This is a genomic window from Roseovarius sp. BRH_c41, from assembly GCF_000961715.1.
GTDB lineage: Bacteria > Pseudomonadota > Alphaproteobacteria > Rhodobacterales > Rhodobacteraceae > Roseovarius.
Genome location: NZ_LADY01000050.1, coordinates 55948 through 112442 on the forward strand (window position 1 = coordinate 55948; position 56495 = coordinate 112442).

The following is a 56495-nucleotide window of genomic DNA, read 5'->3' on the forward strand; positions in this document are numbered from 1 at the left end:
GCATCGGCGACCGCTTGCGCTGCGGGAAACAAGGCCAGCGTGACTGCAAGGGCGGGAGCCAGTCGTTTCATGGATTAAAGCCTTTCGGTTGTTGTTTGCACAAATTCGCTGGTGAGCCTCTCGGCCAGTAGCGAGCGTGCCTCAGCCAATCGCTCAAGTGCAGCCGTGTCATCCGCATCCCGCTCGGCCGCCTCTGCCAGTCTGTCGTCTGAGAGAGGATCGGTCGGGCGACCATCGACTAGAACCTCATAATGGAGATTTGGGCCGGTCGCGGTGCCGGTCGCACCGACGCGACCGATCATGTCTCCGGCCAAAACGCGCTGCCCTTGTTCGAGTGTGTCCGGCACCTCGCTGAGATGTGCGTATCGTGTCAGGGTGTCGGATCCATGCGCTATCTCCACCACCCGGCCATATCCACCACGACGTCCGATGAAGCTCACGCGTCCGGGTGCTGTCGCTTTCACCGGCGTACCGCGGGCCGCAGCAAAGTCGACCCCGGTGTGCATGCGCACATTCCCATAGACCGGGTGTGTGCGACGGCCAAAGACGGAACTCAGCCGCGCTCCTTCCACCGGTTGGGCAAAAACACGCAGGACCTCTCCATCGACATAGATCGTTGCTTCACCGCTGCCGTCATCCGGCCAGACGATCTCGTAGACCGTTTCACCAAGGTCCAGTGTGGCAAAGGCAAGTTCGGGCTGACCGATCCTCTCGTTTCCGTCGCGGGCTTCGCGCCAAAGAATACGCATCGTCTCGCCACCGGAAAGTTCGCGTCGAAAATCTACTGTGCCGCCCAGCATCTGCGCCATGTCGACCGCAAAACGAGCAGGGATGCCTGCTTTGTCCAACGCCGCGAAGACAGAGCTTTCGATCACTGCCTCGCCCGCGAACGTCACCATTTCAGGGTCTGGCTCCAACACGCGTGTGACAAGTTCTTGACCAAAGACCGTTTCGATCCGCACCCCATCGTCAACTGCCAGTTCCACGCGGCTCGGATTTCCGTCCACCTTTGAGATCACAGTGATCTCATGGCCCGGGCGCAATCGGCGCAGGTCATATTCTGCACCAAGCGCGAGCGCGATTTCGGCACGCGCAGGCGCAGCGATACCCGCGTTCGCCAGGACCGCATCCAGCGTCTCGCCCGACGCGATCTCACGCGACCAAGTGATCAAAGGCGGTTCAATCTCGGGCAAGGCGGTTTCTGCGAAGACAGATTGCAAGAGCGGCAGAGGTCGCATTGGGCTAGCATTGTCGGCGTGAAATGCAGCGGGCGGTGTCACATCGTAGTCGGCGATCTGAGGCATCGAGAGCGGATCGGGAGTCCAGAGGGTCGCTTCAGCAATCGCAGGAGGCACTGGCTCTTTAGAAAGAACGCCAGAAATGGCGATGGCGGTCAGCGAAAAAGCGCCTGCGACCACAGCGCTCGCCAAAACAATTCTAATCTTCATGTTGCCCCCTCTACGTCTTCTGTCAGTGCACGCCGGATCTTCGGCACTGCGAATTCTCTTGGCTCGTGATAGTCAATCATGGTGACGAGTTCACCCTTGGCATCGAACAGGAATACGCTTGCCGTATGGTTCATTGTATAGTCGCCGCCTTCGGTCGGGACGCGCTCATACGAGGCACGAAATCCTTCTGCAGCGCGGGCAACCTGGTTTGCCGGCCCAGTCCAGCCGCGAATAGCCGGATGAAAATAGCCGACATATTCGGCCATGGCCTCGACCGTGTCCCGCTCCGGATCGACTGTGATGAAGACCACGTTCATCCGCGCGGCGTCGTCCCCGAGATCTTCAAGCCAACCTGAGATATCCGATAACGTCGTGGGGCAGACATCCGGGCAGTAGGTGAACCCGAAAAACACCATGGTCGGGCGTCCGATCAGGGTTTCCGGGCCCACTTCATTGCCTTCGTGATCGGTCAGTCGGAAATCCATCGCCGACAGGGGGAGAGGCCTTTGGCCGGCCGGTTTTGGTGCACCGGGACCATCCACCCGCCACCAACCGACGCCGAGCATCAGAGCGACAGCGCCTACACCGGCTGCACCGTATTGGACCACATGTCGACGCTGCATCAGCTCTCCGGCCCGCGCGCGGCGATCCCCAGAATTGGGACCTCAACAGTCACTTCACCACCGTCCGAGAACGTCAGTGTCAGTGGGAAGGTCTCGCCTTCGATCATCGGGTTTTGCAGCTTCATGAGCATGGCGTGCAGCCCTCCCGGTTCCAATGCTACGCTTTGGCCCGGTTCAATCGTGATTTCGTCAGCAGGCGCCATAGAACTGACGCCGTCGGCGTTGGTTTTCGTCTCATGGATCTGGGGCATCACGGCCAGTGGTGTTGTAAGCCCGGTCAGCGTGACCGTGTCTTCACCGGTGTTGCGCACAGTCATATAGGCCGCACCAGGGCGGTTGACCCCGATTGAAGCACGGGACCACGCGTTTTCGACGACCACATCCTCCGAACCGGCAAATGCCGGAGTCGACATGCCCGAGAGCAGTAAGACAAGGGTCAAACCGTTGATGTAAGATAGTTTTGTCATGAAGAATTCTCCTGTATCTGGCCGAGCATCAACTTTGGCTGGCCGCAACTTCCGCCGCCACCAGTCGCCGCAGTTCTGCCTCACCAAACGGGTCCAATGGCTTGGCGTTGACGAAGAACGTGGGCGTTTGTCGAACGCCAACCGCTTCGACATCAGCGCGGTCCTGATTGAGCACGGCCACGACACCGGGGGCCAGCATCTGTGTCCGAGCAGCTTCGACATCCAGACCACCGCTTGCGGCAATCTCAAGGATCAAACCCGGTGCCGGAGTGCCATGGGACGCCCATCGCGGCTGCTCGCGCAGGACCGCTTCCAGCACGGGTTCGAACACATGCTGCATCCGCGCAGCTTCGAGAACACGGATCGCTTCCACCGAAGCGTCCCCGTGAAAGGCAGTGTATCGAATGACGACACGGACCGCATCACCGTGCTCAGTCATGATATCCTTGACCACGGGATAGAAGGCGCGGCAGGCCTCGCAAGCTGGATCGAAAAACTCGACAATCGTGACAGGTGCCGTTTCGGGGCCGAGGATCGGGGAATAGGGCCGGATCAGCACATCGTTCACTTCAGGCGCGACAGGGACTGCCTCTGCAATGGGTTGGGGGCGGGTGGCATACCAGGCCGCGCCGCCAAAACCTGCGGCACCAACAGCCAGAACGGATAGAACGAGACCGCGTCGATTCATGTTTGTTTTTCCTTCAGTGAAATGGCCGACAGCACCCCGATCATCGTGAAGGCGACAAGCGCCATCAGCGGAATCGGAATGCCGAAGACCACCTGGTTGTCGTCGGTACAAGAGGGGCCGGTCGCCTTGCAGGGCTGGATCGCCTCGGGGATCAGCCCGACATAGAGGCCGATGTGATACAACGCCACCGCCGCCCCCCCAAGCGCCAGCGCAACGCCATAGCGCCCCACGCGAGGATCTTGCCACCACAGCCCGAGCCCAAGAACGACAGCCAGGGGGAACATGAAGGCGCGCTGGAACCAGCAAAGGACGCAAGGCGTTTGACCAAGAACCTCGCCAATAAAGAGCACGGCAAGCGATGAGATAAGCGCAATGATCCAAGCAAGAACAAGGGCCGTTTCTCCGGAAAGTCGGGTCATGGCGATCAGATCCTCTCTCTCAGATCCGCAAGGATCTCTTCGGCGGGTGTGCCGTAGGGCCAGGAATCGGCGAAGCCCGCCTGCGGATCAAAAAGGAACAGGTGCGATGTGTGCCCCATTGTATAGCCATCCGGCGCGCTGGCCTCTTCGATCCGTTCGAAGTAGATCGGAAAGGTTTCAGCGGTCTCAGCGATCTGATCGGATGTTCCGGTCAGACCGATGATGCCTGCATCAAAGCGCGGCACAAAGTCGGCAAGAGCCATTGGCGTATCGCGTTCGGGATCAATCGAGATGAAGATCGGCTGCACTTTTGCGGCATCCTCGCCAAGTCCATCCATGACCGCCGCCACCTCTGCAAGCGTCGTCGGGCAGACATCTGGGCAATTGGCGAACCCGAAGAACACAAGCATCCAGCGACCCGCAAAGTCCTCTTCGGTGCGGATCATGCCCATATGGTCCGTCAGTTCGAACTGCGCAAGGAAAGGTGGTTCGGTCTCGGCTTGGGAAATATCGGCGCGGTAGTCCGCCCACAGTAACAGCCAGATGAAAACGAGCGCCGCGACGCCCGCCAATACCCATAGCACTTTTTGAAGACCTGAAAGCTTCACGCCGCTCCGCCCGAATTTGATTCTATATTTTAAGCGCGTTTACACCCTCTAGCTACTGTAGGTTCAAGCGTGATTCTTGCCCTGCGGCAGCACGTCACGCACCTGTGAAGCTAATGCTCTCTATTCAGCGCTTCAAAACCTGCCGTCACTCAATGTTTCGCTGCTTCGTCTGACCCTGCAGGTGGCCATCAAGGGAAGGCAACGGCAATTTCCGCTAAATCCGACGCCTGCGGAAACCGGGCCTGCAGATACAAAGCTGCTACGCAGATGCACTGCAAGCATGGGTCATTTTTTAAGGTATCAGTCTAAAATAACGCTTGAACCTACAGCGACTACAGGAACTACAAAGGACGCGAATCAATTGTCGGATCCTGCTCACGGCATGCACGCGCAAAGAACTTCATCCCATTCGGTTTTCCGCCCAACCCCAACTCGGTTGCGATTCACAGAAGCGAACACAGGCGGAAAGTGGAGAATGTCGCGATATGATCTCACTAGAATGGACGATGAACATGCTGAACTATCCCGATGCGGAAACCTTGTCCGGCTCGGATGCAGAAGCGCTACTCAGGAGGACGCAAAATGACACCTGAGATCGGACAATTCGCCCTTACCCTCGCGCTTGCCGTCGCGATTGTTCAAAGCATCTTGCCAATTGTCGGAGCAAGCACGGGACGCGTGCTTTGGATGGAAAGTGCAAAGACAACAGCGGTGCTTCAGGTGACGTTAGTTGCAATTGCGTTTGGCGCGCTCATGCGCTCCTTTGTTGTCAGTGATTTCACGGTTCGAAACGTGGTTGAAAATTCCCACTCTCTGAAGCCGATGATCTTCAAGGTTGCCGGCACTTGGGGCAGCCACGAAGGGTCTCTAGTTCTCTGGACCTTTATTCTCGTACTTTTCGGGGCTGGGGTCGCGCTGCTGGGCAGAAACATTCCGGTTGGTCTCAAAGCGCGAACTCTATCCGTTCAAGCCTGGATCAGCGTCGGTTTCCTGAGCTTCATGCTCTTTACATCCAATCCGTTCGAGCGGGTGTTTCCGCCGCCTCTGGATGGCACAGACCTTAATCCTCTGCTGCAGGACATCGGGTTGGCGATGCATCCCCCGCTCTTGTATTTTGGGTATGTCGGCTTCTCGATCGTCTTCTCCTTCGCGGTCGCGGCTCTGATAGAGGGTCGGGTGGATCCCGCATGGGCGCGTTGGGTGCGGCCTTGGACTCTGACGGCCTGGATCAGCCTCACTGCGGGGATCGCACTCGGCTCTTGGTGGGCCTATTACGAACTTGGCTGGGGCGGCTGGTGGTTTTGGGACCCGGTGGAAAACGCATCCTTCATGCCATGGCTGCTGGGTACGGCACTCCTGCACTCCGCTATCGTCACGGAAAAGCGGGACACGTTCAAAAGCTGGACCATTCTTTTGGCCATCCTGACCTTTTCACTGTCACTTCTGGGGACATTTATCGTCCGATCCGGCATTTTGACATCCGTTCACGCGTTCGCGGTCGACCCGGCGCGCGGCGTGTACATTCTCGGCCTTCTTGGCGTAACCATTGTCGGCTCACTGACACTTTACGCATGGCGCGCGCCTCAGCTTGGATCGGGTGGCGTATTTCGGCCGATTAGCCGCGAGGCGGGGCTTTTGCTCAACAACCTTCTGCTCGCGACCGCAACGGCGACCGTCCTTTTTGGAACACTCTATCCGTTGTTTGTGGAAGCGGTGACTGATGAAAAGATCTCTGTAGGACCACCGTATTTCAACGCGACGTTTATCCCTTTCATGCTGCCGCTAGTCATCATCATGGGAATTGGCCCATTCCTGTCTTGGAAACGGGCCGATCTTCCCGGTATCTGGCAGCGGCTGCGTTTGGTTTTTGGTATCGCGATTGGTGTTGCGGGGATCGTTTGGTACCTTCAGACAGACGGGCCCCTGCTTGCAGTGGTCTCAATAGGGATTGCAGCCTGGGTTTTTGTTGCAACGTTGCGCGAATGGGCGTTGCGCATCAAGCTCTTTGATTTACCCCTTTCACAGTCGCTGCGTCGCGCGCGGAACTTGCCGCGCGCTGCGCACGGTATGACGCTCGCGCATCTTGGCGTTGCAATGCTTGTGCTTGGGTTTGTAGGTTCCACAGCCTGGAAGGAAGAACGTGTTCTTTTCGCAGAACCGGGGACGACCGTGGAAATCGCCGGTTTTGAGGTAATATTCGACGGTGTCGAACGGTTGCGTGGTCCAAACTACATCGCACAACAAGGCCAGCTTCGCGTCTTGAAAGATGGACAGGAGATTACGCTTCTTCGTCCAGAGCGCAGAAACTATCCAGTTGCGGGGACGTCCACAACCGAATCTGCAATCCGATCAACGCTCAGAGGTGATCTCTACGTCACCATCAGTGAGCCTGCGACCGAAAAGGCGTCGGGCCAGTGGAATTTGCGCATTCTCTACGAACCACTGGTTAATTGGATATGGATCGGAGCGACGATGCTGGTGCTTGGCGGGTCCCTTTCGCTATCGGACCGCAGATTGCGGGTGGGTGCGCCGTCGCCAAAAAGCCGGTCGTCAGCGCTTCAACCGGCGGAATGATATGATGAAGAAAATCCTTCTCGCGATGCCAGCGCTGGTCGCAGTGGTCTTGGGTGGATTTTTGTTCTGGGGGCTCAACCCAGACCGAGATCCTAACGCAATTCCTTCCGCTTTGGTCTCCGAACCAGTTCCGGATTTTGAGCTTCCACCGGTAGAGAGCACGCAGACCCCCGGACTGTCGGCCGCAGCCCTTCGTAGCATTGGCGAGCCGGTTTTGGTCAATGTATTCGCTTCATGGTGCGTGCCCTGTCGTGCTGAGCATGCGGTGCTAACCAGGCTTGTTGAACAGGACGGTGTTCGGCTGATGGGGATTAACTACATGGACAAACCAGCAGATGCCGCAAACTGGCTGGAGGAGCTTGGCAACCCCTATGAGAGGATCGGATCAGACAGCGAGGGCCGGGTCGGTATCGAATGGGGTATTTCGGGGGTGCCTGAGACGTTTGTGATCGATGCGAACGGTATCGTAGTCTATCGCTACGTTGGTCCCATTGTGACGCCAGAGGCACAGGATGAAATTCGTGCTGCGTTGGCCGCAGCAGGTGGTCAATCATGAAGAGTTGGCTCTATTCACTGGTGCTGATGCTTGCCGCAACAACCGCGGCATGGGCTGTGGAGCCAGATGAGTTGCTGGATGATCCGGTGCTTGAGTCGCGCGCCCGGGAGCTCTCAAAGCAGCTACGCTGCGTTGTCTGCCAGAATCAGGATATCGATAGCTCAAATGCGGGTGTTGCCCGAACGATGCGCACCTTGCTGCGCGAACGTCTGATTGCAGGTGAAACAAATGACGAGATCATTGCGTTTTTCGTAGATCGATATGGTGACTTCGTCCTGTTCAGGCCGCGACTGAAACCCGCCACGTATCTGTTGTGGTTCGGACCAGCGGTTCTTTTTGCCGTTGGGATTGGCGTTGTCTTTGTCACAATCAGGTGCCGAAGCAGGGCCGTTCTTGATGGCACTGCTGATCCACTGAGCCCCGATGAAGAGCGTGAGTTCGAAGCCATTTTTCATGAAAATGAAGGACGGAGAGACCCATGATTTGGTTGGTGTTAGGCGCGATGGCATCCATCACTGTCCTTCTGTTCTTGTCCGGTCTCTATCGAACGGGTGAAGTCCTGAACAGAAAGGATGGAGCGTTGGTTATCCTCAAGGATCAGCTTTCCGAAATTGATACTGATCAAGAGCGGAATCTGATATCCGTTACCGAGGCCGACGCGGCCAGGGTTGAAATCAAACGCCGCATTCTGGCTGCCGGTCGGCTTGCGACACGTGAATCGTCGCGCGCAAGTGGGCGAAGCACCATCTTCGCGTCCGCCATTGCCACGCCATTGGTAGCCTTCGCTCTGTATTCTCAAATCGGCTCGCCACAGATCGAAAGCCAGCCTCTGGCGTCTCGCGCATCTGAAACCCAGGAAGCCGCAAACCTCTCAGAGTTGACCCAGAGACTAAAAACCCGGCTTGAAGCAGACGAGTCTGGTGGACCAAGTGATGGTTGGGTTCTGCTCGGTCAGACCTATATGCGTATGGCTCGTTACGATGATGCCGCCGATGCATTCGAACGCGTCACTGTCCGCGACAATGCAGATATCTCAACCCTATTGCTATATGCCGAGGCCTTGATCGCAGCCGAGAACGGGATCGTGACGCCGCAAGCGGAAAGCGTGATCGAACGCGCATCGGAGATGGACCCCGATGATCCAGGCCCAATTTTCTATAGAGCCCGGATCCTCGAACAGGACGGGGTTCCAGATGAAGCGAGGACGCTTTTGATCGAGCGCCTCAAGAGAGCGGATCGCGCCTATCCGTGGATGGAACTTTTCCTGTCTGTCGCCAACCGATTGGGGGAACAGGTTGGAGAGAGCCCTGTCACCCTAGCTGATTTCTTTCCGGACTCTCGGGACGCGCGTAGCCCCGGTGCGGCCGATATCGAGGCCGCTCAGGACATGTCGGTCGAGGAACGCAGCGCTTTCGTCCGCTCCATGGTTGACCGCTTGGCGGCGCGATTGTTGGATGACCAAGACAATCTTGAAGGATGGCTTCGGCTTGCGGAGGCGTACAGTGTATTGGGTGACTTTGATGCTGCCCAGAACGCCGCCGACAATGCGCGCACCTTGGCCGAAAGCCTTCCGGAAACCGACCCTATGCGTGCCGCCGCCACGGCCCGATTGGATCGGATCAACAAATAAATTGGGGCCGCGTGGTCTCAGATACATAACAGCTTTCCTTTCACCTGAAACTAAACCACTGTAGGTTCTGCCTCCCTTGAGCAATGCAACGGCACTATGTCATCGTTTTCGGACAGCGCTGAGATTGGCAGCCGACAGTGCTTCGAGAACGGCATCCGCAGATAGTAGTTCAGATAAAATGATACCTTCAGGAGCATCTGGACCGTAGACGATGTTGAGCGGAATTGCGTATCTGCCGTGCGCCTCGAGATAGGATTGGATTTTCGCGTCCGGTCGCGTCCAATCCGCGCGCATCGCAATCACGCCTTCCTCGCCAAGTGCTCCCAAAACTGGTTCACGATCCAGGACCAGGGTTTTGTTTGCTTTACAAGTGATGCACCAATCCGCAGTAACGTCCACGAAGACAGTTTTGCCCTGCGACACTTCACGCGCGATCCGGGACCGGTCGAACTCGACCCAGTAAGAAGTGATCGAGGCTGTTACATCATCGGAGCTTTTTGGCAGCAGTGCAGGGGCCGCCAACGTCATGCCCAAAACCGCAGTCATTCCCCACAGCAAACCGTTACGAGGCTGAACCTGATAGGCTCTCGCCGCCAGTACGATGAGCCCAAGACCCAGCAGCACCAGGCCTGTGAGAGTTGGCGACGTCACACCAATCAAGACCCAGCATAGCCATGCAACGGTTCCGGCAAGCAGCAATCCGAGAACGATCTTCACGCTTATCATCCAGGGTCCCGGTTTGGGCAGTCGAGACAGGAAACCAGGCCAAGCGGCAACCAGAATATATGGCAGTGCAAGCCCAATCCCCATCGCTGTGAAAACCGCAAGTATATCGCCTGTCGTGCCAGAAAGGGCGAAGGCAATGGCTGTCCCCAGCAACGGGGCTGAACAAGGCGTTGCAAGTATCGCAGCCAGAGCGCCGGTGGAGAAGTCTTCGGCATACCCCCGCCCAAAGCGGCCAGATAGCCTAACCATCCAGCTGCTGGGCAAAGAAATTTCAAAAACTCCAAACAAATTTGCCGCAAAGAGTCCGACAACGAGAATGAGTGCAATTAGGAAATATGCATTCTGAAACTGCACACCCCATCCAACGGCATATCCGAGCGTCTGCAGCGCTATGACCGCCAAGGCCAGCACCCACATAAAAGCAACAGTTCCCACAGCCGTAGCGAGAAATCCCGCGCGCAATTGTGAAAGGGAGCGATTCTTCATTCGGAGCGCCGACCCGAACTTAATCGATAGAACTGGCAAGACGCATGGCATTGCGTTCAGTATCAACCCTCCCAGGAAGGACAGCAAGAGAATCGGGAAAAACTGACCCCTATCTTGGCTGGTCTCGGATGCGTAAGGTGGCGCAGGTACAACGTCGGTAGTGTTCACATCATCGAATGTAACCGCGACACCCTCGTCTACGACCGTAATTCGAAGGGAGGTTTGTTCCTCGCTTAACGCGAGAATCGGGATACTTGCCCAGAGACCGGTGCGATCACTTGTAAGGCGGATGTCGGGTGCGCCGAATGCAGAGCCTGCACCAAACTCTGGAAAAAGATCGGGATTGTTCCAGCCAGAAGGCCGCGTCATTTGAACAACCAATGCCTGATCCTGCTTCAGCGATGCGCCCGAGACCGCTATTGCACTTTCTGGCCCTGCAACAGGTACGCGAGCGGCCCATGTCGCGATATCGGTCGCGGCTTTCGCATCGACGCCCGTTCCCAATGGCACAGGGAGTGTCAATTCAAACCTTTCCGGAATGCACACATTGGAGCAGATCAGCAGATCGACGAGTCCCTTCAGCTCGGCCGCTCTATCAGAGTTCGCAAGCCGCAACTGCAATGGAAATATTACTTGTTTGGCATAGCCGAAATTTTCAATTCCGAAGGCGCGGAAACGCGTGGGTGCGGGCCAAAGCATGTCGACGGATTCAAGGTTTGTGGACCCCTCCCAATCGATCTCTGGCGGCAGGCCAACCTCGCCTGGCGACCGCCAGTACGCTTTCCATCCTTCCTCCAGTTCAATCTTCAAACCCGCCGAAAGGAACTGCGATCCTGGGGCGATTCCTGCTTCCGCGACGATCAAACGTGCCGTCAGAACTTCGGAACGATACGCATTGGATTCCAAGGCGCGAACAGGGCTTGCCACAAAAACAAGAAAGAGTGCGAGACTGATAAGCAATCCCTGATACCCTGCCAAGGTTGTACGCATATTCTGACCTCTTTTTCTTCGCGCTCAGTCTCGGGAAGTTACAGCAACGTGCTAGTCCCGAACGCCTTTGTGACGGCGTCGACCCCTCAAACAGTGGGCAGAGCCAAGACTCCGACCAACTAGGCGACAGCGATGCTCGTCTGGGCTTCCTACAAAACAGTCGTTTTTCCGCGTCGAACGCAAGCTGGACCCGCTCTCCATGGTGTCGCGCTCTCAGGCTAGCGCCGTTTCAAGGTTAGTCCTTTTTTGTCTGTTCACGATACTTACGATAGTGCGCCCGTCGAGACCCGATGCTGGGCGACAAAATAGTCGCACCACAACAACGACCAGATGAAAACGAGCGCCGCCACACCCGCCAAAACCCGTAGTACTTTCTGAAGACCTGATAGCCGCACGCCGCTCCGCCCGAATTTGATTCTATATTTTAGGCGCGTTTACACCCTCTAGCTACTGTAGGTTCAAGACCTATTCTGGATGAAAGAGCGATGTTCACTGACCTGTGAGATGCCGAGCGGAACTTGTGCAAAAAAACGCTTAAAGCTACACGGGCTGTAGATAGTTTGGAGAGGTGATATGCTCACAATCGGCACTTTGGCAAAAAGGACCGGGACGAAGGTGCAGACGATCCGCTATTACGAGCAGATCGGACTCCTGCCCGAGCCCGGGCGATCGGCTGGCGGTCAGCGGCGCTATGGAGATAGTGAGCTTGACCGCTTGTCTTTCGTCCGGCATGCGCGGCAACTCGGGTTCTCGCTGGACGCAATCCGTGAGCTTCTTGATCTGAGCGATCATCCAGACAAGTCGTGCGCGGAGGCCGATGCCATCGCTCGCCGACAACTCAAGCAGGTTGAGCAACGTATGGCCCGACTTGAAGCCCTTCGGACAGAATTGCAGAGGATGGTGCACGAATGCAGCGGCGGGCACACGGCCGATTGCCGTGTGCTGGAGGTGTTGCGCGACCATTCCGAGTGCCTGACGGACCACGACGAGATCGGCGCCTGAGATGACCGCAGTGCTCGTCTATCCGCTCGCGGCCTTGGCTGAGATCGCCGGATGCTTTGCCATCTGGGCATGGTGGCGTCTTGGCGCGTCCCCACTTTGGCTTGTCCCCGGTGTGGCGGCGCTGGTGGCGTTCGGCTGGCTTCTGGCTCAGGTCGACACTGTGGCTGCGGGACGCGCCTTTGCCGCCTATGGTGGGATCTATATTGCCGCGTCCATTCTCTGGATGTGGCTCGCCGAAGGGCACCGGCCGGACAGGTGGGATCTGCTCGGCACCACTGTATGCTTGTTGGGTGCTGCCATCATCCTCGCGGCACCCCGCGGAGCGTAATAAAACGGCATTGCTCCTACAGTAGCTTTAGCTTTTACAACGGTGCGCGTTTCACAGGCTAAAGCAAGGCAGGAATTGAATGTTCGAAATTTCAGGTGTTGGAATCGTCGCGGCTTTTCTGGGTGGCACCATATCCTTTCTGTCGCCTTGTGTCCTGCCTCTTGCTCCTGGCTACGTGTCTTACATCGCGGGACAGCCCGCCGTGAAATCCGGGGCGGCGCGTAGCATTGCCGAACGGGTGCGCAGCGTTGTCCTGAGTTTGTGGTTCGTGCTCGGGTTTTCGACAGTCTTCGTGGCGCTTGGGGCCGGGGCAAGTCTTTTGGGCGGGATGCTCTTGCGCTGGAAATACGAACTCGGGCTTGCGGGTGGCTTTTTGATCGTCTTGTTTGGACTTGTCATGATGGGCGCGATCAAGATCCCCGCCATGATGCGTGACACGAGGCCCGACGTGAAAGTTGACGGCGGCAGCGCCGTTGGAGCCTACCTTTTGGGTCTTGCCTTTGCCTTTGGCTGGACGCCCTGCATAGGCCCTGTGCTTGGGTCGATCCTGGCGGTGAGCGCGACATCTGGAGCGGACGGGATGGCCTTGCTGGCAATCTACTCCGCAGGACTTGGAATGCCGTTTCTGATCATCGCGCTCTTCACCAACGAGATTGCAGGCAGGCTAAAGCGGATCGGTCCGGCTGGTCGATGGCTCTATCGTATATCGGGCGGTCTGATGGTGCTGATGGGTATCGGCGTGATGACAGGTCAAATCAGCCGCCTTGCCTTCTGGCTGCTCGAAACCTTCCCTGCCCTTGGCACTATCGGATAGAGCTATGATCGGAAGTGACATTTGAGAAAAGGCTTGTCTCTCTAGTCACTGTAGAGATTAAGACTCCTCGTGAATGATTCGAGGAGAGACCCTGTGGCACCCACCGATTCCTATTTAACCGCGACAAGACTGCTGGATTTTGACTCGCCCTCAATCTCGAACCTGATACGAGATCGTGGCTGGCATGACCTTGCCCGTGTCGACCGGATTGGCGCGGTTTATGACTTTGTGCGAAACGAGATTGCGTTCGGCTACAACCGCGTCGACGACATTCCCGCCTCTGCGGTGCTGACCGACGGCTACGGGCAGTGCAACACGAAAGGGACGCTTCTCATGGCACTGCTGCGCAGCGTAGGCATCCGCTGCCGACTGCACGGCTTCACCATCCACAAGGCCCTGCAGCGTGGCGTTGTGCCCGAATTGGTCTACCCCCTCGCACCGTCCGAAATTCTGCACTCGTGGGTCGAAGTCGAAACAGAAGAGGGCTGGATCAATCTCGAAGGCTTCATTCTGGACGCCCCCTTCCTGCAGTCGCTTCAGAAGGAATTCAGCGAAACAGAAAGCCTTTGCGGCTACGGGGCCGGAACGGATTGCCTGAGTGCGCCACCAGTCAGTTGGAGCGGCGGCAGCACTTATATTCAGAAAACCGGTATCGTTCGTGATTTTGGAACCTTTGATACGCCCGACGACTTTTACGTGAAATATAGTCAGAACTTCGGATTTGCGCGTGATTTTCTCTATCGCCACGTCATCCGTCACTGGATGAATGCCCGGGTTGGCCGCATCCGTCGTGGAATGTTGCCAAAGGTCCCTGGTCTCAGTCGACCGAACCACAGCCATGAGGAGAACAACCGTGCCGCATGATCATGGCCATACCCACATTGATCCTGAATCAGGTGATCGTAGGGTCTCCATCGCAATCTGGGCCAACGGGCTTCTGACCGTCGCGCAGATCGTTGGCGGCATCCTTTCCGGAAGCCTGGCGCTGATCGCAGATGCCCTACACAATTTTTCGGACATGGCGTCACTGGTGATCGCGTTCGTTGCGCGCAAAATCGCCAGACGACCCGCCGATGAACGCATGACCTTCGGTTATGGACGGATTGAAATTGTCGCGGCACTCATCAACTACACGACCCTGATTCTGATTGGTTTCTACCTGATCTATGAGGGTGGCATGCGGATGATCGACCCGCCCGAGGTCGCTGGTTGGACGGTGGTGATCCTGGGCGGTGTGGCACTGGTCGTCGACACGTTGACTGCGCTACTTACCTATTCGATGCAGAAAGGCAGTGTGAACATCCGAGCGCTTTTTCTGCACAACCTGTCGGACGCTTTGGCCTCTGTGGCAGTCATCATTGGAGGGTCCCTGATCATCCTCTACGACATGCGATGGGTCGATCCAGCAATCACCATCGGCATCGCCCTTTACATCCTCTATCTGGCTTTCACTGAGATTGGCGGTCCGATCAGAACCCTGATGCTCGGCAGCCCCCCCGACATCGACAATGCAGCCGTCGTTGAGGCGATGCGGAGCGTCGATGGTGTCGCGGACGTTCACCACGTGCATCTGTGGCAGATGGAGGAGGACAAGGCGGCGCTGGACTGCCACGTGGTGCTGACAGCGGGCGGCTGGGGTAAAATCGAAAAGATCAAGGCAGCGATCAAGGACCGGCTGAAAGATGACTTCAACATCGCCCATTCCAGCCTGGAGTTCGAACACGAAGACCGCGCACACGAAAACGCCGACCTCTACGGTCACGGCAAGCCTGAAGAGGAGGAGAACCGTTTTCACTGAGCTTGTGAGAGGTCATGAAGGTGTGATCGACGTCGATTGCGAGTGCAAGCTAAGCGACAGCGACCTGAAACGGGTGCACGGCCTGCTTCAAGCCAGCCTGGCCTGGTCCTCGAACTCACGAGGTTCGAAGCCTTCAAGGTTCCGTCTGCTTCTGAGCCGTTGCAGAACTGCTGAGAGCCCGAATGCGTCCTATTCGCCAAACAGATTTAGGTAGAACCGATTTAAGGGCAATTCGAGACTCATTTGACGATCGAGATGGCTCGGACGCTTTGACATGCCGTGGGATTGGCGCAGCGCGGAACGTGGCGGATGACGACGGGCGGCTCGGTCACCTCGCGATCTTGCTGACCGCCGCAACCGCAACACGCATCATCATTGTTGCAATAGTATATTTTCGTAGGTATGCTGGGTGAAGATTGTCAAGGGTCCTTGCCATGCGTTTCGAATTCAAAAACCTCCCTCTGGCGGCCTTTTTAGCTCTCGCCTTGACCGGCCCAACAGTTCCGACACAAGCACGCGCCCAAACCTATCAGATCGATTGTGCCATCCTGCTGTGTTTGTCCGGTGGATGGCCAGCTTCCGTGCCCTGCGCCCGCGCACGGGCCGAGTTCATCCGGCGCATAACTCCATGGCCGGTGGAGCCGCCGCTTCAGATTTGGCGCTGCCCGATGGGTGCGTCTTACGATGGACCTGCTAGATCGCGGCCCGCGGACCGGATCTTCGATGCCCTATATGGTGATTCAGGAACCCCTCCAAACTCTTCAACCCCGCTCTTCGATCAGGCAGCCAGGGCAGGCGGGATGCTTGGGCGCAAAGGCTCCAACGCGGCTTGGGACAACCTCGTAAGGGCTGATTACGCCCTCCAGCTCGTAAAAGACCGCGCCGACATCGATATCAGCGGGCCGGAATTCAACTTCGTGCGTTCCATCCGCGTCTTTGACGTTCGTTATGCCCGCCAGCACGAATCCGGGCGAGATGGCGACTGCAACCGCAGCGCCGCCGTTGTCCTCGGCACCTACGGGATCCAGGGCGATTTTTCTTGGAGGGTGTCGTCACCCGCAGCGCTTCCTGATGCGCATGCCGGTCTCGAGCGATGGGGCGAGCACTGCCCGAGCATTTATCACAGATCCGTCTTCGTTGAGTGGCGTGACTATAGCGGGAATTACGGTTTTGAGCAGGTCAATTACTGACTATTGAGCCGCAGCGAAGTCGCGCAGGGCCTTGTACGAAATCAAACCTGCAACGCAGGCACACTCACACAATCGAGGGCCATAAAGGCCATATTCTACCATGTCAGTCGTTGCGACAGGGCAGCTGCATGAGAGACGCGAAGTCAATTTCGGCTTTATCCGCATCGCAGAGCTCCGGGTAAATCTTTGAGACACGCTGCGGGCCATGGATGTCCCACCGGATTGCCAAAGCACCAGTGTTCCAGCGGTAAACCCAACCAACAATGCTGTCCTCATCGGCTGCAATCAAATTGGCAATCGCGACGGCTTCGAGCTCATCTTCGTTCACTGTTCACTAACTTCCTGCAATTTAATTGTGCGGATCGCAGCTTCAGCTTCCAAAGCATCTGCTGCATCCACATGCCAGTTTTCGTTAATATCGGCTAACTGTCCTTCCTCACGGTTCCGATATTCACACTGGCAGAAATCATCTCCCGTGTTCTCTATTAGTGAAATTGCTTAAATCCTGTGGTCGGGCTCCGTGGCGGCTTCGACGATCGCCAAAACCTCGAAGGGGTCAAAGCCGATGGCGCGCGCAAGGACGACCAGCTCGACGACGTCGACCCGGCGCTGGCCGCTTTCAATGCGCGCCACAAGGGATTGATGGCATTTGAGCTTGACCGCCAAGTCCTCCTGACCGAGGCCCGCCTTGATGCGGGCGTCGACCAACGCCTGGCAAAGTGCCACCTGCCCCATGCTTCTGATTGTTTTTGCCACGCGTCACATACCTTTTGTGACGTCGCTAGCGGATGAAATCTGTTATCTAAAAAATAGATTACTGAGGGTGTTATCGGCGTCTGGTTTCCATGGGCTGCAAGTCTGATGCTCCCGAGGTTGCCCATCAATCCCCTACCAATTGCAGAAATCGGCCATAGTCCTCGCTGACTTCGCGCGCTTCTTCGAAAGCGCGGGCGCGTTCGCTGTCGAGGCAACGGAAGTAGCTCTGAATGTCGCTGATGTAATCTTCGAAGTCCTGCCGGATGATGTCTTTGTAATCGAGCATTGACTGAGAATCACTGGGCACAAATGGACGGGTGGGTGCCAGACAGGAGTCTGCGAAACCCGCGCCAGGGACAACCAGGAGTATAGGCATCGCCCGTAAGAGGTGTAGGTTTTTCAACCTGAGGTTTCTCAAACTTCCTATCTCCTTGATCGCTGACACTGGCCGTGACTAGTGTTTGCGTGACCAAACTACAGCTAAAGCACGATATTACATCTTGCGGTTGTTAGTATACTATCGTAACTCTGGGCTTCAAGTAAGAATGCCTGGGGTCGCGCCATTGGAGAAAGCGTGAGCCGGGCCATGAACTGGGACATCGAAGCACCAAATGTGGTTACGGAAGCCAGGTTCCGCGAGTTCGTGGAAAGCGGCTATAGCGCAGAAATCCTGTGCCAGGAGTCAGCACATAAGAAAGGCCCCAGCTATTACGGGGTCTGGATCATGCGTGTTGTCTCTGATGATGGCGTGGAAAAGCTCCTCGTCACCGCCCGCACGCGGACGACCTACAACGATATCAAGATCCGCGAGTTCAAGACGATCTCGGGCGTGGTGTCTTTCTTCATTGGCCTTGGCTTTGCGCATGTCGACCTGCCGATTGAGGCGGGTACAAGCCGCTCGCATAAACTCGCCCCGTCAGACAAAGCCCCATCAGACAAGGGCGCTGACAACTAACCTCGTCTGTCTCTGGCTGGTCGCAGCACCTGCCTCAGCGCAAATGGTCCTGCTCATGGAGGGCGACGGCTCCCTGATCCCGTCCCGCTCCCAAAGCAGCTTTGCTCGAAACTACAATGACGGCATTGGTCAGGGTTCGGCGTCCGATGGGATCGCGATCTTCGGCGAGGTAGAGGCCGAGCAAGAGGGCGTCCAAGTCGCGGTCCTTGCCCGCCCGACTCCCCTGCCCCGCGCCGATGTTCTCTCCGGGATTCAGACCACGGCCTTGCGCTATGCCGGCCATCCTGGCCTACGTCGCGCGGGGCTTTCCGTGACGGACTGGCTGGCTCTCTATCGGGCCAATATCGAGGTTGAGAGCGCCTACCGGCAGGATGCGATTTCAAGTGCAGGTGCCATTGGCCTTGGTCAATTGATGCCAGCGACGGCGCGTGATCTGGGCGTCGACCCGCGTGATCTGCTGCAGAACCTCGACGGCTCCGCCCGCTACCTCGCGATAATGCTGGAGACGTTCGGCGATGCGCATCTGGCGCTGGCGGCCTACAACGCGGGGCCGGACGCCGTGCGCCAACACGGTGGCATTCCCCCTTACCCAGAAACCCAGAACCACGTGGCCCGCGTCATGGCCGTCGTGGCCCGATTGGAAGGATCAAATTCATGAAACAGATTTCAAACCTCTTTGTCGCCTCGCTGGCGCTATTCCTGCTGATTGCCGAACCCGCCCTCGCCCAGAGCATTGATCTCTCCCCGATCCAGAGCCTGTTACAGGGCATCGTCGATGCGCTGACCGGCCCACTTGGCGTTGTCATCGCCACACTCGCCGTTCTCGGCGTCTTCTTGAGCTGGTTCTTCAACATCATCGATCTGCGCCAGGCGCTCTGGGTCCTCGTGGGCATCGCTGGTGTTGCCGCCGCCCCCACCATCGTTGCCGCGGTCTTTGCCGGTGGCTGAGCGCGCGCCTCTCTTTCTTGGGCTCGTGCGCCCGCCCAAGCTTCTTGGCCTGCCCATCATGTATGCGATGGTCTGGCTCTTCGGTTCGGTGCTCTTGTTCGTCTGGGTCCAGCACATCGCGGTGCTGGGTTTCGCGGCCCTGCTCTATCCGGTGCTGTGGAAGGCCGCAGATTGGGACCCGCGTTTCATCGACGTGATGATGACGGCCCTGCAGGAGACACCGCCCACGCGCAACAGGTCCATCCATGGCGGGGACAGCTATGCCCCGTGATGACGCCCCTGATGCTGCGCTCGATCCCCGCACGATGACGCCAGAATGGTATGCGCGCGAGACCCGCCTCGCGCATATGCTGCCCTATGTGAGCCTCGTCGACGACCAGACCGTGCGCACCCGGGTCAACGAGCTCTTCCGCTGCATCCGGCTCGAGGGGATCAACAGCTACACGACGGACGATGCCTATCTCGACAAGGTGACCGCCCTCTTTGCCCGCATCGTCGCGCAGCTCGGGCCGGAATTCAGCTATTACGTCCACAAGGTCTCCAAGGCCATCAAACCTGATCTCGACCCCATCCGTGAGGACAGCTTCGCGGGCGAGGTGGACCGGCGCTGGCGCGCGAAACTCGAGACCAGCGGGCTCCGCGACAAAACACTGACGCTCACCGTCATTCACCGCCAGCCTCCGAAAAGCCTCCTGCCGTTTCTCAGCCGCAGCGCGCCGGACCGACTGAAGGAGGAGACCCGCAAACGCCTGCAGCGCTTGGGCGAGGCCGTGAACGTCTTCCTTTCGGGGCTTACCGAGCTCAAGCCGCGCCTGCTGTCGGCTGCATCGGGGGAATTGGTGGGGTTTCTGGGCGCGCTGAACACGGGCACCGAGCTGCCGCTCTACCCTGCAAACACCTACGGCTTTTTGTCCGTCAATGTCGCCAATACCCGCGTGACGTTTCATGGCGATCATTTCGAGCTCTCTGAAGGCGTCGTGGGGCATCGCTACGGCAAAAGCTTCACCATCGGGGAATACTCCGAAGGCACCTCCTGCACCATGTTCGACATGCTGAACCTGCCGGTCGACATGATCGTGACGCACTCCTTCACGCCGATCAATTCGAACCTCATGGCCGGCCGCATCAAGCGGCAAAAGCGGCAGATGCAGGCGAGCCAGGACGCGGCCCTCTCACTCCTCGAAGCCCTCGACATCGCCGCCGATGATCTCGAGGCCAAGCGCCAGAGCTTTGGCGAGCACCACATGGTCGTGACGCTTTTCTGCGACACGCTTGACGAGCTGCAGATGCTGAGCGCCGAGATCGTGAATGCTGCCGCGACCGAGGGCGTGAAGGTGATTGCCGAGCGGGTCGCGGCCAAGGCCCATTACCTCAGCCAGCACCCCGGCAACCAGCCAAAACGCGTCCGCGCCAGCGCCGTCACCAACCGCAACTTCGCGGATTTTGCGGCCTTTCACCGGACACAGCTCGGCAAACCTTCTGAGAAAACACCCTGGGGGAAGGTCATCACCTATCTGCCCACGCCGGAGCAGAGCGCCTACCGGTTTTCCTATCACGAGCAGGGCGCGCCCGACAAAGAACCCACCAGCGGGCACACCCTGATCATGGGGCGGCCCGGGTCGGGCAAATCGGTGCTGTCCGCCTTCCTGATGACCCAAGCCCGTCGCGCAGGGGCGCGGATCTTCGTCTTCGATTACCGTCTTGGTATGGAGATGGCGGTCCGCGCGAATGGCGGGCGCTACGCGTCCCTGAACGCCGGTCAGCCCACGGGTCTCAATCCGCTCTGGACCGAGACCGATGCGCGCGGCACCGCCTGGCTCTCGGATTGGCTCACAACCCTGCTCTACCGCGCCGACAAACCCCTGACCCCGGCGCAGACCAACCGCATACAGGAGGTCGTGCGCCAGAACGCGCAGGCCACAAACCCGGCCCTGCGGAACTGGCGGGATTTCGCATCGCTTTTTGTGTCCACCGATGATGGCGGCGATCTGCACCAGCGCCTGCTCGAGTGGACCGAAGACGGCCGCTACGGCTGGATCTTCGGGCAGAGCCTCGAGGACACGTTTTCGCTCAAGGGCGATGTCGTGGGCTTCGATCTGACCGGCATTCTCGACAGCGAGGCCGACAAGGAGCGGATGGCGGTTCTCTCCTATCTTTTCCGCCGGGTCGAACGGGAGATCGAGGATCGCCGCCCCACCATCATCGTGATCGACGAGGCCTGGAAGGCCCTCGACAACGCGTATTTCGCCGAGCGGCTATCGAACTGGCTGGTGACCGCGCGCAAGCAGAACACCGTCGCGGTGATGATGACGCAATATGCCAGCCAGCTTGAGCGCACCCGGACCGGCAAGACCATCGTCGAAGCCGTTCCGACGCAGATCCTGCTGCCCAATATCCGCGCGCAACCTGCGGACTACGCCATGCTGAACCTTACGGAGAAGGAGCTCGACGTCCTTCTCAACACGGGCAGCAACAGCCGCCTCGCACTGATCCGCGACGATCAGGGCTCAATCGTGGTCGATGCCGATTTGAGCGCCCTTGGGCCCAATCTCACCATCCTCGGCGGCATGGAGAAAGGCGAGGCGCTCGTCGGCGCCGATTACCGCGACCGCCCAGATTTTTGGAGGCTTTCATGATCCGTATTCTTATCGCTTTGGCTGCGCTCGGCGCGCTGGCCTCCTGCACCCAGTATCGGGAGCCGCAGGCCAATTGCTTCACGTTCCTTGCGTCCACAGCACCCATCGCGCCTGATTGTGACTTCACGCCCCTTGGCACCCCGGAGGGGGACATTGAAGTCTAGCCTGCCTCATATCCTCGCGCTTTGCCTGCTGCCAGGTCTCGCCTTGTCTCAGGGCGTGCCGACCAATGACAGTGGGCTGACCGCGCGTGACATCGTCGAGACCGGCGATCGCGAGGCTGACTTGGCCGTTCAGGCGGACAAGCTTGCCGTGCGCGAACTCATCGCCGAGATCGAACGGGAGCAGCTGGAAACCCTGCAACGCATCCTCGATGCCCAGACCAGCTTCGGCGGTCAGGGCCTGCCTGCCATGGTCTCGGGGCTGGAAAGCGGCAGCGGGGATCCAGCCCGCTCTGTCGAGGCGGTCTATGGCACGGGTGACATTGATCCCAATCCCGGCGGTGCGCAGAAGTTCGGGGATGCGGCGGAAAACATCGAGCAGCTTATTATCCGCGTGGCTCAGGAGACCAGCGGCTTTGCGGGTGTTGGACGCGCGGGCCTCTCCCCGGTCCAATGGCGCGCACTCCTTCAGGCGCTCATCTGGCAAGAAAGCCGGTTCACGATTGGCGCCCGCTCACCCGTCGGCGCCTATGGCCTCACCCAGATCATGCCGGGCACCGCCAGCGATCTCGGCATCAACCCGGAATACTATGACAGCCCCTATCTGCAGGTGCATGGCGGCGCGCGCTACCTCGCGACCCAGCTCAACACATTCGATGGCAACATCATCAACGCCCTCGCGGCCTATAACGCCGGATCCGGCCGGGTGTTCGAGTATGGCGGCGTTCCGCCCTTTCGCGAGACCCAGCACTACGTCCAGGTGATCCCCGAACGCTATAACCTCTATTTGACCCGTATCGGCGGGATCGAAGCGCTTGGCACGATCGACCCCGCGCTTCTGGCCAATGCCAACCTCTCAATCACGGGTCATGGGGCGGCCTTCTATGGCAACAACTCGCCCGCCGCGATCAGGCAAGCCGCCCTGCGTATTGCGGATATCGTCGAACGGATTTCCGAAACCGAGGACGTGCAGGAGAGCGTCGCGCTCAACACCTATGCCCGCGCCGAACTGGTGCGTCTCGTGGCCGCCCGCATCCGGCTTCAGGCCGCCCGCACCCGCGTGCTCTCCGCCGAAGAGCTGGCCCAGGCCAGCGCCCGCATGGCCGAAGGCGCGTTCATGGATTTTACGATCAGGGAGATTGAATAATGGGACATCTGCTCTTGAGGACAGCTTTGGCCACGACACTTGGCGTTGGCTTGCAGTTCAGCGCCCTACCCCCTGCCGCAGCACAAGGTGTACCGGTCGTCGACACCCAGAACATCGCGCAAAACATCCAGCAACTGCGGCAGATGATCGAAGACGAGATCCTGCAAAACGAGCAGCTGACGCAGCTCCGCGAACAGCTCGGCCTTCTCACGGACCAACTCGCGGAGCTGCAAAGAACCTACGAGGCCCTCACCCGCCTCGCCGAGCTTCCAGAAATCATCCGGACGGAAATGGAAGACGAGTTGAACGGTCTGCTCGACCAAGAGTTCGGGGACATCCTCGCCACGATTGAGGCGATCAAGACGGGGGATTTCTCGGGCCTCTCGGGCTCCGGCGCAGGCGAGATCGAAACCCAGATGGACCGGGTGCTGGCCGATCTCGGCTTCGATGAAGACACGCTCTCGGAAATGGCCACCAGCGGCAATCCGGGCGCGAACCGCGTGGCGACGCAGGCCACCACCGGCGCCCTGGTCTCGGCCGCGGCCCAGAACAGCTATGAGGATGCCGGCCAATCGCTGGAACGGGTCGACCGCCTGGTCGGGCTGATCGATGACATGGACGAACTCAAGGAAAGCATCGATCTCAACACGCGTGTCACGGCGGAACTGGCGATCGCGCTTGTCGCGATGTGGCAGCTCGAAGCGGTGCAGACCGTGGGCGACGGCACCGGCGGTGTGATCGATGCCGCCACCATCGCAGAGGAGCAGCGCTTCATGGACTTCACGCTGCCGGATCTGCGCGCAGACTGACTTGGGGTGTAACGCGTGGCGACTGAACAAGAAATCATCGAGGAAGAACTGGTCTACGGTGCCCTGCGCCGCGAACGGCTCTGGCAACGCCTTGGCCTGATGGGCCTTGTCTTCGGTATCATCGGCTGTCTGAGTGCCGCGGCTGTCTCGATCCTCGATGTCGACCCGCCCCCCGTCGTTGTCCCCTATGATCCCGCCACCGGCTTTGCACTCCCCGAAGCCTCGGTGGGCGCCTCCTCGGTGACCGCCAACCAGGCGATCATCGAGGCGGAGGTGTTCCGCTATGTGACCGACCGGGAGGTCTATAACCAGCTCGACAACGATCTGCGCATCCGCAGCGTCCTGCGCCGCTCGGACGGAGCTGCCGAGAGCGGGCTGCGCCAGATCTGGAACAGCGCCAACGAGAATTACCCGCCGACGATCTATGGCCCCAATGCTCGGCTCGACGTGGAAATCCTCAGCATCAACCGGATCGGAACCAACCGCGCGACGGTCCGCCTGCGCAAGCGCCTGACGTCCATTAACGGCACCCAGACCGGCCTCTTCACCGCCACGCTTCTCTTCGAGTTCCGCCCGGAGACCCGCCGCTCCATCGATGAGGTCTGGACCAACCCCTTCGGCTTCACGGTCCTCGAATATTCCGTCCGCTCCGACAGATTGGAGAATTGAATTTGTACCCAGTTCGACTTTTCATATTGCTGATTGCCCTGTTGCCCGGCCTTGCTTTCGCCGAAGCCATCCCGCGTGGCGGGCCCAATGACAATCGGGTGCGGCTGGCAACATATCAAGAAGGTCAGGTCTACCGCCTCAGCGTCTCGCTTACCCATGTCACCACCATCGAGTTCGGGGAAGGCGAGAGCATCCGCTCGATCATCGCGGGCGACACGGAAGGCTTCGAGATCGATGGCGTGCCCGGAGGCCAGGCATTTGCAATCAAGCCCGTTGCGCGCGGTGTCCATACCAATGTGACCGTCTACACGAACAGGCGCAGCTACTATTTCAACGTCCAGGAGGTCCGCAGCCCGACCTTCTACGTCGTGCAGTTCCGCTATCCGGACGACGCTGCGCGCCCGACCCGGGCCATCGCGGCCCAAGCGCCGAACTACAATTACGGCGCCAGCGCGCGGACCGAGTTCACGCCAACGCGCATCTGGGATGACGGGACGTTCACGTATTTCGCGTTTCCAAGAAACGCGCCTGTGCCCGCGATCTTCCGCTACGCGGGCGGCCGCGAGCGCACGGTCAACACGCAAACTCCTGAAGACGGCGTGATCCGCGTCAGCGGCGTGAACCGCCAATGGGTCCTGCGACTTGGCGAAGAGGTGGTCTGCATCGAGGCGATCCCGCCCGCGGAGGCCACCTCATGAGCGATACCGAGAACACCGAGCTGGAAAAGCGCCTCGCCGCCCTTGAGAAAGGCAGTGCCCGCGCCCCCATAGCGGCGCAGCGCCGGTCGCCCCTTCTCGCGCTAATCGTGATCCTCGTCATCGGCGCGGGTGGTGCCCTGCTTTATCTCCTCTCACAGCCCGACGAAGAGGAAGCCTTGCCGACGGCCACCCCGGACGTCTTCCAAAACGAGGGGGACGGCTTTGGCGCCATCGAGACCTTGCCCCCGCCCGAGCCCGAGGTTGTGTTCGTCGGACCAGACCCCGTCGAGCCCAACGCGGAGCTTCTGGCGCAGATCACCGCCCTGCAGGCCCAGATCGAGGAATTGCGCAACGCCCCTGAACCAGTTGTCGAGGAAGACACCGCCGCCGCAGAGGCAATTGACGCGCTGACTGCTCAGATCGCGGCGCTACAAGCCGCCTCGGAAGCCGCACAGCAACGATTTCAGGACGAACTGACGGCGCGGGATCGCAGCCTTGAGCAACTCCGCATGGATCTGGAACTGGCCCAACTCGAGGCCAGCCGGCCCCAACCCGCCCCAGCGGGCCCCACGGAAGATGAGCTGCGCGCACGCGAGCAAGAGCGACTGCGCCGCGAGGAAGAAGCCCGGCGCATGGCCGAGCTGGAGCGCCGCGCCACGGAGGAACGCGCCTTCCAGGAGCGGCGCATCGCCTCGCCCACGATCGCATTTGGCGGCCCATCCGGCGCCGCCGAGACGGAACTTGCGCAGCGCAGCTTCGGCGAGGTGACGGATTTCGTGCTGAACGGTGCGTTGCCCTCCACCGTGACGCAGGCCGAGGTGATCGCCAATCCCTCCAACACCATCGTGCAGGGCACCATGATCCAGGCCGTCATGGAAACCGCCCTCGACAGCTCACTGCCTGGCCAGACCCGTGCCGTTGTCTCCGAAGATGTCTACAGCGTCGATGGCGCGCGCCTTTTGATCCCCCGTGGCTCTCGCCTTATCGGACGCTATCGCTCCGGCGTCGATATCGCGCAGCGCCGCGTCACCATCGCCTGGGACCGGATCATCCTGCCTGACAATCAGACCGTCCAGATCAGCTCCTTCGGGGGCGATGAATTGGGCCGCTCCGGTGTCACCGGCTTTGTGGACACACGCTTTGCCGAGCGTTTCGGGTCGGCAGCCCTGATCTCGCTGATTTCGGCCGCACCAAGTGCCGCCGCCTCCGAGGTCCAGGATGAGACTGCCGCCGACGTTCTCGAAGACGTAGGCGATGATCTGGCAGATGCCACGGACAGCGTCATCGGCGATTACCTCTCTATCGGCCCCGTCATCTATGTCGACCAGGGCGCCCGCGTCACGGTCATGGTCGACCGCGATCTGGAGATATTCTGAGCCCATGTCGCTGAGCTATCTTGAAACCTCGCTCGACCGGATCGACGCCGCCGCCCGCGACGATGTCATCGAGATTTGCATCAATCCAGACGGGACCTGCTGGGGCGAATTCCAGGGCGATCACTTCATGCGCCCGCTGGACCAGAGGCTGACGGGCGTTCAGGTCAGAGACCTCGGCAACCAGATCGCCTCCTCGGCCAATACCACGATGAGCAAGGACCGCCCCATCGTCTCGGTATCGATCACCTACAAGGGTCGCCCGATCCGCGCACAGGTCATCACCCCGCCCGCCGTGCTCTCGGCCATGTCGATCAGCCTGCGGTTCTTCTCGAGCCTGCCGCTCGAGGGTATCGCGCTCGACTTTCTCTATGGCAAAGAACGCAAGCTCGAAGACCTGCGCGTCGAAAAAAAGCGCGCCTTGCGCGCCGTGGTGGCCGCGGGTTTGATCGATGATGCGCTTACCTTCTGTGTCGAAAACAAGCTCAACATGATCGTCTCGGGCGGCACCTCCACCGGCAAGACCGTCGCTGCGCGAAAGATCCTCTCCCATGTGTCGTCTGAGGAACGCATCGTCACCATAGAAGAAGCCGCCGAGCTTCTGCCGACCCAGCCCAACGCCGTGACCCTCATCGCCAATCGCGACACAGAATTCCAGACCGCCGATGTGCTTCTCACCGCCACGCTGCGCATGCGCCCCGACCGGATCATCCTGGGCGAGGTGCGCGGCAAGGAGGCCATGACCTTTCTGGAAGCCATCAACACCGGCCATGGCGGCTCCATGACCACACTGCATGCCGAAACCCCGCAATTGGCCGTGCAGCGGCTCGCGATCGCGGCGCTCAAAACCGAAATCCCGATGACCTATGCCAACATGATCCAATACATCGAGAATTCCATCGACGTGATCATCCAGGCTGGGCGCCACGACGGCAAACGCGGCATCACGGAATTCTACCTCCCCGGCGCAACTGAGATTGGAACTTCCTCATGAAGACCTTTGAATATGACATCCTGTCCTTTCCCATGACTCGTAAGACCAGCCTTGCCGACATGCAGGCCAGCCTGAATGACAAAGGTGCAGAAGGCTGGGAGGTGGTGTCGATCAGCTCCTCGGAATTCTCCAATGTCGGGCACACCATCTTCCTGAAGCGTGAGACCACACCCGCTGGAGTCACGACATGAGGCGGGCGCGTTGCCTCGCCTTGGCCGCGCTGGCCCTAAGCTTGACGCCGACCCTCGCCGTTGCCGAGCGCAACCTAGTGCCGACCCTCGAGCGCAGCTTTGACGTCTGTCCGGACCGGCCCGCCGAGCCCATCTGGATGCAGGAGATCCCCCTGCGCCAAGCCTATCAGCGGGTTCTGGTTCAGGACATCTATCGCGCCCAGAATCTCGAGCGGGTCGTCGAGATCGGCAACTGCGACTGCGCGACCCGGTTCCCGTCCTGGGACGCGGCCGAGGCGATGTTTCGGGAGAGCTACGCGAGCGACGAACGATGGGAAATGCTCGAAGCCTCGGATGGCTACAACCGCCGCGCCAACGCCGCCCGAACTGCCGCCAAGGCCATCTGCGAAGCCGCAGGTAATTGGTAAGGCAGCCCCGCGATGAGTGTCGTCACCTACTTCGTTGAAACCTCCCAAGCCTATCTCGACACTGCCGCTGAGACCCAGTTTGGTGCGGTTGCGGCAACGGTCGGCACGCTCCTGGTTTTGGGGACAACGCTGGTGGTGATCCTCGTCGGCATCAACATGATCTATCAATACCGGGCCATGGATGGGCACACGGCCTTCTGGCTCGCGGTCAAGATCGGGCTCATCGGGATATTCGCGACCAATTGGATGCAGTTCAACGCGTTCTCATCCGCGATTCTCTATGGGATCGACAGTATCGCAGGCGCGCTGGTGGCCTCGGTCGGCGGCGGCAGTCCGGGACCCTCTGGAACTTTCGCTGAAGAATTCGACCGGCTGATCGCTGAGCTTGGCGACTATCTGAACGCTGCCGGGTCCGAACTAAACTGGATGGCTGGCGCCATGCTCGACATCGTCGGTGTGCTTCTGCTCTCGATCCTTGGCGGACTGGCCGCCTTCATCCTCGTGGCCTCCCGACTGATGATCGCACTTCTGATCGGGATCGCCCCGGTGATGATTTTCCTCACCCTCTTCGAAGTGACCAAGGATTATTTCGCGCGCTGGCTGTCCGCGCTGATCTCCTTTGCGCTATACCCCATCGTCGTCGCAGGCGTGTTCGCAACGATCACAGGCGTTTCCTCCGCGCTCATCGGTGAACTAGGCGATCCCGAAGGAGCCTCAAACATCGGCGCGCTCATCCCCTTCTTCATGATGGTGCTCATGGCCAAGGGCTTCATTATCGCCACGCCCTTCATCGTCCGCGCGATCTCCGGCAACATCATGATGCCCGCCCTCTCCGGTGGCCTCGGCGGCGGCTACAGCTTTGCCCGCGCCGCCATGGGAAGCCAGCAGGCCTACAATCGCTACCTCATCGGCGGGGCCAGTGGCGCAGAATACGCAGCCCTCAGGGCGCGGCAGTTCTTTGGCGTACAGCAAATGCCAGTGCGGCAAGGCATGGGACAGACGGGTTCCGGAGGCGGCACAGGATCCGCAGACACGGGGTCAAAAATGCTGGCGCAGCTGGCGAGACTGGGACGGCTTGGGCGACGGTGACAGCCCTGACCGGACCTTGGCATGCTCTAAACTCGCTGCGGTGCAGCCCGCAAGACCAGACTTTCGTCCCGAGCGCATAACCCTTGGCGAGGCGAACTCAGAGTGTACGGAACAAATCGTTCTTGCGCTGCGCTAGCTCCAACGGCTGCTGTTACTTGGCCAACTGCCGTGTCGCCTTTTACTGCTTGGTTCAGGTTGAGAAATCTAAGCGACGAACCTACAGTTGATCCTGAAAGGTAGGCTGCGTGGACTCGTATCTCGACATCGCACACAAGGTGCTTCGGGCGTCTCGCCGACCAATGTCGGCGAGGGGCATCCTGAATGCGGCTTATCGTGCGCACATCGTACCAGAACACCTTCGAGGAAAGACCCAGCATAAGACCCTCCAAGCTCGTTTGAGCGAAGATATTCTCCATCATCGGTCATCATCGTTGTTTTATAGAACCGAGCCGGGATTGTTTTTTCTTTGCGAATTGATCTCAGATCCGAACATACCCGAAAAGTTCAAAGAGGTCTTCCCGGCGCGAAGACGAACGCGCGACTTACAAAATGAGAACGCGCTCGGGATAAGCCGAGACTTCCTGAGAAGGTGGCGTGAGGGTGCGGATGGTTGGGACTTGGTAGAAATGCTCGCCGATGCGGAACGGCATGAAGCTGTTCGCTACCTGCCGCAATCAGGGGACGCCGAATACGCAACCCTTTGGACCTTCTCACTCGTCAGACGAAATGATGAAATGCTTTCTTATAGAGTAGGCAGATATCGCGATGACCGAGAGGCATTCGCAAACAAAAGAACTATCGGCTTTCCGGGAGCCGTTACTGTCAGCGACAGGTCACTTTTTTCTCAGGATGACTATGGGGCCACCGAGAATGCCTTACGAGTCTTACTCCTGGACCTGGATTTGTCGTCACAATCATTTCTCAACGAAAAATTAAAAAAGCCGTCGCCCCTTTTTACATTTGAAGCCGAGGGAGATGATGGCGTCACCGTACTCCTCGTTGTCCTCGAATGGACATGCCCAGATTGGTTCGAACCGACGACACGGAAATTATCTCTGAACGATCCGTGTTGGCTGGATCTGTCAGTTCAGCCCAACAACATTGACGATTTTGAGCCGTGGAGTAAGACAACCTTGCGCAGAATTGTATCGCGTGAGCTTGCAAAAGAATGAGCAGTAAAAACGTCCCTCCCGAAAAAGCAGCTTTCATCCGGTACGAGCTAGAAAATGGCGACGACCGGAGAAAGAAGGTCGCGCTTCAAGAGATCGCTCGGACATACCGAAGCGGTGGACGATTTGCGCCTGACATTCGAAACGGCTTGGAAATTACGATCAATGGCCTACTCAGCGCACAACAAGATACCAAGGTGACACGTTGGTGCCTCAACTGCATCGCGCAGATGGGAACTCGATCCGGCTCGGTGCTATCGGTAGAACGCTTGCTCAGGCAGCAAATTGGTGACCCTGAAATCATTGCTGCTGCGGTAGCAGCGGCTGCAAAGCTATATGCGGGACAACTCGACGAATGCGGTGCTTTGGGATCCGTTCAACCGGAGATCAAAACACTCGCCGCACTGCAAATTACCCCGCCCTCCAAACTTAACCTTGCAGGGTTCAAGATCGCCGTTGATGTAGCCGACGACGAAGTGTTGAAGCTCGCGCTGATAACAGTGGGCCTGAATAGAGCCTACGAGAATATGTTCCACCCCAAGCACTCTAACGCTGAGTTGGTGAAGGAACTAGGGCAACACGACAACAGGATCGTGAAGCAATACTCTGTCTGGTCAGTGATTGAAAACCTTGGGCTAAGTATCAGCGACTTGGGGGTCCCTTTCGCCAGTCTCGAAAATGAACCTCCAAATGTTCAGGCCAAAATGCTTCAACTTGGCGCGGAGAAAATCGTCGACCTCAAGGAACGCCAAGAAGTCATACGGAAGGGTTCTTACTTGCCAACGGTCGAAGCACGGGAGGGTCTCGCCAAGGGGTTGCAGTCCGTTTACTATGACGGTCTAGAAGGTGTGACGCTGGAGTGGTACGATGTTGAGGGTAGCCCTCGGGTCCGAGAATTGTTGGCTGAGCACTTTGCGCGTTATGGCTCCGAATGCGGTCCGTATGAAGACAAGGCGCTCGAGTTGCTCGAAGCGGATCAAACGCTGAAAAAGCGCCTATATCTTGGCGCAGAAGGCACCTCGCTCTTTGGAAAGCTAAAAGCAAACGACCTTAGGGAAGGCACACTCGATATGTTCGGTGGCGACCTTGATCCGTTGACTGCCCGATTGATGGAGAAGCAAAAATTGCCAATCGTGAACGTTCTTATGATGTGCGCATCACCGAAAGATGCGGGTGATCCGCTACGTTTAGATGAAGAGGCCCGTGACCTCAAAGAACAGATCAGACTCGTCGATAAACCTAAGCAGGACATAGTTGTGTCGCACGCTTGGGCGGTGAGGACCGATCAGGTGCAAATGGAAGTCATGAATAATGCTCCTGATATCCTTCATTTCAGTGGCCACGGCGACACTGGACTTATTTGTTTCGAGGACAAGAATGGGAACGTCGCAGCGGTATCGGCAGCCGCAGTCGAAGGACTGGTTAAGCTTAGCGACAGTATCGAATGCCTCATCTTGAACGCCTGCTTTTCAGAGAGCATCGCAACGCAAGTGAAAGACCACCTCGAAGCGGTGATAGGCTGTTCCGACGCTATTGACGACAATGCCGCCATTGCATTCACCAGAGCCTTCTATCGTGCGCTAAGACATGGCCACCACTACCGCCGCGCGTTCGACCTAGCGTTGAACGAGTTGCAACTAAATGGGATGGAGAACGAAGCGAAGAAATACAAGTTCGTAGCTGGCAAGGGCTAACGACTAATAATCAAAAAACCTAGGTCATTATATGCAGGCCTTTCAACACAAGTCCGAAAGTCCGCTTTGACTATTTGAAAATGTCAAAATCGCACCCGCAGCGAGAGTCTGCTTCCCGTCCTCCCCGACAAACAGGCGATGTCCGCCACCCTATCGCGCAACCAGCCTTTCACCATCCTCCTCTCGCAGCATCGCTTCCATTTCGTCCAGGCCATCGACTGCAGAGCGTATCTGCGCCTCATCAGCTACGCTCGCAGCTTCAGAATCCACGACGCCGCTGCCAAAATCCATCTCCATCTGGCGCTGTTCCTCGGCGATGACGGCTTGAACGACAGGCGCGGTCTTCTTTGGAGCGGCGTCGGCTTGGCCTGACGGTTGACCATCGCCAGCCTGGCTCGCCCTCTCCACATCGGCTTCTGTTCCCCCTGGCCCATCCGACGGCGGCGTCATCGGCATGGCGCGCACACTCAGCGGCAGCGTGCCTTGCGATCCCCCTCCCCCCGGCTCTGGAAACGGCAATTCACCCGTCTGCGCCGCGTGGATCGCTTTGAACAGCCGGTCGTCAAAATACTGAATCCGCTTTGCACGGACCGGCATCTGCGCATCGATCACCATGACGATCTCGTCGAGCGGCAGGCGGCGCGCCTCGTCTTCAGGGAGCAAGGAGCTTTCTTCGGTCCGGGTCGACTGGCTGCGCCCTTCAAAGGGGTTCTTGCCGATGGACTGGGATCGCGTGATGACGGTCTTCGTGGTCTTGCCAACCGCCTTGCTCAGCTCTTCGACGGTTTTTTCATCCGAAGGCGTGAGATAGAGTTTCACGCCCGCGTTGCCTTGCAGGGCGCGACGAGTGTTCTCGCCGTAGATTTCATCGAGGGCGGGGATGGTTTGCGTGACCACGGCCAAATGCCCGCGATAGGTGCGCAGGGTCTCGATGCTCTCGACCACGATGGGCATCTTGCCGAGGCGATTGAACTCGTCGAGCATGATCATCACGGGCCACGGCTCATCCGGCCCGGGGTCCTTTTCCTGCATGGCCGAGAGGAGATCAGAGAAGAACAGCCGGATCAGCGGCGCGAGCGGCTTCACCATCAGCGGCTGGACCACGAGATAGACCGAAAAGGGCTTCTTGCGGATCGTCCGGAAGTCAAAGTCCGACACCGCCGTCGCCTCATCGATGGCGGGGTTTTGCCACTGGTCCAGCCCCGAGGTCATCAGGAGCGAAACATAAGAGGTCAGCGTATCGTTGTTGGTCGAGGCCAGCCGCGTGAAGATCAGCTTGGCCGCTCTGTTGTCGACCTCGTGGCCGCGCGCGAAGTATTCCTTCTGCTTGTTCCCACCCGAGGCCGCGATCCGATAGATCTCGCCCAAGGTGGGGCGCTTGCGCTGGAAGGCCAGCAGGCCTGCCGCCACGAAGAGATCGATCCCGCCCTTGAGGAGGCCCTCCACCCGGTCATTGTCGCTCTGCAGGAAGAGCGTCGCAAGAAGCTGCAGTTCCATCTGCTGGCGCGCGGGATCTTTCAGTTGATAGATGCGCAGGAGCGGGTTGTAGCGATGCGTGCGCTTGCCCTCCCAATCGGTGGGGGCAAAGCGATAGACCTTGTCGCCTTGGGCGGCGCGGTGCCGGGCCGTCGCCTCGAAGCATTCGCCCTTCACATCGAGCGTCACGGCGGAGCCCTGCCAGGTCAGCAGGTTCGGAATGACAAAGCCCGTGGTTTTGCCACGGCCCGTGGGGGCCACGATCAGCGCGTGGGGGAAGACCTTGGAGCAAATGTAATTGGCGCGGGAGCCCGGCGGCCCCAGCTTGCCGAGGATGAACCCGGTCCCTGGCGCCCCGAAGAAGCCATTGGCCTTCATCTCGCGCGCACTCTGCCAATGGGTCTGGCCAAAGCGTGTCAGGGCGGACCCCGACAGGGCGAGGCTCAGCATGAGGCCGGCGGCAGCGAAGCTGCCGATGATCAGGTGAATAAGTTGCGCGTCCTCCGGGCGGCGGTCCAGGATCGCCAGATAGTTCTGCGCGATATATGCAAAGTCGATCTCGGCCCCGAAGCCGAGATCCTGGTAGGTCAGCACCGCCGAGGCGATGGTATAGCCCATGGCCCCGGTCACCAGCGTCACAAGCAGGACGCCCGTGGCGATCCGCGCTTTTCCCATGGCGGCGCTCAATGGACCTGACCCCGCTCGGTCTCGCCATTCACATCTGTCGCGCGGTGTTTTTCATATTCGGTGTCGGCAAGATCATCGACCACCTGGCGCAAGGCCTCCGTGTTGGCCGTCGCTGCATCGGATTGCAGATAGACCTTGGCGACATAGAGCCGGTCGAGGCGGTCCTCGAGAACCTGTTCCAGCACATCGGCATCGCCGGATGTGAGCCGCTCAAGTTGACGGTCATCAAGCACCCGCGCGATCTCGGTTCGGAAAGCGTCCCGCTCCGCTGCAGTCTCGAAAGGCGCGGACAACTCCCCCGCCCGCTCATGCTCCAGAACACGCGCAATCTCGTCTGCAAGGCGGTTTGTACGGTCAAACCGCGCCGTCGTTTCATCGCGGGCTGCGAGGATGTCGTCGCGCGTGCCAGACCCGAGCCCGTCGCGCATCTCGGTTTCGCGGCGGACCTGATTGATGACCTCCGTGTCGCGTATCTCGACGACGGCCGCATAGGTCGCGCCGAGACCACGGGCGAGGTGGGACGGCATGTCCGGATAGCGCGCTCGTAAGTCATCCGTGACAGCATCTGCAACGGGCGTGCGGAGGTCGCGTCCCTCCATGATCCGGTCGACCTCGCGGGTGATCTCGCTGGCGCGGGCCGCATCGGTGATGGTTTCCCTGTAGGGTTCAGACCGGTCGATCACATCGCCTGGGCGTGCGAGCAGGTCCGGGTGTGCTTCGAGATACGCGCGCTGCTCCGTCTCGATCCGGCGCTCCGCCCTTGAGACAACCTCCCAGTCCCGGTCCTCGATCTGCTGCGCTGTCAGGCCGTCTGCGCGCATCTCCTGACGGATTGTCCCTTCCATCTCCCGCACCGCGCCCTCATGATAATGGAACCGCTCGCTGACCGGTTCCGCTTCCATGACGCCATCCCGGCGCAGCACGTTCTCCCGTTCCAAAAGCGTACCAAGCGCGACATGCACATCGTTGAGAATGTCGCGCGCCTGTTCCAGATCAGCGCGGCGTTCGAGGTTCAGATCGCGCGCCTCGGCCACTTTGGAGAGATCATCTGCGATCCATTGATGCTCGAGCGCTGCATTTGAGGCCCCGGTCTCGATCCGGGCCACCACTTCGGATGTGCTGATCCCCGTGCCCCGTAGTGCCGCTTCAATGCGCGATCTCAGATCGGGCTCTGCCAGACGCTCGCGCTGGTTGGTGTCGATATTGGCTTCGGAATAGATCCCGCCCTCCGAGGGGGCCTCTGACAGCGTGGATGATCGCAAACCGAGAGGCTGCATGTGCTGAACCTGCGTCTGGATCTCGATGAGGCGTTTTTCCAGCACGGGACGTTCCGCGTCAGACTTCTCGGCGATCATGCCCTGCACCCGCGCGAGCTTCTCGGCATAGAGGCTTCTCAGATCCTCGAAGCTTTGATCCTCGGCCATATACACATCTCCTGTTCGGTCCATCTGTCCGCCATGCGCCAGCACCTCGCCCGCGCGGAAGAGGGCCGCGGCGATGTCTTCCCGGGCCTCCCGGGAGGCCTCTGCGGCAAGCGAATGGTAGACGGTCTTGGTGTTGGCGATCTCCGCCAGCGTCCGGGTCAGGTCGGCGCCCACGCGTTCGCGCTCGCGGGGTGCGCGCCCCTCTTCTTTCGCCGCATAAACCTCGCGGGTAGGGGCGGGGTAATGCACAACCCCGCGATCCACCCGGCGCGTGGCCTCCAGGCGCACACCGTACTTCTCGGCCTCCTCGACCATGGCGAGGCGGAAGTCGTCATAGTTGAAGCGATGGTTGCGCCCCAGAAAGAAGAACTCGCCTTCCTGCGAGCGGCGGTTCAGCACCAGATGCGCATGGGGGTGATCGCGGTCCTCATGCACCGCGATGATGTAGTCGAAATGCCCCTTATCGGTCTGGAAGAACCGCTCGGCCACGTCCGTCGCGATGTCGCGCACATCCTCCCCGCGCGTGCCGATGGGGAAGGACATGAGCATGTGGGTGGTCTGCCCAAGCTTGGGCTTGAAGCCCGCATCCCACCGCTTGGCAAAGCGCTCGGTCAGATCCTTGATGTCACCCGCCTCGAGCTTCGTCTTGCCATCCAGGAACCCGCTACTGTCCACGATATGGGTGGACTTGGTGGTGAGGTAATCGAGCTGGTTTGCGAGCTGCGATTTGGTATACGTTCCCCCGCCCCGGATCGCCTTGAAGACTGCTGGCCGATGCCCTGCTGCCGCGCGCACAAGCTGGGTCTGCTTGGCCACGTGCAGCCCCTGCATTGAGCCCCGGACGCGGCTCCAGCCATCCCGAAAGACCTCGCCCGTGACGGCATGGACGGCATCATTCAGCCGCATGGGCAAACTCCCTCAGCGCGGCCGTGGCCTGCAGCTGCATCGCGTCCCGACGGCGGCGCAGGAGCAGATCGATCTCGTCCGCGGAATCCAGAATGAACCGCGCCAGCCCGCGCATCTGCGCGAGGCGCAATTCGGTGAACTCGGCACTCGTGCCCCCCACGGCCCCCTGCCCCCGCCGGTTGGCCTGCGTCATCTGCTTGGCAATTTGCGCGACCCCATTGCCGACCTCGTGCAGCGAGGCGCGGTAGCGCGCCATCTCGGCCGCCATCTGCACGTCCGGAACGAACACCCCGCCTGCTGCCTGGATCAGCCGCCGCAGCCCTTCGGCCCGGCTCTCGATTCCGGCCTCGGCCAGCACCTCGTCGAGCGCCGCAAGCTCCGCAGCCGTGACCTTCACACTGACTGCTGAGACCGGGATCGCGGCATCCGTCTGGCGCTCGGCATCGGCTTTCAAGACGTAGCGCACGGCGCGCGATGTAACACCGAACCGCGCAGCCAGCTCGGACGTCGACACACCCTCCGCGGCCTCGCGGACGATCTGCATCTTCTCGATCTCTGTCAGGCGTTTTGTTCGGGACATGCGGAAGAAAGACCCCCTATTTCCTGCCACCTTCCACCAAGGCTGCCCCTACCTTACGATAATATACCAAGATGTCAATTATATACTTCCGTCGCTTTCAGTCTCAGGCAGCCTTGGTGTCCGCTTCACGCCGCGGCCCGCAGGGACGCGGCTCTGCCGCCCTCACCACCGGGCGACCCACCTGCCCTAAGGGTCCCGTCCGCCAGCCCCGCCCGAGGCTCTGGCCGAACACGCATGTGTTCGGACGGAACCGCGGGCGGGCGCAAACCCCACCGACAGGGCGGACAGGCAGGGTCAAGGAGGGCCAGATTTGGCTTGCCAAATCTCTGCCGCAAAAACCGGGAGGCCCTGGCCGATAGGTTTTTGTGGATGGCCCCCTTGAGGCTGACTGGCCGGTCTGTCGCGGCCTGATCATTCCGGGCGGAGTGCGTCCGTTGAACGCGCAGGGACCGGCATCCCTGGAACAGGGATCGGGCCGCCCCAAGATCGTGCTGGGGCGGCCCATCCTCGTCAGAGGATTTAGTCCTGGGGATCTTTCGCGCTCGGTGGGAACATCACCAGCTCCGAGACCGCGACCGGGAAGTCGAGCTTGAGGCTGAAGAACTCCGAGCCGTCCCCGTTGCGGGTGTTGCGGAACATCGCACCCACGCGCTGAAAACGGGTGCGCTCCTGGCCATCGGTGTCGGTGAACTTGACGGGGACGGTGGCGACGTAGTGGTTGGTCATTTGGGTTACTCCTTGTTGCGATGGGGATCATCCAGCACGGGGGCAAGAGGCCCGGTCGCAAGCGCAAATGCGGAGGGTCCGCGGCCAGCCGTGGAAGCCGTATTTGTGCTTGCCGAAGCGGGAGCGGAGGGCACGGACGGGCCGACCCCGTGCGATCCACATCTATGAGCAAAAAGGAGTGATCCGGATGACCCTTGCCATCACGCAGCCGCCACCATCCGCGTCCGCGTCCCGCCGAGCCTGGCCGGGGTGCTGACGGAGCCCGCCCGCGTGGATGCGATGTTCCGAAACACCACCCGAGGGACGCGCAAGTCTTCAGCCTCATGTGCGACGTCTCGACCCCTCGCGTCTTGCGCTGCTGACGATGTGCGTCATGGGCTCACCATCCCCATCCCGTACCGATGCGGATGGGCCGCACTCTGACGGACTGGGTAGAGGGATAACGGTGCTGGACGCCGCGAGCTGCCGATCACGCGTGACCGATCGCACGCGCCATGAGACATGACGAAAGGGCCGCGCCAAGCGCGACCCCCTCTCTTCAATCCTGCGACGCCTTCTTCGCCGGGTCCGCAACCCGCATGACCGTCAGACCTTTCGCTTCCGCCTTCTGCCCGAGGTTCAGCGCGACCCCGTTGCCGCCGAAGAGGACAACCCCCGTCGCCGCGAACTTGTCGTCCAGCATTTCGTCGTTGCACTTGAACGGTGCCGCCCGCCCATGCGCGGACCAGCGCGGATCGAAGCGCGCTTGTGCGACCCCGCGTGCCCGGGCCCACCGAGCCGCAATCATCTCCGCCCCGTGCTTGCCACCCTTGTGGCAGAGGAAGATTTCCTGATTGCGGTTCTGCTTGATCCGTTCGCGAACCTTGTCGAGCGTGTTGAAGATCACATCGACATCGGTCCAGTCGGTGGCGCCTGAGACGATCAGGGGCACCCCCTCGACTTTCGACTTCTCGGCGGTTTCGCGGTCGTGCTGCTCCAGGAGCTGCCGCGCCTCGAAGACCGCCCCGGTCTCTTGCGCCCGGACGCTTGCGCGCGACCCGGCTGCCGGGATGAAGGCGTGGCCCGTCTCGATCTCGTAGCATTCCGCCGCTGCCTCGCTCATCACCTCGATGGCGCTGACAATCTCGCGCAGCTGCACAAAGCGCGCCTGCGCCTCCTCAATCGCGGTCTCGGCGATCTCCGATCCGTCGTGGGATTTTGCCAGCGCGCCGATCTTGTCGGCGGTGCGGTCGACCTCCTTGCCGAGTGCCACCTTGCGGCGCTGCAGGATCGTCGCGAGCCCATGGGCCAGCGGTTCGATTTCGGCTTCAAGCCCGGTCCCGCGCAGCTGCCCGAGCAAAGCCTCGAAGCTCTCGCGGATGATGCGGTCGGTCAGGATGTGATCCTCCGGGATCGGCAGCTGCGCGTCCTTCTCGGTCAGTCCGAAAAGCTCGATGGTCTCGTAGGTGTTTGCGGTGTCGTAAGCCATGTCTGGTCTCCAGTGTTCGGTTGCAAGGCCACCACGTGAGTGTGGGGGCATGGCCGAATGCCTGGTTTCCGAATCTGCCCGGGTCAGGGACGGCGCAGCCGCCGGCTTGCCGGGCGCAAAAGTTTTCCACGCGCAGCACCCGACACAGGCGCGCCCACACGCACGGGACCATCCCGTGCCACAGGCTCCGCCCCCGCCGAAAAGTTTTGCGATCCTTGACGCGGGCTGATTTGGGGGCCATCCGGAGGATATGCTTCCGCACTCATGTGTGTGTGTTTTGACGGTAGGTTTGCCCGACCCGAGCAGGCAAACGGCCCGACCGGACGCGGGAGACGGATGGAGCGGCGGGATCGTTTTGGCCTCGGGCCAAAACAGACCAGAGCGCAATCCGGCGGAGCGGCCGGGGAGGGACGTGCTCGCGAGGCGGGCAAACCGGGACGCCAAGCGCGACGCCGCGGTGAGGCCGAATGGCCGAATGCGCGACGGACCGAAGGGCCGTTCTTCCCTGCGACACGCGCAGCCGAGCAGGGGAGGCCGTAAGGCTCTGGCCACGGTTGATGTGCAGGGACTACGCTGCCGACTATAGGGATTGCTTGTCCAGGCATTCGACGTGATGGGCGGATTCCGGACCTTAGCTGCGGATGCATCCAGAGGCTTTCATCTATAGAAAGCTGCCTTTCAATCCTTGCCGTTTCGAACTCACAGGGACCTAAGTTGTCCAGCGCCAGGCTGACCTTCGCTGCAAGCTTGCTCAATAACTCGTGCAATAGAGAACTTCTATCGTATGGATGATTTAGGTGCGAACCACACATTCTGCAAACAGTGCGTTCGTCCCAAATCTAAGTCAAAATATGATTTTTCGGGGACAGGGCGGCAGGCGGCGTACGGTCCAGCGCTTCGCAGACCGAGATTTCAATCACCCGGCACATCGTATCCAAGGGCAGCCCGTTCTCAACATTGCGGAATGGCAGCTCCAGCTCGTTGGTCACTGCTTGAAGACCAAAAAAAACATAGGCGACGATGGCCGTGAAAATTGGGGCAAACCAGCTTGTGGCTTCGATCAATGCGAACGGCAGGAGCCAGCAATAAAGATAGGTGGTTCGGCGCACCAGCAATGAATAAACGAAGGGCAGCGGCGTTGTCACAATGCGCTCACATCCCGCTTGTGCCAGCGCCAAGGACGACAAGGTGTGCGAGATGGTCATTTGGCCAAAGCCGCTGACCGCCTCTTTTTCAACCAGGGTGCCAATCTGTTCGGCCATCGCCCGCAACGCTGCATCGGCGGGATTTTTCCGTGCAATCATCGCGTCGGCTTTATCTTCGCCGACCCAGCCCGCAATATCCGCCCTCACATCCACGCCCCGCAGGAAACCCCGGTGCAGATGGGCAAAGGCGACGGCGCAGGACAAGAACCCCGCGCGGTCTTCGCCCTTGCCGACGAAAACGCACATATGCCGCCCCAGATTGCGCACGTCGGCGATCATCGAGCCCCAAAGTTTGCGAGCCTCCCACCAGCGGTCATAGGCCGCGTTGTTGCGAAACCCCAGAAACAGCGACAACGCGACGCCAAATATCCCCATCGCACCAATTGAAATATGCGGCAGCGTCTGGATGTGTTGATCGACCAAAAGAACAATCACAGACAACAGCGCGACGCCGAAGATCCTGCCGATGATTTTTGGCACAATCGACCCTTGCATGACAAAGAATAGCTGCAGCGCAGTCGGGTGGTCTCTAACGATCATCTGATTTCTCTCTTCGAATGCAGGCTTATACAGGGCTATTTGTGCCTAACCCTTGGTCAAGATGGTCCAACAGCAAACGCACCTTGGGCGACAGGTGGCGGTTCTGAGGATAGATTGCCCATATGCCATCATCCGGCGCGCGATAGGGGTCAAGCACAGAGACCAGCCGCCCCGTCTCCAGATCGGCCTGAACGTAATAATCGGGCAGTTGAATGATACCGATGCTCTTGCGTGCCGCGTCGACCAGCGCCCAGCCGCTATTGCAACTGATATTCCCCTTAACTCGGATATGGCGGGTCTTACCGCGTTCTTGAAAACGCCAATAGCCCAGCGTGCCTTGCAGACAATTGTGTTTTTCCAGCTCTGACAGGGTATGCGGCACCCCATGCACTGCCAGATAATCGGGCGCGGCGCAGACGTAATGGGTACGCGACGCCAATCTTTTTGCCATCATGGTGCTGTCTTCCAATGCGCCGAGACGGATCGCGAGATCATAGCTCTCCGCGACCAGATCGAGCATCTTGTTGGTCAGGGTCAAGTTGACCTCAAGCTCGGGATAGCGGCTGACAAAATCGTTGACCAGCGGCGCGATGTGGTTTTCGCCGTAGGTCACCGGGGCGGTCAGGTTCAGCTTTCCTTTGGGCGTTTGATGCAGGTCCGAGATGGCGCGCTCGGCCTCTTCCAGCCCGTCAAGAACCTGTCGGCAGTGATTGTAATAGATCTGCCCCGCGTCGGTGATCGTGACCTTACGGGTGGTGCGATAAAAGAGTTTAACCGCCAGTCGTAGCTCCAGCGCGCCAATCTGACGGCTGACCTGCGCTGTCGAGATCCCCAATCGGGTGGCGGCGGCGGTAAAGCTTGCCGTTTCCGCGACCGCGACAAACTCGGACACGCCTTCCCAAGCGAACATTCACGCCTCCATTCTCCATAATCTTGCCCGCCATTGTTACGTTGTCGTAATAGAGAATTGCAAATGTTTATGATTATCGCAGCGGGAAAATAGTATATGTTGCCTTTATCACCGCTGGACGTGCGGGTTCACACCAATTCAAAGCAAAGCGAGTTGCCATGACAGAAATGATCAAATCCAAAGCCGCAGTCGCATGGGCTGCTAACCAGCCGCTCTCGATTGAAGAGATCGACGTGATGCCCCCGCAAAAAGGCGAAGTGCGCGTGCGCATCATCGCGTCCGGCGTTTGCCACACGGATGCGTTTACTCTGTCGGGTGATGATCCCGAGGGACTGTTTCCGGTTGTCCTCGGCCATGAAGGCGGCGGCATTGTGGAATCCATTGGCGAGGGTGTCACCAGCGTTGCCGTGGGCGACCATGTGATCCCGCTTTACACGCCGGAATGTGGTGAGTGTAAGTTCTGCAAATCCGGCAAAACCAACCTGTGCCAAAAGATCCGCGAAACCCAAGGTAAGGGCCTGATGCCCGACGGCACCACACGGTTCTTCAAGGACGGCCAGCCGATTCTGCACTACATGGGCTGCTCGACGTTTTCTGAGTACACTGTGCTGCCCGAGATTTCCTTGGCCAAAGTGAACCCAGAAGCCCCGTTGGAAGAAGTCTGCCTGCTGGGGTGCGGCGTCACCACCGGCATGGGAGCGGTGATGAACACCGCCAAGGTCGAAGAAGGTGCGACTGTCGCGATCTTCGGCATGGGCGGGATCGGCCTGTCTGCCGTGATTGGTGCCACGATGGCCAAGGCCAGCCGGATCATCGTGATTGACATCAACGAGAGCAAATTTGAACTGGCCCGCAAACTGGGCGCGACAGATTTCGTCAACCCAAAGGACCATTATCGGCCCATTCAGGACGTGATCGTCGAGATGACGGATGGCGGCGTTGATTATTCGTTCGAATGTATCGGCAACGTCAATGTCATGCGCTCGGCGCTTGAATGTTGCCACAAGGGCTGGGGTGAATCCGTGGTCATCGGCGTGGCCGGCGCGGGGCAGGAAATCTCCACCCGTCCGTTCCAGCTGGTGACGGGTCGCGTCTGGCGCGGCTCTGCTTTCGGCGGTGTTAAAGGTCGGTCCGAGTTGCCTGACTACGTCGAGCGTTACCTGAAGGGTGAATTCAAGCTGAATGACTTTATCACCCACACCATGGGGCTTGAGGACATCAACAAAGCCTTCGAGCTGATGCATGCAGGCGAAAGCATTCGCACTGTGATCCACTTCGACAAGTAAGCGAAACCGAGGGAACGGCTGCGTAGACCTGCGCGCCGTTCCACCGGCTCTGGCCGGGGCACTGCCGCTGCGCAAGCGCCTGCGCCGGTATTGCAAGTGTCCAAGCCTTGAACGCGCCATTGACCCTTTCATTGGCTATATGTGCTCAGTTTGATTCTATTTGTCGGCCCCCTCATCGGTATGCCGCTGCACCTGCTGTGCAGACGCGGCTCCTAAAACCATTCTGGAATGAAAAACATGAACCAAGCATTCACCAAAATGAACGATACCTTTGAAAGTGGGCGCGAAGCGGCAAATCAAAACCTATCTGCTAACCAGGTGGTCAAACGGCCCCGCGTGGTCATTATTGGCGGCGGCTTCGGTGGCCTTGCTGCGGCCAAAGCTTTGGAAAAAACCGAAGCTGATGTGTTTTTGATCGACCGCAGCAATCACCATCTGTTTCAACCCCTGCTCTATCAGGTGGCGACTGCAGCACTTTCTCCGGCCGATATTGCTTCGGCGACCCGCGTAATGTTCTCCAAAACTTCCAACGTCTCAGTAGTGATGGATGAGGTCACCGGAATCGATGCAGCACAGCGCCAAGTCACAGCTCGGAACAGTGGTAGTATTCACTATGATTTCCTGATTCTGGCCACGGGTGCCGAATACAGCTTTTTCGGAAATGACGCCTGGGCGGCCCATGCGCCGGTGCTAAAATCTATCGATGATGCATTGCATATCCGTGCGCGATTGCTCGCAGCGTTCGAAGTAGCCGAGCGCTGTGATGATCCTGAAGAGATCCGCCGCCTCTTAACTTTCGCCCTGGTCGGCGGTGGCCCGACTGGAATCGAGATGGCCGGTGCGATTGCCGAATTGGCACGCACCGCACTCTCCGGCAATTTCCGCCGGATCAGCGAGGAGGACGTCCGCATCCTGCTGGTAGAGGCTGGTTCAACCCTGCTCGGTGCTTGCCGCAACAGCCAGTCACAGGTGGCACTGGAAGCCCTCCGAGAACTTGGCGTTGAAGTGCTGCTTGGCAAGGCGGTTGAACATATCGATGCGCATGGACTGGTTGTAGACGGTTCACCTATTGCCAGCGCCAATGTCATCTGGTGTGCTGGCACCCAAGCACGTCCGGCTGGGGCGTGGATAGGCGCGGCAACAGCTCGCAACAAAGCGATCATCGTAGGTCCAGATTGCGCAATTGCCAATCACCCCGAGATCTTCGCAATCGGTGATCTGGCCAGCTATACTGGCTCTGATGGTAACACCCTGCCGGGTCTCGCCCCCGTCGCCAAACAGCAAGGCCGATATGTCGCAAAGGTGATTGCCGCGCGGATCAAGCGGCGGAGCGCGCCACGCGCTTTCCGTTACCGTAACTGGGGCACCATGGCAGTAATTGGCCGCGCCAAGGCGGTGGCCGACTTCGGCTGGATTCGTCTAAACGGTTTTCCGGCATGGCTTGCTTGGTCGCTCGTGCACCTTATGCTGCTAATTGATTTCCGCAGCCGTGGCGCGGTCTATCTCAACTGGACTTGGGCCTGGGTCACCCGCGGCCGAGCGGCGCGGATCCTGACTTCACCTGACGCCACACAATCTACGCATAAGCTTAGCACTCCCGTGAGTATGTAGCAGATCCCAATTGGCCCGGTGCCACTAAAGCGCGATCCGGGCCTTCAATACTTCGCAAAGGCACTCTCGGCCACTGCGGATCGACTTCAATATTCGAAAGAAAGAAACGATATGTCACTTGAAATCACAAGCGCTAACAAGGGCTTTGGGGGCTGGACCAAGCACTATATCCATCAATCATCCACGCTAAGCTGCGACATGCGGTTCGCAATTTACCTCCCACCGCAGACCGCCAATGGGCAGAAAGTGCCGGTACTTTATTGGCTCTCCGGGTTAACCTGTACCGACGAGAACTTCATGCAGAAAGCCGCGGCACAGCGGATGGCTGCAGAACTTGGGATCGCGATTGTCGCCCCCGACACCAGCCCGCGCGGCGCGGATGTCGCAGATGATGAGGGCTATGACCTTGGTCAGGGTGCGGGGTTCTACGTTAACGCGACGCAGGCACCTTGGAACCGCCACTATCGGATGTATGACTATGTGCTGAATGAACTGCCGGATCTGATTCAAGAGACCTTTCCAGTTACCGCTGAACGCTCGATCTCCGGCCATTCCATGGGCGGACATGGCGCGCTGGTGCTGGCGCTACGCAATCCAGAGCGGTTCAGATCCGTCTCGGCGTTTAGCCCGATCGGCAACCCGGTCAACGCGCCTTGGGGGCAGAAAGCCTTTACCGCATATTTGGGCAAGGATCAGAGCTCTTGGTCGGATTATGACGCCAGCATCTTGATGCGAAAAGCACAAGGCGCGGTTCCAGCGCTGGTGGATCAGGGCGAGGCGGACAAGTTTCTTGTTGAGCAACTCCAGCCCGAAACGCTGGAAACTGCGTCAAAGACCAGCGGCTATCCTTTAACGCTGAACAGGCGAGAGGGCTACGATCACAGCTATTACTTCATTGCGAGCTTTATCGAAGACCACCTGCGCTTCCACGCAAAGCATTTGAGCACGTAAATCGGGGCAGTATTTCTATCAACTTCGGTAGCACGGACCCTTAGCAACTGAGAGGATAAAAACATGAACAATATTACGCTGATTGGGCTTTCACTTGCATCGGTTGTGTTTCTCAGCTTGGTTCACGTGCTCGCAGATATGCTGCGGTGGAAGCGTGATCTGCCGCAGAAATACTGGCTGTCGTTTGCTGACGGCATCTCCATCAGCTACGTCTTTTTAGGTCTGTTGCCAAAAATTGTTGATGGGACCGCTGCTTTTCCAGAAACGTTGGGCTACGCCACGGACATCCTTAAGCATAGCCCATTTCTGCCGCTGCTGATTGGCCTCGTCGCGTTTTATGGAATGGAGCGCCTGGTCGAAAGGCCAATTGAAGCAATTGGCACTCACACCGAACAGCAAACGACCGGCCTTAGGGTCTGGATTCACCTTGCGTCTTACGCCTTTTACAAGGCCGTCATCGGCTACCTGATTGTGCAAATGAACAATCCGGTCTCGCTCGTGATTTTTGTACTCTCAATGGCGGTTCATTTTCTGGTCGTAGACTATCGAATGATGGCGATCCACAAGGGGGTCTATCAGCGGATCGGTAGATGGGCTCTTACAGTCGCGATTCTTGTGGGCTGGGTTGTTGGGGCCACTACCGTCATTTCGCCGGTTTTGGTCACGCTGCTACTGTCGTTTCTCGCCGGCGGTATTGTTCTGGTAGTGCTTGAAGAGGAGTTTTCGAGAGAACATCCTTCTTCGTTTTTGGCGTTTGCCGCAGCGGTCATCGTTTACGCGGTGGTTCAGATTTCAATCTGACCCACCCTCAAGAATTCACGTCGAGAGAGTTTCAACCTCTCGAGAATTTGTAGCTGAGATTCAGGGCTACAGAGTGTGGATAATTTCAAACTGCATCTGCCACCGACAGACGCCATCACGACGGTTTCTGTCGCAATCTGTGTTCAACTTAGCAGTGTTCCAAGAGGATACGCGCAAAATGAGACGATACTATGACCAGTTCCTATACCGGTGGTTGTGACCACGTTAAGGTAAAAGCAACATCAGAGCCGATCGATAACCACGTCTGTCATTGCAATGTCTGTAAAGGTGTGACCGGGCAACAAACCACCCATGTGGCCTTTTTCAAACACGACGACCTGTCGGTTGGTAATCCCCCCCAAAATTAGCGGTGTTCAAAAGTAGAATTTTCTCGGCAAGATATCTGAGGAGATTTACGATGAAGAACGGACGATACAGCGACGCGCAAATCATGGCAGTGTTGAAGCAGGCGGAGGGCGGTGTGCCGGTCTCTGAGCTGTGCCGTGAGCATGGCATGAGCAGCGCCAGTTTCTATAAGTGGCGCGCTAAGTTTGGCGGCATGGACGCGTCCTTGATGTCCGAGATGAAGGATATGGCGGAAGAGAACCGTCGTCTGAAGCGCATGTATGCCGAGATGAGCATGCAAAATGATCTGCTGAAGGAAGCCCTTGGAAAAAAGCGTTAAGGCCGTCTCTGCGACGAGAGATGGCCATGAATGCGGTCGCACGACACGGCGTAAGCATCGCGTCGGCGTGCCGGGCGTTCGAGATCAGCGAGACCTGCTACAGATACAGCCCTGTAATGAGCGACGAGAATGAAGAGATCGCCGATTGGCTGGAACGTCTGACAGCAAACAAGCGCAACTGGGGCTTCGGCCTGTGCTTTCTGTATCTGCGCAACGTCCAGGGTTACGGCTGGAACCACAAGCGGGTCTATCGGATCTACTGCGAGCTGGAGCTAAACCTGCGTATCAAGCCCAAGAAACGCTTGAAGCGGGACAAGCCGGAACCCCTGTCTGTGCCTGATAAGCCCAATGAGACATGGTCGATGGATTTCATGGCGGATCAGCTGGCAGATGGGCGCTCGATCAGGACATTGAACGTGCTGGATGACTTCAATCGTGAGGGCCTATGCATCGAAGTGGACTTCTCGCTGCCCGCAGAGAGAGTGGTCAGAAGCTTAAACCAGATCATCGAATGGCGCGGTCAACCGCAGACAATTCGCGTCGATAATGGCCCAGAATATATTAGTGGTAAGCTGATGGAATGGGCCGAAAAACGCAATGTTCGACTGGAATACATCCAGCCAGGCAAGCCACAACAAAATGCCTACATTGAACGCTACAACCGCACCGTTCGCGGCGAATGGCTTGGGCAATACATCTTCGAAACCATCGAGGAGGCACAAGACCAAGCAACTGAATGGCTCTGGACTTACAACAACGAGCGACCCAACATGGGTATCGGCGGCATGACACCCGCCATGAAACTGAAAACAGCCGCCTGAATTCTACGGCTGGACCCCATTAAAAATGGGGGGATTACCGGTTGACCACCCTGAAAAAATGAACAGGCAGCCGTTTAACAAGGACAATCCGGACGGCCCGCTCGAACTTTGCACCTGTGCTGATTGCGGGGCTGCGCTGATGCTTGATGATAAGCAAAAGCGGATCCGCGTCGCGGTGCCCAACGTGATGGGCTATGAAGAAGCCTCATTCCCGGAAGCCACTTATCACGCCTTCTACGACACATCGAAAGGCTACGCCAAGCCAACGGACGGTCGGCCGGTTTATGACAGCCTGCGTCCAGAGTTTGTTTGGCCCGAACCTGCCTAAGTAGCGGGCTTCCTTGCGACGAAATCGGGGATCAACAGAAAGCAAACATTCCGCAGCAAGAAGCGCGGGATGATTGCCGGATGCTGGACCCCGGTTCCAACCCTGATGATATTGGCGTCCTCGGCAAGCTTAAATGACCACTTTAGCTGATAAGATCATCGGGGGCGCCGTATCTCCCGTTATGATATTGTCCTGATGGCAGACAGTTTCATGGGTTTCTGATACCGAACGTCTCAATCCTGAGGCTCTGCGAGGCTTTGATTATCGGCGAGCTTTACCTGAGCAAAAATGGCGCTGTTCGACTGTCCTTCGACGCTGCAACTTTCGCAGGAGAGCCTTGTGCAACAACAGCACCCCCTTCGTCGCCTGCGCCGGGGCCAATGTCGATAATCCAATCGCTGCTTCTGGCCACCAGCATATTGTGCTCAACCATGATGACGGAGTTGCCTGCGTCAACTAAGCCATTCAATTGTTTCATAAGCAATGTCACATCTGCGGGATGCAGGCCGGTTGTTGGCTCATCCAGAATATAGAGGGTGCCACTACGCCCGGCGCGCTGCAGCTCCGTTGCGAGCTTAATCCTTTGTGCTTCGCCGCCCGAAAGCTCGGTTGCCGGCTGACCTAACCGCAGATACCCCAGACCAACCTGCAGCAACGCCTCAATGGCGCGTAGAACCGGAGGTTCTTCGGAGAAAAAGTCGTGTGCCATCTCGACCGTCAGGTTCAGGACTTCGGCAACGTTTTTGTCGCGGTAGGTAATCTCCAGCGTCTTCGCATTGTAGCGCTGCCCCTGACACACTGGACATGGCGCGTAGACGCTGGGGAGGAATAGCAGTTCCACGCTGACAAATCCCGCTCCGCCACAATTCGGACAGCGGCCTTTTGCGACATTGAACGAAAAACGTCCTGCATCGTAGCGGCGCGCTTTTGCTTCTCGCGTCGCCGCGAACAATCTGCGAACATGGTCAAACAACCCCGTGTATGTGGCAAGGTTGGAGCGTGGCGTGCGGCCAATTGGTTTTTGGTCGACGGTAACAAGCCGCCGAACATGTTGCATGCCGTCCAAAATCTTACCTTCGGTAGCTGCCTCCAGCTCCTGCTCCAGCAGCCCAGCCTCATCACTGGGGTTTTCGATGTGCTTTTCTTGCCCCAAAGCTTCGCCGACGAGCTCGACGAGGGCTTGACTCACAAGGCTCGATTTTCCCGAACCCGATACACCGGTGACTGTTGTTAAGATGCCTAAGGGAAACTCGACATCCAGCCCCCGGAGATTGTTGCGTTCGACCCCTGCCAGCTTTAGCCAGGCTGTAGGATGCCGCGGCATCCGATCTGCAGAGGCATCTGGCGAAAACAGATAGCGCCCAGTATGTGACGCCTTCACGTCGCGTAGGCCCTCTATCGGGCCATTGTAGACGACTTCGCCACCATGAGTGCCAGCATCGGGTCCGATCTCCACAATCCAGTCGGCATGACGAATGACGCTGTCATCGTGTTCGACAACAAAGAGCGAGTTGCCAGCGCCTTTGAGCTCGTCCAGCGCGCCCAGCAATGCTTGCGTATCAGCCGGATGCAGCCCAGCCGACGGCTCATCCAGAACATAGATCACTCCGAAAAGTTGCGAGCGTATCTGCGTCGCCAAGCGCAGGCGTTGCAATTCGCCTGGAGACAAAGTTGGCGTACTCCGCTCAAGTGACAGATAGCCCAGACCAAGGGTGGTAAGCGCTTCGACTCGGGCCAGAATGTCAGTGGTAATTCGGTGCGCCACAATCGCCTTTTCCGGGTGCGGGTCATGCGCCATCGTTTCCGCAATGGCAGCCTCGCGCAGCCGTGCAGCGAGCTCACTCAGCGTGAGTTGCGACAATTCTCCGATATCCAGCCCCGCAAATTTCACCGACAGTGACTCGCGCTTTAGCTTTTTGCCTTCACAATCCGGGCACTCGGTAATCCGCATGAACTGCGAGACCCGTTTTTTCGTGCGATGGCTCTGGGTCGTTGCAAACGAATGCAGTACGTAGCGCTGTGCACTCGTGAAGGTCCCCATGTAACTGGGCGACATATTGCGCCTTCGTGCGGTGCGCGCCTCTTCAGGACTGAAGCCGGCAAAGACAGGCTCTACGGGTTGCTCATCGGTGAACAATATCCAGTCACGAGTGTTCTGCGGAAGGTCTTTCCACGGTATGTCAATGTCGTGGCCGAGCGAAACGAGGATGTCGCGCAGGTTTTGCCCGCCCCATGCGGGGGGCCATGCTGCAACTGCACGCTCGCGGATGGTTTTGGTATCATCGGGCACCAGCAACTTTTCAGTCACTTCGAACACGCGGCCAATGCCATGACAGCGGGGACAGGCACCATCCGGTGTGTTCGGCGAGAACGCGTCAGCATAAAGTATTGGCAGACCAGGCGGATATTCCCCTGCCCTTGAATACAACATCCGCAGGCCGTTGGATATTGTCGTGACGCTCCCGACTGAGGACCTTGCCGACGGCGCTCCACGCTGTTGTTGAAGGGCGACCGCTGGCGGAAGCCCATCAATCGCATCTACATCTGGCTCGCCGACCTGATCAATTAAACGCCGCGCATAGGGCGACACTGAGTCGAGAAAGCGGCGCTGCGATTCCGCAAACAGCGTTCCAAAGGCCAGCGAGGATTTTCCAGACCCGGAGATGCCCGTAAAAACAACAAGCGCATTGCGGGGCAGATCGACGTCAATATTTTTTAGATTGTGAACACGCGCGCCCCGCACCTGAATGCAGTGGTTAGGGTCGCACGGGACCTTGTGGGAGCTATCTTGGGTAATTTTTTTCACGCGTTTATCTAAGGCAACAGCACAGTTGAGCCGGTTGTCTTACGGCCTTCCAAATCCTGATGCGCCTTGACGGCATCCCCCAGCGCATAGGTCTGGTTGACCTCGATCTTGACCGCGCCCGAAATGACGACCTCGAACAGATCGGCCACATTGGCCTGTAAGGCTGCGTCGCTGGCGACATATGTATTGAGCGAGGGGCGTGTGAGGTAAAGCGACCCCTTAGCCGCCAAGACGCCTGTATCAAATCCTTTCACCGGCCCGGAGGCCGAGCCGAAGCTGACCAGCGTGCCAAAAGGGCTGAGACTATCAAGCGATGCATTAAGCGTGGCCTGGCCCACACCGTCATAGACAACTGGCACGCCCTTGCCTTCGGTCAGGTCACGGACCCGTTCTGCCACGTTTTCCTGCGTGTAATCGATTACCTCGTCGCACCCGAAAGACTTGGCCAGTGCCGCCTTCTCCGGTGTGCTTGTGGTACCGATAACCCGTACGCCGAGGTGCTTTGCCCATTGCACGGCGATCAGGCCAACGCCACCGGCCACAGCATGCCAGAGGATCGTATCGCCCGCTTTGACCTTATAGGTTTCGCGCAGCAGATATCGCGCAGTCATGCCCTTTAGCATCATGGCGGCGGCAATATTGTCTTTAATCGCGTCTGGTAGTTTTGAAAGCCTGTTGGCTGGCATGTTGCGTGCTTGAGAATAAGCCCCGATCGGCCCTGCACCGTAGGCAACTCTATCGCCCACTTTCAGCGAAGTTACGCCCGAGCCAACCGCTTCGACAACGCCCGCGGCCTCAGAGCCCAAACCGCTTGGCAAAGGCAATGGATAAGCACCGGAGCGATAATATGTATCAAGATAGTTCAATCCGATAGCGGTGTGGCGCAGGCGCACTTGACCTTGTTCCGGAGCATCAAGATTGATGTCTTCGTACTGCATGACTTCCGGACCACCGGGTTTTTGAAACTTGATCGCTTTCATTCTATTATCTTTCTCTTCGGTGGTTGTTGGCTAACTGTTAGGAAGCGGTATCACACTCTTAAAGAAGCCCAAGTCGTTAATCTGATGGGGGACTGAAGTTCGCAAACGTTCAACTCAACTAATAAGATCAACAGAAAACGCGCGAAATACTGTTGAAACCTCTGTGGCGATGGATGGTTTCTATTGCCTCAGGGCGGTCCCGCTCCAAGCGCGCCAGAATACGAGTTACGTCATTTAGCCGCCTAAGTGCACTATTGTCACCGGCGCGGGCCTGCAACGACAGTATTTTCGACTGAGCCTGTAGAGCGCGCTCAATGACATCCAGATCTTGCCCGCTGAAATTCAGCCTGTCCGTGGTCTTGAACATCTCACATCCTTTTTGAATCGTTAGCGGGCATGGGCGACGGTTAGTGGTTTTTTCGCTCTAAGCTCGACAGGTGATCAAGTTTTACCCTATTCCCGCAGGAGGATAATCCCTTCAATCAGTAAATTACTTTTACCGAGCCGTAAGAGTGGACCATTTGTGTATGTTAGAAACAGTGGTCTTTTTCCTTTCAAATTCGTGGTTGGAACAGTAAAGACGCTGCGTGATTTATCTTTTGTGGATTTGACCGTTGTCGATCCTGCCATCGCCATTTTCTCCTTCACCGAGAAGACCTTGGCGAAGAACATTTCCAATGAATTATTAGTATCCTTAACGAACGGTTCTCACTGGCAAGATCCGTGGGTACGCCAATGCCAAATGACATTTTTCGGAAGGTGCCCGGCAGACCGAAGTTCTGCGCGATGTCCGGCGGGGGAAAGCTACGATGCGGCATTTGACAGCTGAGCGGAGATCCGGTTCGAACTGCTGAGCGGTCATTGCTCGCTATGGAGTGTATGCCATCAAGGTCCGCATCGCGGGCATTTGACAAAAATATGCTGCACAATGTGCGAATGGCCGCTGTGGCGGGCTGCATTGCAGCATAAGATCAGCGATTGAAGGTCAGGTCTGGGCCGACAACGTAGGGTGTACTGCTTCAGTCCAGATCGACGCCGCCCAAGCGCGGCGCATGGACATGCGTTCGGATCAGGAACGCAGCGACCGCGCCGGCGATGGCACCGAAGAGGTGCGCTTCCCACGACACGCCGGGTTGGCCCGGAAGAACGCCCCAGAGGATGGAGCCATAAAGCGCACCGACCACCAGTGCAGCGCTCAAAGTGATCAGTGAGCGATCCACGAGGCCCCGCACGACGAGGAAGCCGAACCAGCCAAAGACAAGTCCCGACGCACCAATATGGATGGCCGAGCCGCCGAATAGCCATACAAGACCGCCGCCGAAGCCGATCACCACGGCGTTCACGGCCAGCAACGCCCGCGTGGTCGTGGCCACCAGAAGCCCACCCATAACCAAAAGCGGCGGCGTATTGGCCATCAGGTGCGCGAAGCTTCCATGCAGGAGGGGCATGGCGATGATGCCATCCAACCCACCGAAGTACCGCGGGATCAGCCCGAACGCCGGGTTCAGGCCGTAGCCGGTGATCCAATTGATGACCTGGACCGCCCATAGCAGGGCGACAAAGGCGGCAAGCGCCACAGCGCGCCGTAAAAAAGCGCGCATGTGATCCCAGTTCATCATGGCGGCGATAGTAGACGTCTCCGCAAGCCCTTCAACGGCTTTCGCGCGTTGCACAGGGTGCCACTTCCGGGAAAGGGAGTTTGAGGCGGCCAACCTTGATACGGCTCAAGAGATTGGCTTCGATCTTACACAGTGTTCCCTGGCCGCAGCGGCATGATTTCACGCTCGGGGCGCTTCAGGGCTTCGGCGTATTTGCGGGCATTGTCGTCAATCGTGCCGTGCCAAAGCTTCGAGACGAACGCGCGGGCGTCTTGGACTGTCATGTCTTTCAGCGAAGAGGACAGCGCCATGAAAAGCTCATCTTCGCTGATCGCAGCGGCGTTATGCATGGCGTCCGCGTAAAACGAAGGGTCGTTCAGGACCTGCTCGCTCAGCGGCATCCGCGCAAGGTTCTCTTCCGGGATCGCCATGAAGACCGTGTCCTGCAAGTCGGTCAGATAAGCGCGGCGCGACGTGGACACCGACTTTCCTGCTGCCTTGGCGTCTAGATATGCCTGCCTTGTCCTGTCGAGCTTCGCCCTTGCATGGGTCATGATGACTTCACGCTTTCGGGCGGGTAACGCGAATCCGGTGCAGCGCTCGATATGGGCGAGGAGATCTTCAACCTCTGCCTCAACATCAAAGCTCTCAAACCATGGAACCGTCCCTGATCTAGCCGCCACGCGCCCGCCCTCTATATTACGTCAATATATTATTGTACCGCATTTGCACCTGATCTCAAGAAGGTGGCGTCCTTCACGCAAACGGACATGGAAAAAGGGGAACCGTGGTCCCACGGCTCCCCTTTGGGTTCAGATCATTTCCCCCTCGCGCGCCGATTAGGCGACCAGCGAGAGCCCCACGCCCGCGTCCTGCGGCTGCTCACCGCTGTCGATGAACGGGATGATCGAGAAGGTCTGCCCGCCGCGCTGTTCTTCGTTCTGCACGGCGTTGACGCGCAGATCGCCATCGGGCGTGTTGATCAGCAACGAAAGGTAGTCATTGCCCGTGCGGCTGCTTTTCGCCATCCAGGCCGAGCCGACGCGGATCGGTGCGCCCCGGGGCGAGCTGACCTCGATGCGGTAATCGGGATGGGTCTCCTCGGATTTGTAGCTATTCTCGATCAGCATGAACTCCAGATCGAACATCATGTTGGCGATGTAGCCGGTGAAGGCGTTGTCGGCGTCCATGGCGGTGAGCTCGCCCGAGATCGAGCCGGATTTCATCAGGCCGTTCGAGACCAGCGGGATGATCTCGAACTCCCCGCTTTGGGTCGCGCGCGCTTCTTTCGTCTGCACCGCGTTGGCTCGGAACGGGCCGAGGCCGACATCGATCTGCATCGAGATGTAGGGGTTGCCGCTGGTATTGCCGGTCTCGTTCCAGGCCGTGCCGATGCGCACCTTGCGGCCTGATTTGTTGACTGCCGTCACTTCAAAATCCGGGCTGCGTTCGGACATCTTGGCCCGCGCTTCCAACTGGATGGCGATGTCAAAGCGCGTCGAGTGGATCATGCCGGTGTACTGAGCGGCTGCGGTCTCGACATTGCGGGTGAGGGTTCCTGCGAACATGGGATGGTTCCTTTTGGATTGGCCGGTGCCTGACGTTCTTGCCAACGCATCCGGGATTGCTTTCTCGACCCCTTGAGGGATCACAAATCAGAAAGCCTGCTTTCCTTTCAGCCCCGCCCAAGGGTCAGAGCTGCCGTCCGAGTGGGAATGCCCCCGCGCCTCCGGGTGCTACGCCCCTCCCCTGCCCGTCTGGTCTTGATTGGCTGCCCGGATTTTCTGCGGCGTCCTTCGATTGCGCGACGAAGAACTCCGTTTCTTTTCCGTTCAACCCGTGCCCGCCCCGGTCTGTCAGACCGATGCAGGTACCGTTCGGCACATAGGTGATGAGGTACTGACCGAGCCGGTCCTTATGGACAATGTAGCCGGTATTGGCCCAATGCACGGTCTGGCCGGCATCGACGGCCGCCTTGATGTCTTCGAGTGTCATGCGAACCTCCTTACGAAGAATGGTGGGGAAACGACGCAAGCAGCCCGGTCGTCCAACCGGGCTTCCATGCAGCATTTGTTTGGCAAACGGCCGAGACCTGTCAGGCGCTTCGCGTGGCTTGCGTCGCGCGCGCCGCCATCCAATCTTTCAGGCCAAGAACCGTTCGTCCGGCTGCGACCTCGGAGGCCCAGGCAACCCTTGGGTCGCCGCAGGGCTCATCGCCGGCATGCCGGTCGATATGACCATTGGCCATCCATGGCTCGGGCTGGATCCGTCGCAGCCAGTCCGCCATGCTCGGAATGCGGCCCTGGCAGTCTTCACGGATATGCTGCTCGCCGATCCAGCGCACGGGAATGTCCCGACCTGCGCTATTGGTCAGGGACAGGCCGAAGACACGTTCGGCCTCATACAGGCCTTGGGCATGGTGACGCATGGCTCGGTGCGTAAAGAGCGCGAGGTGCTCTTTCGAGGCATCGAACCAGTCATGTATGGACTGATAGTCAGACGGCACCCCGCCGAATTTCCGGGCGGAGCTTTCGGCATGATGAAGCGGATGGGCCATCTCAAAGACCCTCGTCATAGCTGTGCGAGCATTCGACATAGCGGTCCGCGTGATCGAGCGTGATGCTGTCTGCTGCAATGTCCCAAGTCAGCGTGCCATAGCCGCC

Annotated in this window: 60 protein-coding genes (2 of these 60 only partly in view); 33 read left to right on the plus strand and 27 right to left on the minus strand. The window is 58.7% G+C overall.

The genetic code is table 11. From position 1 onward, the window contains the following. The 7 genes in view from VR71_RS14585 to VR71_RS14615 are tightly spaced (at most 28 nt apart) and all read right to left on the minus strand, a layout consistent with a single transcriptional unit that may run on beyond the window. Positions 1–71, minus strand: partial view of a DUF411 domain-containing protein gene (locus VR71_RS14585; protein ID WP_009820119.1) — the beginning only. Its footprint begins 388 nt before the window's first position; 71 of the gene's 459 nt are visible here — the first part of the coding sequence; its start codon is at positions 69–71; the stop codon falls past the left edge of the window. Positions 72–74: 3 nt separating this feature from the next. After that, complete coding sequence (locus VR71_RS14590; protein WP_043872277.1) at positions 75–1448, minus strand: M23 family metallopeptidase; 1374 nt, start codon at positions 1446–1448, stop codon at positions 75–77. Further along, positions 1445–2071 carry an SCO family protein gene (locus VR71_RS14595; protein ID WP_043872276.1) on the minus strand — a complete coding sequence of 209 codons (627 nt, stop codon included), beginning with the start codon at positions 2069–2071 and terminating at the stop codon, positions 1445–1447. The genes VR71_RS14590 and VR71_RS14595 overlap by 4 nt, the downstream gene beginning before the upstream one ends. Continuing rightward, entirely contained in the window at positions 2071–2538 is a 468-nt protein-coding gene (locus VR71_RS14600) for a copper chaperone PCu(A)C (protein ID WP_008282825.1), read from the minus strand. The genes VR71_RS14595 and VR71_RS14600 overlap by 1 nt, the downstream gene beginning before the upstream one ends. Positions 2539–2566: 28 nt before the next feature. Continuing rightward, the gene (locus VR71_RS14605) at positions 2567–3226 is read right to left on the minus strand and encodes a thioredoxin domain-containing protein (protein ID WP_008282983.1); all 660 of its coding nucleotides are present in this window, start codon (positions 3224–3226) and stop codon (positions 2567–2569) included. Then, on the minus strand, positions 3223–3645 hold the full coding sequence (locus tag VR71_RS14610; protein WP_037239850.1) for a disulfide bond formation protein B: 423 nt from the start codon (positions 3643–3645) through the stop codon (positions 3223–3225). The genes VR71_RS14605 and VR71_RS14610 overlap by 4 nt, the downstream gene beginning before the upstream one ends. Positions 3646–3650: 5 nt before the next feature. After that, positions 3651–4217 (minus strand): SCO family protein, encoded by a 567-nt coding sequence (locus tag VR71_RS14615; protein WP_008282981.1) that lies wholly within the window; start codon positions 4215–4217, stop codon positions 3651–3653. A gap of 618 nt (positions 4218–4835) precedes the next feature. On the opposite strand from VR71_RS14615, the gene VR71_RS14620 reads away from it, so the two are divergent. The 4 genes from VR71_RS14620 to ccmI are packed head-to-tail and all read left to right on the plus strand — an operon-like array spanning position 4836 to position 9013. Next, positions 4836–6827 (plus strand): heme lyase CcmF/NrfE family subunit, encoded by a 1992-nt coding sequence (locus VR71_RS14620; RefSeq protein WP_045685235.1) that lies wholly within the window; start codon positions 4836–4838, stop codon positions 6825–6827. Between the two features lie 4 nt (positions 6828–6831). Next, positions 6832–7383 carry a DsbE family thiol:disulfide interchange protein gene (locus tag VR71_RS14625; RefSeq protein WP_027263707.1) on the plus strand — a complete coding sequence of 184 codons (552 nt, stop codon included), beginning with the start codon at positions 6832–6834 and terminating at the stop codon, positions 7381–7383. Beyond that, a complete protein-coding gene (locus VR71_RS14630) occupies positions 7380–7865 on the plus strand; it encodes a cytochrome c-type biogenesis protein (protein ID WP_037240132.1) in 486 nt (161 codons plus the stop codon). The genes VR71_RS14625 and VR71_RS14630 overlap by 4 nt, the downstream gene beginning before the upstream one ends. Continuing rightward, positions 7862–9013: a c-type cytochrome biogenesis protein CcmI gene (ccmI, locus tag VR71_RS14635; RefSeq protein WP_027263709.1), complete on the plus strand. Its 1152-nt coding sequence runs from the start codon at positions 7862–7864 to the stop codon at positions 9011–9013. Before VR71_RS14630 ends, ccmI begins: the two co-directional genes overlap by 4 nt. A 99-nt stretch (positions 9014–9112) precedes the next feature. Here ccmI and VR71_RS14640 read toward each other — a convergent pair whose 3' ends face one another. Further along, the gene (locus VR71_RS14640; RefSeq protein ID WP_008282976.1) at positions 9113–11215 is read right to left on the minus strand and encodes a protein-disulfide reductase DsbD; all 2103 of its coding nucleotides are present in this window, start codon (positions 11213–11215) and stop codon (positions 9113–9115) included. A 573-nt stretch (positions 11216–11788) separates the two neighbouring features. Here VR71_RS14640 and VR71_RS14645 point away from each other — a divergent pair. The 6 genes from VR71_RS14645 to VR71_RS14670 all read left to right on the plus strand — a co-directional run bounded on the left by VR71_RS14645 (position 11789) and on the right by VR71_RS14670 (position 16347). Next, a complete protein-coding gene (locus tag VR71_RS14645; protein ID WP_008282975.1) occupies positions 11789–12217 on the plus strand; it encodes a helix-turn-helix domain-containing protein in 429 nt (142 codons plus the stop codon). A gap of 1 nt (position 12218) precedes the next feature. Further along, the gene (locus VR71_RS14650; RefSeq protein WP_008282974.1) at positions 12219–12545 is read left to right on the plus strand and encodes a YnfA family protein; all 327 of its coding nucleotides are present in this window, start codon (positions 12219–12221) and stop codon (positions 12543–12545) included. A gap of 79 nt (positions 12546–12624) precedes the next feature. Continuing rightward, positions 12625–13359 carry a cytochrome c biogenesis protein CcdA gene (locus tag VR71_RS14655; RefSeq protein ID WP_045685251.1) on the plus strand — a complete coding sequence of 245 codons (735 nt, stop codon included), beginning with the start codon at positions 12625–12627 and terminating at the stop codon, positions 13357–13359. Positions 13360–13452: 93 nt separating this feature from the next. Further along, the gene (locus tag VR71_RS14660; RefSeq protein ID WP_045685254.1) at positions 13453–14223 is read left to right on the plus strand and encodes a transglutaminase family protein; all 771 of its coding nucleotides are present in this window, start codon (positions 13453–13455) and stop codon (positions 14221–14223) included. After that, on the plus strand, positions 14213–15157 hold the full coding sequence (locus tag VR71_RS14665; protein ID WP_045685256.1) for a cation diffusion facilitator family transporter: 945 nt from the start codon (positions 14213–14215) through the stop codon (positions 15155–15157). Before VR71_RS14660 ends, VR71_RS14665 begins: the two co-directional genes overlap by 11 nt. A gap of 434 nt (positions 15158–15591) precedes the next feature. Next, entirely contained in the window at positions 15592–16347 is a 756-nt protein-coding gene (locus VR71_RS14670) for a hypothetical protein (RefSeq protein ID WP_085976983.1), read from the plus strand. Between the two features lie 103 nt (positions 16348–16450). On the opposite strand, the gene VR71_RS14675 is transcribed toward VR71_RS14670, so the two are convergent. From VR71_RS14675 to VR71_RS14685, 3 genes are all read right to left on the minus strand, one after another. After that, positions 16451–16675: a hypothetical protein gene (locus VR71_RS14675; protein WP_045685258.1), complete on the minus strand. Its 225-nt coding sequence runs from the start codon at positions 16673–16675 to the stop codon at positions 16451–16453. 170 nt (positions 16676–16845) lie between these two features. After that, positions 16846–17103 carry a helix-turn-helix transcriptional regulator gene (locus VR71_RS14680; protein WP_045685261.1) on the minus strand — a complete coding sequence of 86 codons (258 nt, stop codon included), beginning with the start codon at positions 17101–17103 and terminating at the stop codon, positions 16846–16848. A gap of 124 nt (positions 17104–17227) precedes the next feature. Beyond that, positions 17228–17479: a hypothetical protein gene (locus VR71_RS14685; protein ID WP_045685263.1), complete on the minus strand. Its 252-nt coding sequence runs from the start codon at positions 17477–17479 to the stop codon at positions 17228–17230. A 210-nt stretch (positions 17480–17689) separates the two neighbouring features. On the opposite strand from VR71_RS14685, the gene VR71_RS14690 reads away from it, so the two are divergent. The 17 genes from VR71_RS14690 to VR71_RS25105 all read left to right on the plus strand — a co-directional run bounded on the left by VR71_RS14690 (position 17690) and on the right by VR71_RS25105 (position 32043). Beyond that, the gene (locus tag VR71_RS14690; RefSeq protein ID WP_045685265.1) at positions 17690–18058 is read left to right on the plus strand and encodes a hypothetical protein; all 369 of its coding nucleotides are present in this window, start codon (positions 17690–17692) and stop codon (positions 18056–18058) included. 43 nt (positions 18059–18101) lie between these two features. Next, positions 18102–18716, plus strand: a complete 615-nt coding sequence (locus tag VR71_RS14695) for a lytic transglycosylase domain-containing protein (RefSeq protein WP_045685268.1) — start codon at positions 18102–18104, stop codon at positions 18714–18716. Next, complete coding sequence (locus VR71_RS14700) at positions 18713–19006, plus strand: TrbC/VirB2 family protein (protein ID WP_009503803.1); 294 nt, start codon at positions 18713–18715, stop codon at positions 19004–19006. Before VR71_RS14695 ends, VR71_RS14700 begins: the two co-directional genes overlap by 4 nt. Next, positions 18999–19277 (plus strand): VirB3 family type IV secretion system protein, encoded by a 279-nt coding sequence (locus VR71_RS14705; protein ID WP_040104433.1) that lies wholly within the window; start codon positions 18999–19001, stop codon positions 19275–19277. Before VR71_RS14700 ends, VR71_RS14705 begins: the two co-directional genes overlap by 8 nt. Continuing rightward, positions 19267–21642: a type IV secretion system DNA-binding domain-containing protein gene (locus VR71_RS14710; protein ID WP_045685282.1), complete on the plus strand. Its 2376-nt coding sequence runs from the start codon at positions 19267–19269 to the stop codon at positions 21640–21642. Before VR71_RS14705 ends, VR71_RS14710 begins: the two co-directional genes overlap by 11 nt. Continuing rightward, positions 21639–21806: a hypothetical protein gene (locus VR71_RS25100; protein ID WP_198385626.1), complete on the plus strand. Its 168-nt coding sequence runs from the start codon at positions 21639–21641 to the stop codon at positions 21804–21806. Before VR71_RS14710 ends, VR71_RS25100 begins: the two co-directional genes overlap by 4 nt. Beyond that, positions 21796–22950 carry a lytic transglycosylase domain-containing protein gene (locus tag VR71_RS14715; RefSeq protein ID WP_198385627.1) on the plus strand — a complete coding sequence of 385 codons (1155 nt, stop codon included), beginning with the start codon at positions 21796–21798 and terminating at the stop codon, positions 22948–22950. Before VR71_RS25100 ends, VR71_RS14715 begins: the two co-directional genes overlap by 11 nt. Further along, on the plus strand, positions 22950–23759 hold the full coding sequence (locus VR71_RS14720) for a type IV secretion system protein (RefSeq protein ID WP_045685288.1): 810 nt from the start codon (positions 22950–22952) through the stop codon (positions 23757–23759). Before VR71_RS14715 ends, VR71_RS14720 begins: the two co-directional genes overlap by 1 nt. 15 nt (positions 23760–23774) lie before the next feature. After that, positions 23775–24428, plus strand: coding sequence for a virB8 family protein (locus tag VR71_RS14725; protein WP_045685290.1), 654 nt, complete (start codon positions 23775–23777; stop codon positions 24426–24428). A gap of 26 nt (positions 24429–24454) precedes the next feature. After that, positions 24455–25126, plus strand: coding sequence for a TrbG/VirB9 family P-type conjugative transfer protein (locus tag VR71_RS14730; RefSeq protein ID WP_008282957.1), 672 nt, complete (start codon positions 24455–24457; stop codon positions 25124–25126). Beyond that, positions 25123–26502 (plus strand): TrbI/VirB10 family protein, encoded by a 1380-nt coding sequence (locus tag VR71_RS14735; protein WP_045685298.1) that lies wholly within the window; start codon positions 25123–25125, stop codon positions 26500–26502. The genes VR71_RS14730 and VR71_RS14735 overlap by 4 nt, the downstream gene beginning before the upstream one ends. Before the next feature lie 4 nt (positions 26503–26506). Next, positions 26507–27493, plus strand: a complete 987-nt coding sequence (locus VR71_RS14740; RefSeq protein WP_045685300.1) for an ATPase, T2SS/T4P/T4SS family — start codon at positions 26507–26509, stop codon at positions 27491–27493. Continuing rightward, complete coding sequence (locus VR71_RS14745; protein WP_045685303.1) at positions 27490–27684, plus strand: DUF4177 domain-containing protein; 195 nt, start codon at positions 27490–27492, stop codon at positions 27682–27684. The genes VR71_RS14740 and VR71_RS14745 overlap by 4 nt, the downstream gene beginning before the upstream one ends. Continuing rightward, on the plus strand, positions 27681–28091 hold the full coding sequence (locus tag VR71_RS14750) for a hypothetical protein (protein ID WP_045685306.1): 411 nt from the start codon (positions 27681–27683) through the stop codon (positions 28089–28091). Before VR71_RS14745 ends, VR71_RS14750 begins: the two co-directional genes overlap by 4 nt. Positions 28092–28103: 12 nt before the next feature. Continuing rightward, on the plus strand, positions 28104–29180 hold the full coding sequence (locus tag VR71_RS14755) for a type IV secretion system protein (protein ID WP_045685309.1): 1077 nt from the start codon (positions 28104–28106) through the stop codon (positions 29178–29180). Positions 29181–29425: 245 nt separating this feature from the next. Beyond that, the gene (locus VR71_RS14760) at positions 29426–30352 is read left to right on the plus strand and encodes an HTH domain-containing protein (RefSeq protein WP_045685311.1); all 927 of its coding nucleotides are present in this window, start codon (positions 29426–29428) and stop codon (positions 30350–30352) included. After that, a complete protein-coding gene (locus VR71_RS25105; RefSeq protein ID WP_296430452.1) occupies positions 30349–32043 on the plus strand; it encodes a CHAT domain-containing protein in 1695 nt (564 codons plus the stop codon). The genes VR71_RS14760 and VR71_RS25105 overlap by 4 nt, the downstream gene beginning before the upstream one ends. A gap of 150 nt (positions 32044–32193) precedes the next feature. Here VR71_RS25105 and VR71_RS14770 read toward each other — a convergent pair whose 3' ends face one another. The 7 genes from VR71_RS14770 to VR71_RS14800 all read right to left on the minus strand — a co-directional run bounded on the left by VR71_RS14770 (position 32194) and on the right by VR71_RS14800 (position 41965). Continuing rightward, positions 32194–34194 carry a type IV secretory system conjugative DNA transfer family protein gene (locus VR71_RS14770; RefSeq protein ID WP_045685313.1) on the minus strand — a complete coding sequence of 667 codons (2001 nt, stop codon included), beginning with the start codon at positions 34192–34194 and terminating at the stop codon, positions 32194–32196. A gap of 8 nt (positions 34195–34202) precedes the next feature. Further along, on the minus strand, positions 34203–36536 hold the full coding sequence (locus VR71_RS14775; RefSeq protein WP_045685315.1) for a relaxase/mobilization nuclease domain-containing protein: 2334 nt from the start codon (positions 36534–36536) through the stop codon (positions 34203–34205). Then, complete coding sequence (locus tag VR71_RS14780) at positions 36523–37116, minus strand: helix-turn-helix domain-containing protein (RefSeq protein WP_045685318.1); 594 nt, start codon at positions 37114–37116, stop codon at positions 36523–36525. Before VR71_RS14780 ends, VR71_RS14775 begins: the two co-directional genes overlap by 14 nt. Before the next feature lie 519 nt (positions 37117–37635). Next, a complete protein-coding gene (locus VR71_RS14785; protein ID WP_007120662.1) occupies positions 37636–37842 on the minus strand; it encodes a hypothetical protein in 207 nt (68 codons plus the stop codon). Between the two features lie 538 nt (positions 37843–38380). After that, positions 38381–39310 (minus strand): DUF2493 domain-containing protein, encoded by a 930-nt coding sequence (locus tag VR71_RS14790; protein ID WP_045685324.1) that lies wholly within the window; start codon positions 39308–39310, stop codon positions 38381–38383. Between the two features lie 839 nt (positions 39311–40149). After that, positions 40150–41055, minus strand: coding sequence for a bestrophin family protein (locus VR71_RS14795; protein ID WP_045685327.1), 906 nt, complete (start codon positions 41053–41055; stop codon positions 40150–40152). A gap of 25 nt (positions 41056–41080) precedes the next feature. Beyond that, positions 41081–41965 carry a LysR substrate-binding domain-containing protein gene (locus VR71_RS14800; RefSeq protein WP_045685328.1) on the minus strand — a complete coding sequence of 295 codons (885 nt, stop codon included), beginning with the start codon at positions 41963–41965 and terminating at the stop codon, positions 41081–41083. A gap of 167 nt (positions 41966–42132) precedes the next feature. On the opposite strand from VR71_RS14800, the gene VR71_RS14805 reads away from it, so the two are divergent. The 6 genes from VR71_RS14805 to VR71_RS14835 all read left to right on the plus strand — a co-directional run bounded on the left by VR71_RS14805 (position 42133) and on the right by VR71_RS14835 (position 48448). Next, positions 42133–43251, plus strand: a complete 1119-nt coding sequence (locus tag VR71_RS14805; RefSeq protein WP_367118660.1) for an S-(hydroxymethyl)glutathione dehydrogenase/class III alcohol dehydrogenase — start codon at positions 42133–42135, stop codon at positions 43249–43251. A 237-nt stretch (positions 43252–43488) separates the two neighbouring features. Further along, the gene (locus VR71_RS14810) at positions 43489–44862 is read left to right on the plus strand and encodes an NAD(P)/FAD-dependent oxidoreductase (protein WP_218145683.1); all 1374 of its coding nucleotides are present in this window, start codon (positions 43489–43491) and stop codon (positions 44860–44862) included. Between the two features lie 111 nt (positions 44863–44973). Then, positions 44974–45813 (plus strand): S-formylglutathione hydrolase, encoded by an 840-nt coding sequence (gene fghA, locus VR71_RS14815; RefSeq protein ID WP_045685332.1) that lies wholly within the window; start codon positions 44974–44976, stop codon positions 45811–45813. 63 nt (positions 45814–45876) lie between these two features. Next, positions 45877–46614, plus strand: coding sequence for a hypothetical protein (locus tag VR71_RS14820; protein ID WP_045685336.1), 738 nt, complete (start codon positions 45877–45879; stop codon positions 46612–46614). A 418-nt stretch (positions 46615–47032) separates the two neighbouring features. After that, positions 47033–48120, plus strand: a protein-coding gene (locus VR71_RS14830) for an IS3-like element ISSusp2 family transposase (RefSeq protein ID WP_156785607.1) whose coding sequence is annotated in 2 segments (ribosomal slippage) — positions 47033–47294 and positions 47294–48120 — 1089 coding nt in all. Because the reading frame shifts where the segments join, the coding sequence is not laid out codon by codon here. Positions 48121–48145: 25 nt separating this feature from the next. Then, positions 48146–48448, plus strand: a complete 303-nt coding sequence (locus VR71_RS14835) for a hypothetical protein (RefSeq protein ID WP_296430453.1) — start codon at positions 48146–48148, stop codon at positions 48446–48448. 274 nt (positions 48449–48722) lie between these two features. Here VR71_RS14835 and uvrA read toward each other — a convergent pair whose 3' ends face one another. The 9 genes from uvrA to VR71_RS14880 all read right to left on the minus strand — a co-directional run. Continuing rightward, complete coding sequence (uvrA, locus tag VR71_RS14840; protein ID WP_045685357.1) at positions 48723–51254, minus strand: excinuclease ABC subunit UvrA; 2532 nt, start codon at positions 51252–51254, stop codon at positions 48723–48725. An 8-nt stretch (positions 51255–51262) separates the two neighbouring features. Then, positions 51263–52234 carry a quinone oxidoreductase gene (locus tag VR71_RS14845; protein WP_045685359.1) on the minus strand — a complete coding sequence of 324 codons (972 nt, stop codon included), beginning with the start codon at positions 52232–52234 and terminating at the stop codon, positions 51263–51265. A gap of 127 nt (positions 52235–52361) precedes the next feature. After that, positions 52362–52601 carry a hypothetical protein gene (locus tag VR71_RS14850; protein ID WP_045685362.1) on the minus strand — a complete coding sequence of 80 codons (240 nt, stop codon included), beginning with the start codon at positions 52599–52601 and terminating at the stop codon, positions 52362–52364. A gap of 652 nt (positions 52602–53253) precedes the next feature. Next, entirely contained in the window at positions 53254–53835 is a 582-nt protein-coding gene (locus tag VR71_RS14855) for a rhomboid family intramembrane serine protease (protein WP_045685494.1), read from the minus strand. Positions 53836–53978: 143 nt separating this feature from the next. Beyond that, positions 53979–54515, minus strand: a complete 537-nt coding sequence (locus tag VR71_RS14860) for a hypothetical protein (protein ID WP_296430455.1) — start codon at positions 54513–54515, stop codon at positions 53979–53981. Between the two features lie 156 nt (positions 54516–54671). Next, positions 54672–55400, minus strand: coding sequence for a DUF736 family protein (locus VR71_RS14865; RefSeq protein ID WP_045685367.1), 729 nt, complete (start codon positions 55398–55400; stop codon positions 54672–54674). A 124-nt stretch (positions 55401–55524) separates the two neighbouring features. Beyond that, complete coding sequence (locus VR71_RS14870; protein WP_045685369.1) at positions 55525–55827, minus strand: hypothetical protein; 303 nt, start codon at positions 55825–55827, stop codon at positions 55525–55527. Positions 55828–55927: 100 nt separating this feature from the next. Next, entirely contained in the window at positions 55928–56389 is a 462-nt protein-coding gene (locus tag VR71_RS14875; protein WP_045685371.1) for a hypothetical protein, read from the minus strand. A gap of 1 nt (position 56390) precedes the next feature. After that, positions 56391–56495: the 3' portion of a DUF6878 family protein gene (locus VR71_RS14880; RefSeq protein WP_045685374.1), read on the minus strand. The gene runs 282 nt beyond the window's last position; the window shows 105 of its 387 coding nt (coding positions 283–387); the start codon falls outside the window, past its right edge; the stop codon is at positions 56391–56393.

What these genes read in the sequence shown, in the direction of transcription:
- VR71_RS14590 (WP_043872277.1), bottom strand. Translation starts at nt 1,448, where the DNA reads ATGAAGATTAGAATTGTTTTGGCGAGCGCTGTGGTCGCAGGCGCTTTT.
- VR71_RS14595 (WP_043872276.1), bottom strand. Translation starts at nt 2,071, where the DNA reads ATGCAGCGTCGACATGTGGTCCAATACGGTGCAGCCGGTGTAGGCGCT.
- VR71_RS14600 (WP_008282825.1), bottom strand. Translation starts at nt 2,538, where the DNA reads ATGACAAAACTATCTTACATCAACGGTTTGACCCTTGTCTTACTGCTC.
- VR71_RS14605 (WP_008282983.1), bottom strand. Translation starts at nt 3,226, where the DNA reads ATGAATCGACGCGGTCTCGTTCTATCCGTTCTGGCTGTTGGTGCCGCA.
- VR71_RS14610 (WP_037239850.1), bottom strand. Translation starts at nt 3,645, where the DNA reads ATGACCCGACTTTCCGGAGAAACGGCCCTTGTTCTTGCTTGGATCATT.
- VR71_RS14620 (WP_045685235.1), top strand. Translation starts at nt 4,836, where the DNA reads ATGACACCTGAGATCGGACAATTCGCCCTTACCCTCGCGCTTGCCGTC.
- VR71_RS14625 (WP_027263707.1), top strand. Translation starts at nt 6,832, where the DNA reads ATGAAGAAAATCCTTCTCGCGATGCCAGCGCTGGTCGCAGTGGTCTTG.
- VR71_RS14630 (WP_037240132.1), top strand. Translation starts at nt 7,380, where the DNA reads ATGAAGAGTTGGCTCTATTCACTGGTGCTGATGCTTGCCGCAACAACC.
- ccmI (WP_027263709.1), top strand. Translation starts at nt 7,862, where the DNA reads ATGATTTGGTTGGTGTTAGGCGCGATGGCATCCATCACTGTCCTTCTG.
- VR71_RS14640 (WP_008282976.1), bottom strand. Translation starts at nt 11,215, where the DNA reads ATGCGTACAACCTTGGCAGGGTATCAGGGATTGCTTATCAGTCTCGCA.
- VR71_RS14645 (WP_008282975.1), top strand. Translation starts at nt 11,789, where the DNA reads ATGCTCACAATCGGCACTTTGGCAAAAAGGACCGGGACGAAGGTGCAG.
- VR71_RS14650 (WP_008282974.1), top strand. Translation starts at nt 12,219, where the DNA reads ATGACCGCAGTGCTCGTCTATCCGCTCGCGGCCTTGGCTGAGATCGCC.
- VR71_RS14655 (WP_045685251.1), top strand. Translation starts at nt 12,625, where the DNA reads ATGTTCGAAATTTCAGGTGTTGGAATCGTCGCGGCTTTTCTGGGTGGC.
- VR71_RS14670 (WP_085976983.1), top strand. Translation starts at nt 15,592, where the DNA reads ATGCGTTTCGAATTCAAAAACCTCCCTCTGGCGGCCTTTTTAGCTCTC.
- VR71_RS14685 (WP_045685263.1), bottom strand. Translation starts at nt 17,479, where the DNA reads ATGCCTATACTCCTGGTTGTCCCTGGCGCGGGTTTCGCAGACTCCTGT.
- VR71_RS14690 (WP_045685265.1), top strand. Translation starts at nt 17,690, where the DNA reads ATGAACTGGGACATCGAAGCACCAAATGTGGTTACGGAAGCCAGGTTC.
- VR71_RS14695 (WP_045685268.1), top strand. Translation starts at nt 18,102, where the DNA reads ATGGTCCTGCTCATGGAGGGCGACGGCTCCCTGATCCCGTCCCGCTCC.
- VR71_RS14700 (WP_009503803.1), top strand. Translation starts at nt 18,713, where the DNA reads ATGAAACAGATTTCAAACCTCTTTGTCGCCTCGCTGGCGCTATTCCTG.
- VR71_RS14710 (WP_045685282.1), top strand. Translation starts at nt 19,267, where the DNA reads ATGCCCCGTGATGACGCCCCTGATGCTGCGCTCGATCCCCGCACGATG.
- VR71_RS25100 (WP_198385626.1), top strand. Translation starts at nt 21,639, where the DNA reads ATGATCCGTATTCTTATCGCTTTGGCTGCGCTCGGCGCGCTGGCCTCC.
- VR71_RS14720 (WP_045685288.1), top strand. Translation starts at nt 22,950, where the DNA reads ATGGGACATCTGCTCTTGAGGACAGCTTTGGCCACGACACTTGGCGTT.
- VR71_RS14735 (WP_045685298.1), top strand. Translation starts at nt 25,123, where the DNA reads ATGAGCGATACCGAGAACACCGAGCTGGAAAAGCGCCTCGCCGCCCTT.
- VR71_RS14740 (WP_045685300.1), top strand. Translation starts at nt 26,507, where the DNA reads ATGTCGCTGAGCTATCTTGAAACCTCGCTCGACCGGATCGACGCCGCC.
- VR71_RS14745 (WP_045685303.1), top strand. Translation starts at nt 27,490, where the DNA reads ATGAAGACCTTTGAATATGACATCCTGTCCTTTCCCATGACTCGTAAG.
- VR71_RS14750 (WP_045685306.1), top strand. Translation starts at nt 27,681, where the DNA reads ATGAGGCGGGCGCGTTGCCTCGCCTTGGCCGCGCTGGCCCTAAGCTTG.
- VR71_RS14755 (WP_045685309.1), top strand. Translation starts at nt 28,104, where the DNA reads ATGAGTGTCGTCACCTACTTCGTTGAAACCTCCCAAGCCTATCTCGAC.
- VR71_RS25105 (WP_296430452.1), top strand. Translation starts at nt 30,349, where the DNA reads ATGAGCAGTAAAAACGTCCCTCCCGAAAAAGCAGCTTTCATCCGGTAC.
- VR71_RS14770 (WP_045685313.1), bottom strand. Translation starts at nt 34,194, where the DNA reads ATGGGAAAAGCGCGGATCGCCACGGGCGTCCTGCTTGTGACGCTGGTG.
- VR71_RS14775 (WP_045685315.1), bottom strand. Translation starts at nt 36,536, where the DNA reads ATGCGGCTGAATGATGCCGTCCATGCCGTCACGGGCGAGGTCTTTCGG.
- VR71_RS14780 (WP_045685318.1), bottom strand. Translation starts at nt 37,116, where the DNA reads ATGTCCCGAACAAAACGCCTGACAGAGATCGAGAAGATGCAGATCGTC.
- VR71_RS14785 (WP_007120662.1), bottom strand. Translation starts at nt 37,842, where the DNA reads ATGACCAACCACTACGTCGCCACCGTCCCCGTCAAGTTCACCGACACC.
- VR71_RS14790 (WP_045685324.1), bottom strand. Translation starts at nt 39,310, where the DNA reads ATGGCTTACGACACCGCAAACACCTACGAGACCATCGAGCTTTTCGGA.
- VR71_RS14795 (WP_045685327.1), bottom strand. Translation starts at nt 41,055, where the DNA reads ATGATCGTTAGAGACCACCCGACTGCGCTGCAGCTATTCTTTGTCATG.
- VR71_RS14800 (WP_045685328.1), bottom strand. Translation starts at nt 41,965, where the DNA reads ATGTTCGCTTGGGAAGGCGTGTCCGAGTTTGTCGCGGTCGCGGAAACG.
- VR71_RS14805 (WP_367118660.1), top strand. Translation starts at nt 42,133, where the DNA reads ATGATCAAATCCAAAGCCGCAGTCGCATGGGCTGCTAACCAGCCGCTC.
- VR71_RS14810 (WP_218145683.1), top strand. Translation starts at nt 43,489, where the DNA reads ATGAACCAAGCATTCACCAAAATGAACGATACCTTTGAAAGTGGGCGC.
- fghA (WP_045685332.1), top strand. Translation starts at nt 44,974, where the DNA reads ATGTCACTTGAAATCACAAGCGCTAACAAGGGCTTTGGGGGCTGGACC.
- VR71_RS14820 (WP_045685336.1), top strand. Translation starts at nt 45,877, where the DNA reads ATGAACAATATTACGCTGATTGGGCTTTCACTTGCATCGGTTGTGTTT.
- VR71_RS14835 (WP_296430453.1), top strand. Translation starts at nt 48,146, where the DNA reads ATGGGGGGATTACCGGTTGACCACCCTGAAAAAATGAACAGGCAGCCG.
- VR71_RS14845 (WP_045685359.1), bottom strand. Translation starts at nt 52,234, where the DNA reads ATGAAAGCGATCAAGTTTCAAAAACCCGGTGGTCCGGAAGTCATGCAG.
- VR71_RS14850 (WP_045685362.1), bottom strand. Translation starts at nt 52,601, where the DNA reads ATGTTCAAGACCACGGACAGGCTGAATTTCAGCGGGCAAGATCTGGAT.
- VR71_RS14855 (WP_045685494.1), bottom strand. Translation starts at nt 53,835, where the DNA reads ATGCGCGCTTTTTTACGGCGCGCTGTGGCGCTTGCCGCCTTTGTCGCC.
- VR71_RS14865 (WP_045685367.1), bottom strand. Translation starts at nt 55,400, where the DNA reads ATGTTCGCAGGAACCCTCACCCGCAATGTCGAGACCGCAGCCGCTCAG.
- VR71_RS14870 (WP_045685369.1), bottom strand. Translation starts at nt 55,827, where the DNA reads ATGACACTCGAAGACATCAAGGCGGCCGTCGATGCCGGCCAGACCGTG.
- VR71_RS14875 (WP_045685371.1), bottom strand. Translation starts at nt 56,389, where the DNA reads ATGGCCCATCCGCTTCATCATGCCGAAAGCTCCGCCCGGAAATTCGGC.